At 58.8% G+C, this 57,212-nt stretch carries 52 protein-coding genes and 1 pseudogene (2 of these 53 cut by a window edge); 27 read left to right on the top strand and 26 right to left on the bottom strand.

Going from position 1 to position 57,212, the window contains the following annotated elements:
* Together ACA056_RS24820 and ACA056_RS24825 are read right to left on the bottom strand one after the other, a co-directional pair.
* Positions 1-48 carry the 5' portion of a DUF6482 family protein gene (locus ACA056_RS24820; protein WP_033054285.1) on the bottom strand. The gene continues 252 nt to the left of window position 1, outside the view, so 48 of the gene's 300 nt are visible here — the first part of the coding sequence; its start codon is at positions 46-48; its stop codon lies beyond the left edge, outside the window.
* A 133-nt stretch (positions 49-181) separates the two neighbouring features.
* The gene (locus ACA056_RS24825; RefSeq protein ID WP_033054284.1) at positions 182-670 is read right to left on the bottom strand and encodes a TIGR00645 family protein; all 489 of its coding nucleotides are present in this window, start codon (positions 668-670) and stop codon (positions 182-184) included.
* Between the two features lie 159 nt (positions 671-829).
* Here ACA056_RS24825 and ACA056_RS24830 point away from each other — a divergent pair, with 159 nt between their 5' ends.
* A complete protein-coding gene (locus ACA056_RS24830; protein WP_497268460.1) occupies positions 830-2,659 on the top strand; it encodes a hypothetical protein in 1,830 nt (609 codons plus the stop codon).
* Positions 2,660-2,664: 5 nt separating this feature from the next.
* On the opposite strand, the gene ACA056_RS24835 is transcribed toward ACA056_RS24830, so the two are convergent.
* Positions 2,665-3,006, bottom strand: a complete 342-nt coding sequence (locus tag ACA056_RS24835; RefSeq protein ID WP_046048783.1) for a PA4575 family protein — start codon at positions 3,004-3,006, stop codon at positions 2,665-2,667.
* A 335-nt stretch (positions 3,007-3,341) separates the two neighbouring features.
* Entirely contained in the window at positions 3,342-5,780 is a 2,439-nt protein-coding gene (locus tag ACA056_RS24840; protein ID WP_497268462.1) for a Lon protease family protein, read from the bottom strand.
* 276 nt (positions 5,781-6,056) lie between these two features.
* On the opposite strand from ACA056_RS24840, the gene ACA056_RS24845 reads away from it, so the two are divergent.
* From ACA056_RS24845 to ACA056_RS24860, 4 genes are all read left to right on the top strand, one after another.
* Positions 6,057-6,545 carry a DUF3015 domain-containing protein gene (locus tag ACA056_RS24845; RefSeq protein WP_017340868.1) on the top strand — a complete coding sequence of 163 codons (489 nt, stop codon included), beginning with the start codon at positions 6,057-6,059 and terminating at the stop codon, positions 6,543-6,545.
* A gap of 93 nt (positions 6,546-6,638) precedes the next feature.
* Complete coding sequence (locus tag ACA056_RS24850) at positions 6,639-8,492, top strand: Lnb N-terminal periplasmic domain-containing protein (protein WP_497268465.1); 1,854 nt, start codon at positions 6,639-6,641, stop codon at positions 8,490-8,492.
* Between the two features lie 119 nt (positions 8,493-8,611).
* Entirely contained in the window at positions 8,612-8,968 is a 357-nt protein-coding gene (locus tag ACA056_RS24855; RefSeq protein WP_010467512.1) for a hypothetical protein, read from the top strand.
* A gap of 70 nt (positions 8,969-9,038) precedes the next feature.
* The gene (locus ACA056_RS24860) at positions 9,039-9,533 is read left to right on the top strand and encodes a GreA/GreB family elongation factor (RefSeq protein ID WP_497268467.1); all 495 of its coding nucleotides are present in this window, start codon (positions 9,039-9,041) and stop codon (positions 9,531-9,533) included.
* Between the two features lie 184 nt (positions 9,534-9,717).
* Here the strand turns inward: ACA056_RS24860 and ettA are convergent, their stop codons facing one another.
* Positions 9,718-11,382: an energy-dependent translational throttle protein EttA gene (gene ettA / locus ACA056_RS24865; RefSeq protein WP_059402021.1), complete on the bottom strand. Its 1,665-nt coding sequence runs from the start codon at positions 11,380-11,382 to the stop codon at positions 9,718-9,720.
* Positions 11,383-11,667: 285 nt separating this feature from the next.
* Between ettA and ACA056_RS24870 the strand changes: the two genes are divergently transcribed.
* The 6 genes from ACA056_RS24870 (at position 11,668) to ACA056_RS24895 (ending at position 21,065) form a co-directional block, all read left to right on the top strand.
* Entirely contained in the window at positions 11,668-15,516 is a 3,849-nt protein-coding gene (locus tag ACA056_RS24870) for a sensor domain-containing protein (RefSeq protein ID WP_497268470.1), read from the top strand.
* A 248-nt stretch (positions 15,517-15,764) separates the two neighbouring features.
* The gene (glyA, locus tag ACA056_RS24875; RefSeq protein WP_123367763.1) at positions 15,765-17,018 is read left to right on the top strand and encodes a serine hydroxymethyltransferase; all 1,254 of its coding nucleotides are present in this window, start codon (positions 15,765-15,767) and stop codon (positions 17,016-17,018) included.
* Positions 17,019-17,312: 294 nt separating this feature from the next.
* The gene (locus tag ACA056_RS24880; RefSeq protein WP_497268472.1) at positions 17,313-17,864 is read left to right on the top strand and encodes a hypothetical protein; all 552 of its coding nucleotides are present in this window, start codon (positions 17,313-17,315) and stop codon (positions 17,862-17,864) included.
* Positions 17,865-18,267: 403 nt separating this feature from the next.
* Positions 18,268-19,581, top strand: coding sequence for a C4-dicarboxylate transporter DctA (locus ACA056_RS24885; RefSeq protein WP_497268474.1), 1,314 nt, complete (start codon positions 18,268-18,270; stop codon positions 19,579-19,581).
* Positions 19,582-19,648: 67 nt separating this feature from the next.
* On the top strand, positions 19,649-20,353 hold the full coding sequence (locus tag ACA056_RS24890) for a FadR/GntR family transcriptional regulator (RefSeq protein WP_497268476.1): 705 nt from the start codon (positions 19,649-19,651) through the stop codon (positions 20,351-20,353).
* Between the two features lie 25 nt (positions 20,354-20,378).
* Complete coding sequence (locus tag ACA056_RS24895) at positions 20,379-21,065, top strand: GntR family transcriptional regulator (RefSeq protein WP_497268478.1); 687 nt, start codon at positions 20,379-20,381, stop codon at positions 21,063-21,065.
* 104 nt (positions 21,066-21,169) lie between these two features.
* Here the strand turns inward: ACA056_RS24895 and yjiA are convergent, their stop codons facing one another.
* The 3 genes from yjiA to ACA056_RS24910 form a co-directional block, all read right to left on the bottom strand.
* Positions 21,170-22,141: a GTPase gene (gene yjiA, locus ACA056_RS24900; RefSeq protein ID WP_497268480.1), complete on the bottom strand. Its 972-nt coding sequence runs from the start codon at positions 22,139-22,141 to the stop codon at positions 21,170-21,172.
* A gap of 170 nt (positions 22,142-22,311) precedes the next feature.
* Positions 22,312-22,509, bottom strand: coding sequence for a YbdD/YjiX family protein (locus ACA056_RS24905; protein WP_008154232.1), 198 nt, complete (start codon positions 22,507-22,509; stop codon positions 22,312-22,314).
* Between the two features lie 14 nt (positions 22,510-22,523).
* The gene (locus ACA056_RS24910; protein ID WP_497268482.1) at positions 22,524-24,590 is read right to left on the bottom strand and encodes a carbon starvation CstA family protein; all 2,067 of its coding nucleotides are present in this window, start codon (positions 24,588-24,590) and stop codon (positions 22,524-22,526) included.
* Positions 24,591-24,748: 158 nt separating this feature from the next.
* Here ACA056_RS24910 and ACA056_RS24915 point away from each other — a divergent pair, with 158 nt between their 5' ends.
* The gene (locus ACA056_RS24915; RefSeq protein WP_497268484.1) at positions 24,749-25,117 is read left to right on the top strand and encodes a PilZ domain-containing protein; all 369 of its coding nucleotides are present in this window, start codon (positions 24,749-24,751) and stop codon (positions 25,115-25,117) included.
* A 129-nt stretch (positions 25,118-25,246) separates the two neighbouring features.
* On the opposite strand, the gene radA is transcribed toward ACA056_RS24915, so the two are convergent.
* Positions 25,247-26,614, bottom strand: coding sequence for a DNA repair protein RadA (radA, locus tag ACA056_RS24920; RefSeq protein WP_008149143.1), 1,368 nt, complete (start codon positions 26,612-26,614; stop codon positions 25,247-25,249).
* Positions 26,615-27,240: 626 nt separating this feature from the next.
* On the opposite strand from radA, the gene mscL reads away from it, so the two are divergent.
* Positions 27,241-27,666, top strand: a complete 426-nt coding sequence (gene mscL, locus ACA056_RS24925; RefSeq protein ID WP_497268486.1) for a large-conductance mechanosensitive channel protein MscL — start codon at positions 27,241-27,243, stop codon at positions 27,664-27,666.
* 34 nt (positions 27,667-27,700) lie between these two features.
* Here mscL and ACA056_RS24930 read toward each other — a convergent pair whose 3' ends face one another.
* The gene (locus ACA056_RS24930) at positions 27,701-28,477 is read right to left on the bottom strand and encodes a ferredoxin--NADP reductase (RefSeq protein ID WP_497268488.1); all 777 of its coding nucleotides are present in this window, start codon (positions 28,475-28,477) and stop codon (positions 27,701-27,703) included.
* Positions 28,478-28,820: 343 nt separating this feature from the next.
* Here ACA056_RS24930 and ACA056_RS24935 point away from each other — a divergent pair, with 343 nt between their 5' ends.
* Both ACA056_RS24935 and ACA056_RS24940 read left to right on the top strand, forming a co-directional pair.
* A complete protein-coding gene (locus tag ACA056_RS24935; protein WP_497268490.1) occupies positions 28,821-29,552 on the top strand; it encodes a helix-turn-helix transcriptional regulator in 732 nt (243 codons plus the stop codon).
* 176 nt (positions 29,553-29,728) lie between these two features.
* Complete coding sequence (locus ACA056_RS24940; protein WP_497268492.1) at positions 29,729-30,853, top strand: methyltransferase; 1,125 nt, start codon at positions 29,729-29,731, stop codon at positions 30,851-30,853.
* Between the two features lie 81 nt (positions 30,854-30,934).
* On the opposite strand, the gene ACA056_RS24945 is transcribed toward ACA056_RS24940, so the two are convergent.
* The 3 genes from ACA056_RS24945 to ACA056_RS24955 are packed head-to-tail and all read right to left on the bottom strand — an operon-like array spanning position 30,935 to position 33,613.
* On the bottom strand, positions 30,935-31,105 hold the full coding sequence (locus ACA056_RS24945) for a DUF2474 domain-containing protein (protein WP_082555883.1): 171 nt from the start codon (positions 31,103-31,105) through the stop codon (positions 30,935-30,937).
* Positions 31,106-31,162: 57 nt separating this feature from the next.
* Positions 31,163-32,170, bottom strand: a complete 1,008-nt coding sequence (gene cydB / locus ACA056_RS24950; RefSeq protein ID WP_461962452.1) for a cytochrome d ubiquinol oxidase subunit II — start codon at positions 32,168-32,170, stop codon at positions 31,163-31,165.
* Positions 32,171-32,173: 3 nt separating this feature from the next.
* On the bottom strand, positions 32,174-33,613 hold the full coding sequence (locus ACA056_RS24955; protein ID WP_497268495.1) for a cytochrome ubiquinol oxidase subunit I: 1,440 nt from the start codon (positions 33,611-33,613) through the stop codon (positions 32,174-32,176).
* Positions 33,614-33,976: 363 nt separating this feature from the next.
* Between ACA056_RS24955 and ACA056_RS24960 the strand changes: the two genes are divergently transcribed.
* The gene (locus ACA056_RS24960) at positions 33,977-35,215 is read left to right on the top strand and encodes an MFS transporter (protein WP_129441041.1); all 1,239 of its coding nucleotides are present in this window, start codon (positions 33,977-33,979) and stop codon (positions 35,213-35,215) included.
* Positions 35,216-35,237: 22 nt separating this feature from the next.
* Here the strand turns inward: ACA056_RS24960 and ACA056_RS24965 are convergent, their stop codons facing one another.
* Together ACA056_RS24965 and ACA056_RS24970 are read right to left on the bottom strand one after the other, a co-directional pair.
* Positions 35,238-35,789, bottom strand: a complete 552-nt coding sequence (locus tag ACA056_RS24965) for a DJ-1 family glyoxalase III (protein ID WP_497268497.1) — start codon at positions 35,787-35,789, stop codon at positions 35,238-35,240.
* Positions 35,790-35,855: 66 nt separating this feature from the next.
* Positions 35,856-36,311, bottom strand: coding sequence for a DUF4879 domain-containing protein (locus ACA056_RS24970; protein WP_497268499.1), 456 nt, complete (start codon positions 36,309-36,311; stop codon positions 35,856-35,858).
* 215 nt (positions 36,312-36,526) lie between these two features.
* Here ACA056_RS24970 and ACA056_RS24975 point away from each other — a divergent pair, with 215 nt between their 5' ends.
* A complete protein-coding gene (locus ACA056_RS24975; protein ID WP_497268501.1) occupies positions 36,527-37,822 on the top strand; it encodes an NCS2 family permease in 1,296 nt (431 codons plus the stop codon).
* Positions 37,819-38,898 (top strand): tRNA (uridine(54)-C5)-methyltransferase TrmA, encoded by a 1,080-nt coding sequence (trmA, locus tag ACA056_RS24980; RefSeq protein ID WP_497268503.1) that lies wholly within the window; start codon positions 37,819-37,821, stop codon positions 38,896-38,898. Before ACA056_RS24975 ends, trmA begins: the two co-directional genes overlap by 4 nt.
* Before the next feature lie 54 nt (positions 38,899-38,952).
* Here the strand turns inward: trmA and ACA056_RS24985 are convergent, their stop codons facing one another.
* The 3 genes from ACA056_RS24985 to ACA056_RS24995 form a co-directional block, all read right to left on the bottom strand.
* Positions 38,953-39,399, bottom strand: coding sequence for a DUF2442 domain-containing protein (locus ACA056_RS24985; protein ID WP_497268505.1), 447 nt, complete (start codon positions 39,397-39,399; stop codon positions 38,953-38,955).
* The gene (locus ACA056_RS24990) at positions 39,396-39,824 is read right to left on the bottom strand and encodes a hypothetical protein (RefSeq protein WP_056744643.1); all 429 of its coding nucleotides are present in this window, start codon (positions 39,822-39,824) and stop codon (positions 39,396-39,398) included. Before ACA056_RS24990 ends, ACA056_RS24985 begins: the two co-directional genes overlap by 4 nt.
* 213 nt (positions 39,825-40,037) lie before the next feature.
* Positions 40,038-40,244, bottom strand: coding sequence for a tautomerase family protein (locus ACA056_RS24995; protein ID WP_123367741.1), 207 nt, complete (start codon positions 40,242-40,244; stop codon positions 40,038-40,040).
* Positions 40,245-40,376: 132 nt separating this feature from the next.
* Between ACA056_RS24995 and ACA056_RS25000 the strand changes: the two genes are divergently transcribed.
* The 3 genes from ACA056_RS25000 to ACA056_RS25010 all read left to right on the top strand — a co-directional run bounded on the left by ACA056_RS25000 (position 40,377) and on the right by ACA056_RS25010 (position 42,730).
* Complete coding sequence (locus ACA056_RS25000; protein WP_497268508.1) at positions 40,377-41,288, top strand: LysR family transcriptional regulator; 912 nt, start codon at positions 40,377-40,379, stop codon at positions 41,286-41,288.
* A gap of 141 nt (positions 41,289-41,429) precedes the next feature.
* A complete protein-coding gene (gene aroQ / locus ACA056_RS25005; RefSeq protein ID WP_497268510.1) occupies positions 41,430-41,870 on the top strand; it encodes a type II 3-dehydroquinate dehydratase in 441 nt (146 codons plus the stop codon).
* Positions 41,871-41,875: 5 nt separating this feature from the next.
* A complete protein-coding gene (locus tag ACA056_RS25010; protein ID WP_497268512.1) occupies positions 41,876-42,730 on the top strand; it encodes a shikimate dehydrogenase in 855 nt (284 codons plus the stop codon).
* Positions 42,731-42,822: 92 nt separating this feature from the next.
* On the opposite strand, the gene ACA056_RS25015 is transcribed toward ACA056_RS25010, so the two are convergent.
* Both ACA056_RS25015 and quiC read right to left on the bottom strand, forming a co-directional pair.
* On the bottom strand, positions 42,823-43,500 hold the full coding sequence (locus ACA056_RS25015; RefSeq protein WP_497268514.1) for a TetR/AcrR family transcriptional regulator: 678 nt from the start codon (positions 43,498-43,500) through the stop codon (positions 42,823-42,825).
* A gap of 102 nt (positions 43,501-43,602) precedes the next feature.
* Positions 43,603-45,504 (bottom strand): 3-dehydroshikimate dehydratase QuiC, encoded by a 1,902-nt coding sequence (quiC, locus tag ACA056_RS25020; protein WP_497268516.1) that lies wholly within the window; start codon positions 45,502-45,504, stop codon positions 43,603-43,605.
* A 307-nt stretch (positions 45,505-45,811) separates the two neighbouring features.
* Here quiC and ACA056_RS25025 point away from each other — a divergent pair, with 307 nt between their 5' ends.
* Entirely contained in the window at positions 45,812-47,113 is a 1,302-nt protein-coding gene (locus tag ACA056_RS25025) for an MFS transporter (RefSeq protein WP_497268518.1), read from the top strand.
* Positions 47,114-47,158: 45 nt separating this feature from the next.
* Here the strand turns inward: ACA056_RS25025 and ACA056_RS25030 are convergent, their stop codons facing one another.
* On the bottom strand, positions 47,159-48,037 hold the full coding sequence (locus ACA056_RS25030) for a DMT family transporter (protein WP_008149189.1): 879 nt from the start codon (positions 48,035-48,037) through the stop codon (positions 47,159-47,161).
* A gap of 162 nt (positions 48,038-48,199) precedes the next feature.
* The gene (locus ACA056_RS25035) at positions 48,200-48,976 is read right to left on the bottom strand and encodes an IclR family transcriptional regulator (RefSeq protein WP_497268520.1); all 777 of its coding nucleotides are present in this window, start codon (positions 48,974-48,976) and stop codon (positions 48,200-48,202) included.
* A 152-nt stretch (positions 48,977-49,128) separates the two neighbouring features.
* On the opposite strand from ACA056_RS25035, the pseudogene ACA056_RS25040 reads away from it, so the two are divergent.
* The 3 genes and pseudogenes from ACA056_RS25040 to ACA056_RS25050 all read left to right on the top strand — a co-directional run.
* A pseudogene (locus ACA056_RS25040) lies at positions 49,129-49,272 on the top strand (aldo/keto reductase); the annotation flags it as partial.
* Between the two features lie 215 nt (positions 49,273-49,487).
* Complete coding sequence (gene ypfJ / locus ACA056_RS25045; protein ID WP_497268522.1) at positions 49,488-50,381, top strand: KPN_02809 family neutral zinc metallopeptidase; 894 nt, start codon at positions 49,488-49,490, stop codon at positions 50,379-50,381.
* A complete protein-coding gene (locus tag ACA056_RS25050) occupies positions 50,382-51,341 on the top strand; it encodes an alpha/beta fold hydrolase (RefSeq protein WP_497268524.1) in 960 nt (319 codons plus the stop codon). It begins immediately after the preceding gene.
* Between the two features lie 111 nt (positions 51,342-51,452).
* On the opposite strand, the gene ACA056_RS25055 is transcribed toward ACA056_RS25050, so the two are convergent.
* The 3 genes from ACA056_RS25055 to ACA056_RS25065 form a co-directional block, all read right to left on the bottom strand.
* The gene (locus tag ACA056_RS25055) at positions 51,453-52,046 is read right to left on the bottom strand and encodes an HAD family hydrolase (RefSeq protein ID WP_033054223.1); all 594 of its coding nucleotides are present in this window, start codon (positions 52,044-52,046) and stop codon (positions 51,453-51,455) included.
* Positions 52,043-52,912 (bottom strand): acyl-CoA thioesterase II, encoded by an 870-nt coding sequence (gene tesB / locus ACA056_RS25060; protein ID WP_008149206.1) that lies wholly within the window; start codon positions 52,910-52,912, stop codon positions 52,043-52,045. Before tesB ends, ACA056_RS25055 begins: the two co-directional genes overlap by 4 nt.
* Positions 52,913-53,015: 103 nt before the next feature.
* Positions 53,016-53,585 carry a GNAT family N-acetyltransferase gene (locus tag ACA056_RS25065; protein WP_497268527.1) on the bottom strand — a complete coding sequence of 190 codons (570 nt, stop codon included), beginning with the start codon at positions 53,583-53,585 and terminating at the stop codon, positions 53,016-53,018.
* 86 nt (positions 53,586-53,671) lie between these two features.
* Here ACA056_RS25065 and ACA056_RS25070 point away from each other — a divergent pair, with 86 nt between their 5' ends.
* Positions 53,672-54,592: a histone deacetylase family protein gene (locus tag ACA056_RS25070; RefSeq protein WP_033054220.1), complete on the top strand. Its 921-nt coding sequence runs from the start codon at positions 53,672-53,674 to the stop codon at positions 54,590-54,592.
* A gap of 297 nt (positions 54,593-54,889) precedes the next feature.
* On the top strand, positions 54,890-56,131 hold the full coding sequence (locus tag ACA056_RS25075) for a TIGR03862 family flavoprotein (protein WP_497268529.1): 1,242 nt from the start codon (positions 54,890-54,892) through the stop codon (positions 56,129-56,131).
* Between the two features lie 113 nt (positions 56,132-56,244).
* On the opposite strand, the gene rhlE1 is transcribed toward ACA056_RS25075, so the two are convergent.
* Positions 56,245-57,212: the 3' portion of an RNA helicase RhlE1 gene (gene rhlE1 / locus ACA056_RS25080; RefSeq protein WP_497268531.1), read on the bottom strand. It continues 367 nt past the right edge of the window; only the last 968 of its 1,335 coding nucleotides appear in the window; the start codon falls outside the window, past its right edge; it ends in the stop codon at positions 56,245-56,247.

The following is a 57,212-nucleotide window of genomic DNA, read 5'->3' on the forward strand; positions in this document are numbered from 1 at the left end:
ATCAACCTTTCCGGCGATGGCATAAGCATTCAACTCTTTCAGGTCCATAAACGCACCTCACGCGATGGCGAGCCAAGATCCTTACAGGCATAGGCTTCGGCGCATCAAAGTACAAGCCACAAACGACACCGCCCGTCTGTTTCGCAACAGACGGGCGGTTTGGTATAGCGATAAAAAGCGATCAGTGCTTGGTCAGCTTATCCAGATAACCCATGGCAAACGCCGAAATCACGAAGGTCATGTGGATAATCACGTACCACTTCAAATGCTCGGGATCGACGTTCTTGGCGTCCATGAAAATCCGCAGCAGGTGGATGGACGAAATGGCCACGATGGAAGCGGCCACCTTCATCTTCAATGAAGAGGAATCCATGGTGCCCAGCCAGTTGAGCTTTTCCTTGTCATCGTCGATGTCCAGTTGGGAAACGAAGTTCTCGTAGCCGGAAATCATCACCATCACCAGCAAACCGCCTACCAGCGCCATGTCGATCAGCGACAACAACACCAGAATCAGATCCGACTCGGCCATCGAGAACACGTTAGGGATGACGTGGAAGACTTCCTGGAAGAATTTCAGCGCCAGGGCCAGCAGCCCAAGGGACAGACCGAAGTAGATCGGCGCCAGCAGCCAGCGGCTGGCGTACATTGCATTTTCGATAAAGCGTTCCATTGACTCTCACACGTGGGCTGGAAATGGCCGCGAGTATAACAGCCACCCGTTACACCCAGAAACCGTTGGGAAATCCGCAACCTGCACGTGTGTGACAAGGTTTTTCTGCTAGTGTCCAAAGCATTGACAGCTCAGCGACATCGGACAGGAAGAAGGGAAATGGATGTGCGATTGCCTTTAACGAGCGCCGGAATTTGCCTGGCTTTGCTGATGAGCGCCTGCTCACCCAGCGATGAGAAGCGCCAGGTCAGCCTCGAGGAAAAGACGGCGCAGTTCGAGAAGTCTCTGGATGCGATTCAGGACCCAAAACTCAAGGAAGCCGTGGCTGAACTCGGCGGCTCACTGTTGTTGCTCGAGCGTGCGCAACTCAAGCTCGACAGCAAACCGGTGGAAACAGAATATGGCGAAGACGCCCTCGCCGTGCTCAAGCACTACCCCACTCCACAAGCCTTGGTCGACACGTACATCAACGGCCTGTTCGTGCTGCACAAAGATTCCAGTTCCGACTATCTGACCGATCTGCAACCGGTGTTCCCCTTCAACTTCAACATTCCGGTCGCGTATCTCTTTCCCCATGGTCTTGAATGGCAATCGGTGACCTTGAGCAACAAACGCATTATCCCGTTTCAGCCCGAATGGTCAGAAACCGATCCTGGAATTCAACTGAGCCCATCGAGCTCAAACCTGACCAACCCCGACGACTTGACGGTGACCTACCCCTTCATCGATGGCCTGGATGTCGAAAACAAGAACCAGCCACAACCGGTGAGCCTGCAAGGCAAGGTGGAAGTCATCGCGCCGCGCCGGCTCTACAGCTTCGACCTGACGAAACAGGACGTTGGCCAGACTCGCACCAACGACAACCTCAGCGTCACCCTGCTGAACCTTGCAAACTACTTCGCCGAAATCGAATTCAACAACAGCGCACCACTGGCCCCCGAGGTCAGCGAAACACCGCTGAACCCGCTGATTGTCCAGGCCAAGGACAGCACCGGGCAATTTCTCTCGCGCTCAGGCTCGATCAACGAAACCTCCGCACAAATAGCCTTCTATCAAAAGCAACTGGCGAAAATGCAACAGCAGAAAGCCTGGAGCGAGAGCTTCGAAAAACAGGTCGATGAAGAGCAGCGCGCCTTTGAGAAGCAACAGAGCCATCATTATTCCAAGGTGTACTTCAACGGCCCGATCGAAACTCTTGAGGTCAGCGTACTGGACTTTTCAACCGCCACGGTGACCCGCAAGGACCTGAACCTGCCGGTACTTCGCTTCGACCCACACACCGCGGAAAAAGCCATCCAGCCACTGACGCTGCCGGTGGTGGTGTACGACGACCAGGCCCCGACCTGGCTCAAGGGCGCAACGCTTGGCGAGGAACAACTGAAAAAGAGCATCAGCATCAGTCAGTCGGTCGAAGACCCCAGCGCCGCGCGTATTGAGTTTGATCACCCCAAAAGCTTCAATGATGAGCTGCTCGGCACCTCCTTCAACCCCGGCGAAAGCCCGGTCAGCTTCTTTACCGAGGACGGTAACGGCAAACGCGATGAGCCGATCGAATTGCCACCTGAGGCTTACCAGGTCGATCCCCTGCGCGGCACCATCACCTACGACTTGAACCTGTTTCCAGAAACCCCCGCTTACGCGGTGGGCTCCATGCCGCTGTTTCTCGCCACCGTCGAAAAGAAAACCATCGACGCCCACCAGTTACCCAAAGGCCTGGTGCTCAAAGGCAATGCGCTGGTGGTTGATCTGAAGCAGTTTCCCGCCCAGGACTGGCGTTTCTTCGCCAAGGACGACAGCGGTAATTATCTGAAGGAGATTCTGGCGGTCAGCCACGATGCGAGCGCAGAAGGCCCGGCATTATTGGGGGTGCATTATTTCTACGGGCAGCCAACCCGTCTGGAAACCTATCAACGAACCGATCTCTCCACCGTGCAATATGGCTTCGAGGTCAAACTCGACAAGGCAGACACGTCCAACCTTGCTCAATAGCCTGTTCAGTGCTCGGGCCGAAACTCGAAACCTCCAGGGTTGCGGCAGCGGCCACCATTGATTTCCCGCAGCTGGGCTTGCAGGTGCAGGCACCAGATTTGCGGATCATCGGCCAGCTCATAGCCGTGCAGGGTGAGACTTTCAACAATGGTGTCGAGGATCGACTCAGCCACAAAGGGACCATGAAACGGGCCTTGGGCCTTGATAGCAGAAGGTTGTTCGCCGGCCATTCCGGCGGCGAAGAGTAAAGTCCACATGCCCGTATCCCCCGCCAAAGGGCGGATGGCACACTCGATACGGGTCACAAGGCCCAGGCATTGACGGGTGAGGCAGAGGTTGCGCGACATGGCAGCGACCCTCGGTAGATCCGGTATTCAACCCCCACGGGAGGGCTGTCTCGATCCAGTGATTACTGTCGATATCCTTGAGCTGAGAATAGAAGAAAAGTTTGACTAGCACGTCAGGTGAGACCAGAAGGCGCCGAATGGTCATTGTGTGAATATTGACGCCAGACTGATGGCACTTTTGATCTGAATGTCGATTTCGACAACACACTAAAACCTGTGGGAGCGAGCTTGCTCGCGATATCGGACTTTCAGCCAACTCAGATGTTGAATATCAGTCCTCATCGCGAGCAAGCTCGCTCCCACAGGATCGGTGTCATCCTCAGATTAGGCGTATGTCAGGCGGGCTTGGTTTCCACCAAGGCTTCCTGCGCCATCTCTCTCTCGGCTTCCTTGAGATCTTCTTCGCTGATCATTTCTGCGATGACCCGTAAGCGCTCCACCACCCGCGCGTTAACGCTGCCTTCAGGGAACTGGCCATCGGCGTCCGGCGCACCGGCCGGCTCGCCGACCAACAGGCTCAGGGCTTCATCAGCCTGGCGCACGGCGTAGACGTGGAACTGCCCCGCGCGTACCGCCGTCAGCACTTTCTCGTCGAGCATCAGCGTGGCAACGTTGGCGTGGGGAATGATTGCGCCCTGCTCACCGGTCAGCCCGCGGGCTTCGCAGAGCCGGAAGAAGCCTTCGATCTTCTCGTTGACCCCGCCCACCGCCTGCACTTCACCGAACTGGTTGATCGACCCGGTGATCGCAAAACACTGCTTGAGCGGGGTTTTCGACAGGGCCGAAATCAGCGTACAAGCCTCGCCCAGCGATGCACTATCACCATCGACGTAACCGTAAGATTGCTCCAGGGCGATACTCGCGGAAATCGCCAGCGGGAATTCCTGGGCGTATCGACTGCCCAGATACCCCGTGAGGATCATCACGCCTTTGGAGTGAATTGGCTGGCCGAGGTTGACCTCGCGCTCGATATCGACGATGCCGCTACCGCCCGGATACACCGTGGCGGAAATCCGCGCCGGCACACCGAACGCCGAGTCGCCGACCTCCAGCACTGTCAGCCCGTTGCATTTGCCCACCGCCGCGCCATCCGTGTCGATCAGGATGATCCCGGCCAGCATGTCATCGAGAATCCGCGCCGAGACGCGCCCGGTACGCGTGGCCTTGGCCTTGAGCGCACGTTCGATGTGCCCGGCGTCGGTCATTTCGTCACTGGCCAGTTGGCGAATGAAATCCGCCTCGCTGACCAGTTGGAACAGATCACCGATCCGCGCCGACAAACGCCCCTGGTGCTCAGCCAGACGGGCACTGTAAGTCGCCAGACGCGCCACCGCATCGGCGGTCAGCGGCGCCATACCTTCTTCGGAAGTGCGGGTCTTGAGCAACTGGGCGAACTGCTCCAGGCTTTCGTCGACCATCGGGATGTCTTCGTCGAAGTCCACCAGGACGCGGAACATCTCCTGGAAATCCGGATCGAGGTCCTGCAGCGTGTAGTAGAGCTGTCGGGCGCCAATGATGACGACTTTGACCTGCAGCGGAATATGTTGCGGAGTAAGGGTCACGGTGGCGAAACGGCCCATCTCGCCCAGCGGCGATTCCATTTTCAATTTGCGCGATTGCAGCGCGCGTTTGAGCGCATCCCACACGAATGGCTCGCTGAGCATTTTTTCCGCTTCAAGAATCAGGAAGCCGCCGTTGGCGCGGTGCAGCGCACCCGGACGCAACTGTCGATACGTGGTGTAGAGCGCGCCCTGATCGGTGGTGTACTCGATGCGGCCGAACAGGTTTTCGTAAGTCGGGTGCGGCTCAAAGACCACTGGCGCACCGCCGCTGAACGGATGACCGACCACCAGGCTCGGCGCGTATTGCTCTTCCAGCAGCTTGCGGGCGATGGCGTCGGTCTTGCTGTCGTCTACCAGTTGCTCGACCACGGTCTTGAGCAGGTACACCTGCATGGCTTGCAAGTAACCGCAAACCGCCCCGTTCTCTGCGTATTTCTCCGACAACGGAGACAGCAACGGTTGCAAGGCCAGGGTGATGGTTTCTTCGTTGAGCTGGCGCATTTGATTGCTCGACTCACGCTTCCACTGCGGCAGGCTGGCGAGCTCTTCGTTCAGCCGCTCTTCCAGCCACGAAATGTCGTCGTGAAAACGCTCGCGATCGGCTTCCGGCAACTGGGCAAATTCGGCTTCGTCCACAGCCTTGCCTTCGCTCATCGGCGTAAAGGCGATATTGGTGCTGTCGCGGTACAGCGCAACATCCTTCTCCAGCGCCAGACGCTCGATCACGTCCAGCGCCTTGTCGTAACGCTGGTTGAAGGCGCGGTCGATGGCGCTTTTCTTCTGCTGGTAGGACGGGTGCTCGAACACGGCCGGAAAAGTCGCCAGCAGGTTGTCGATCAAGCCGTTGATGTCATCGATAAAGGCACCGGCGGTGCCCGACGGCAGCTCCAGTGCGCGGGGCTCGCGAGGATCATCGAAATTGTTGACGTAGACCCAGTCCGCCGGGGTCTGCAGGCGTTTGCCTTCGGCTTTCAGGTAGCGTTTGACGAACGAAAACCGGCCGGTGCCGGGCTCGCCCATGACGAATACGTTGTAACCGGGGCGTGGCATCGCCACACCGAACTGCAGCGCTTCGACCGCACGTTCCTGGCCAAGCACACCGCGGAAGGGCTCCAAATCATTGGTGGTAGAGAAGCTGAACTGTTCAGCGGAAAACGGACGGGTCAGCGCTTCGGGCGCTAGACGCAAGCTGGCAGCAACAGGATCAGGCATCGGGCTTCCTTACATCAGGCGGGGCAGATAGCGGCATTCTGGCGCTGCCCATACCTCACTTGCAAGGCGCACCTCTAGCCAAAGCATAGACAAAGCGGCATCCCCAGGCGGGCCGGGGCCAAATCAATGTTTTCAATGAATGTTTTGCAAAAAATCACGGAACCCCGGGATCGTGCCTAAACTCCAAACTGCGCGGCTGGATTAATAACTGGCCCACTGGCGCCGGATTGGGCCAGACCCCTTGTCCATTGGTATGCACATAAAGAGAACAAAGCTATGAAACGGATTCTTCTCGGTACTCTCTTCACCGCTGTATCCCTCAATGCCATGGCTCAGGCGCCAGGCGGCCCGGATTGCGGTTGGGGCAACATGCTGTTCGAAGGTCAGCGTGGCACCCCGGCTCACTTCCTGGCATCCACCACCAACGGCACTTCCGGCAACGCAACCTTCGGTATGACCTCTGGTACCAACGGCTGCTCGACCAATGCGTCGCTGACCTATGGCGGCAAATCCTGGATTGCCATGAATGGCATGATGAACGAGCTGTCTGAAGACATGGCTAAAGGTCAGGGCGAAGCGCTGACCACTTACGCTGTGGTACTGGGCGTGGCGCCGGAAGACCGTGCGCATTTCGCCGCCGTCACTCATGAGCACTTCCAGCAGATCTTCAGCAAGGCTGACGTGACCGCTGACGACGTGCATACCAACACCCTGGCCGTTCTGAAGAGCGATCCTCGTCTGGCCAAGTACGCCACTCAAGCTTAAGCTCGACCCGCCCGCTCCTTTCGGGGAGCGGGTTTTATTTTTTGAACCTGGCCCTTTTTGGGTCTTTGTTTCTTTCGACTTAAGTTGCCCACTATGCTCAAACGCCTTGCCTGGCTGACGCTCTGCGTCTGCGCCCCGCTGTCTGCCGCGCCACATGTCGACAATCAACGTTTGCAGCAACTGGCCAATGACCCTTTCTGGATTTCCCTGGGGCACTACGAAACCGCCAAACTCGGCGGCTGGCGCAGCTACGTCAGCGACAAGAAATTCTTCCTCGCCGCCGACGGCAATGAACATCCTGACCGCGAGCTGGCGGCGACCGTGCAAGCGCTGTACGCCCCGGCCAGTGCTGGCGAAAAACATGCGCAATGCGTCTACCCGGCCCGCACCCGCTGGCTCAAAGCACAGCTCAACCTGACTGATCTGCCGACGCTTCCCTGCACTGAATTCAAGCAATGGTTCAAGGATGTTTCGCCCCACAGTGCGGTGATGATTTTCCCGGCAGCGTATCTGAACAGTCCGTCATCGATGTTCGGCCACACGTTGCTGCGCATCGACCAGGCCAATGTGCAGAGCGATCAAACCGCCCTGCTCAGCTATGCAATCAACTTCGGCGCGTACATCGAAGGCTCGGACAACAGCATCCTGTATGCCTGGAAAGGCTTGATGGGCGGCTACCCCGGTCTGTTTGCGCTGGTGCCTTATCAGGAAAAACTCTCGGAATACCGCAGCCTCGAGAATCGCGATCTGTGGGAATACCGCCTGAACCTGACCCCGGCAGAAACCGAGCGCATGGTCGAGCACGTCTGGGAGCTCAAGCAGATCCAGTTCGACTATTTTTTCTTCGACGAAAACTGCTCTTATCGCCTGCTGGAACTGCTGCAAGTGGCCCGCCCGAACCTGAGATTGACCGAACAGTTCCCACTGACCGCGATTCCTACGGACACCGTCAAAGCGGTGAAAGAAGCCGGACTGGTGGAATCCATTCAATATCGCCCGTCCCGCGAACGCGAATTGCTGAGCCGCGCCGAGCCACTGAACGGCGAAGAACAGGAGTGGGTGCTGAAAGTCAGCGCCGATCAACAACAACTGCAAGACCCGGCCTTCAAGGCGCAACCCAAGGATCGTCAGGCGCTGATCATCGATGCGGCCTATCGCTTGGAGCGCTACCGCGCCAATGGCCAGGAGCGCGACCCGCAACGGGCCCAGCGCAGTTTCGAACTGTTGCGCGCGATCAACCAGAACCCGCCGCCAGAACTGGACATCCCACGCCCCGGCCTGCCCGAGGACGGCCACGAATCCCGCACCTGGCAGGCCGGTATCGGCACCCGGGGCGACAAGGCATTCGGCGAATATGGCCTGCGCATGGCTTACCACGATCTCAACGATAACGCCGAGAGCTTCCCGCTTGGTGCACAGATCGAAATCCTGCAGATGAAACTGCGCCAGTACGAAGGCAATCACTGGCAGTTTCAGCAACTGGACCTGGCGACCATTCGTTCCCTGACGCCGCGCAATGAGCTGTTGCAGCCGCTTTCGTGGCAAGTCACCGGCGGTCTGGAACGCGTGCCGGGCAAGCATGACGACGAAACGCTGGTCAGCCACGTCAACGGTGGTGGTGGCGGCACCTGGCAACTGGGTGAGAAGATGCTCGGCTTTGCACTGGGCACCGTGCGCGTCGAACACAACAACGATTTCGCGGGTTTCATTGCCCCGGCGGCAGGCTTCAACAGCGGTGTGCTGTGGAAAAACCCGCTGGGCAACTTCAGCCTGGAAGCCAAGGGCGATTTCTTCACCAATGGCGAAGTACGGCGCAGCATCAGCCTGAATCAGCAGTGGGAATTGTCGCGCAACCTCGGTTTGCGCCTGAGTGCCCAGCGCGAATTCAGCCACCTCGCCTCCCCGGAGAACGAAGTGATGCTTGAGGTGAAGTGGTATCACTATTGACTGACACCCCACAGGGGATTCGCGTTGGTCAACGGATTAATCACAGGTCTTTCACAATCGCCTCACGAATCCACTCCTAGACTTCATACATAGGCCGTCGAACGGCCCAGGAGTCCGAGATGTGGCGTTGCGCAGGTGTGTTGGGTTTGCTGATGTTGATCGCGGGTTGCCAGACGACCCACGAAGATTTGATCGCCAAGGGTTATCCACCGGCGTTCGCCGATGGTTTCGATGACGGTTGCAGCAGTGGCCGACAAGCCGCCGGGGCAATCACCGGTGAATTTCGCAAGAACGTCCCGCGATATCTCAAGGACAAGCAGTACGCCGAAGGCTGGAGCGACGGTTTTCGCCAGTGCCAGGCCATGCGCGAAAGCGAGGATCGCGAGGACTATCGCAGTCACCATTGGGACGACCGGGACAAAGCCTGGCAGCAACAAAAGGACCAGGACGCCGCCCGTGCCTATCGCTCGCAATGAGTCGCTGACAGACATCCATCGAAACTAAAAGCCTGCAACCATGGCCCAAACCCTATAACGGGAGAAAACCATGAGTCGCGCTTTCGTCAATGAAGATAACGCCGCCGCGCAAGCCGATCAGCCAGTCGAACGGCAGGTCAGCGCACAGCCCAATTACGTCACGCCGGCCGGTCTCGCCCAGCTTCAAGCGAAACTCGCCGAGGTGCAAAACCTGCTCAATGAACAAAGTGCAAAAGGTGAACTGGCCGACAAACAGCGCCAGGCCGACCTTGAGCGTGACTGGCGGTATTTCAATCAACGACTGCAAAGCGCTCAGTTAGTCGTCCCGGCCTCTTCGACTGCCAAAGTACAGATTGGCGCCTGGGTGACGTTTGCCGATGAACAGGGCAACGAGCAGCGTGTGCAATTGGTTGGCGAGGACGAGGCGAATGCCGCGAGCGGGCTGATCAATTGGGGGTCACCGCTGGGTCGGGCGTTGTTGGGAGCTCAAGTCGGGGATGAAGTGCTGTGGAAGCGGCCGGCGGGGGATTTGCTGATTGAGGTATTGGGCATAGAAGTTGGTTGACCTTTAGGCCGCCATCGCGAGCAAGCTCGCTCCCACAGTAGATATTCAGTGGGCTTCAGATTGGTAGCCAACGCCCATCCCTGTGGGAGCGAGCCTGCTCGCGATGGCCGCGGCGCGGTGTAACTGAAGCCCATAAAAAACGGAGCCCCGAAGGCTCCGTTTTTTTCATGCAACCAACCTGAAATCAGGCCAGTTTCTTGTGCCGTACACGATGCGGCTGAGTCGCGGCTTCGCCGAGGCGTTTGCGGCGATCGGCTTCGTACTCGGTGTAGTTGCCTTCGAAGAACACCGCTTGCGAGTCGTCTTCGTACGCCAGGATGTGAGTCGCGACGCGGTCAAGGAACCACCGATCGTGAGAGATCACAATGGCGGCGCCCGGGAAGTCCAGCAGGGCTTCTTCCAGGGAACGCAGGGTTTCAACGTCGAGGTCGTTGGACGGTTCGTCGAGCAGCAGGACGTTGCCGCCCTCTTTCAGGGTCAGGGCCAGGTGCAAGCGACCGCGCTCACCACCGGACAGGTCCTTGACGAACTTCTGCTGATCGCCGCCCTTGAAGTTGAAGCGACCGACGTAGGTGCGCGACGGGATCTCGTAGTTGCCGATGCGGATCTGGTCGGAACCGTCGGAGATTTGCTGGAACACCGTCTTGCTGCCGTCCAGGTCTTCGCGGCTCTGATCGACGCACGCCAGTTGCACGGTTTCGCCGACTTCGATGCTGCCCGAATCCGGTGTTTCCTTGCCCATCAGCATACGGAACAGGGTCGATTTACCGGCACCGTTACCGCCGATCACGCCAACGATGGCGCCTTTAGGCATGGAGAACGACAGGTTGTCGATCAGCACGCGATCGCCATAGCCCTTGGAAACGTTCTTGAACTCGATGACCTTGTCGCCCAGGCGTGGACCGGCCGGGATGTAGATCTCGTTGGTTTCGCTGCGCTTCTGGAATTCCTGCGATTGCATTTCTTCGAAGCGTTGCAGACGAGCCTTGGATTTGGACTGGCGGGCCTTGGCGCCTTTGCGCACCCACTCCAGTTCTTCCTTCATGGCTTTTTCGTGAGCCGACTGCTGCTTGGATTCAGCAGCCAGACGGTCGGACTTCGCTTCGAGCCAACCCGAATAGTTGCCCTCGTACGGGATACCGGCGCCGCGGTCGAGCTCGAGGATCCAGCCAGCGACGTTGTCCAGGAAGTAACGGTCGTGCGTGATCGCGACCACGGTGCCCGGGAAATCGTGCAGGAAGTGCTCCAGCCAGGCGACGGAATCGGCGTCCAGGTGGTTGGTCGGTTCGTCGAGCAGCAGCATGTCCGGAGCAGACAGTAGCAGGCGGCACAGGGCCACACGACGCTTCTCACCACCGGACAGGAATTCAACCTTGGCATCCCAGGCCGGCAGACGCAGCGCATCGGCGGCGACTTCCAGTTGGCGATCCAGGTTGTGACCGTCGCTGGCCTGCAGGATGGCTTCGAGCTTGGCCTGTTCGGCGGCCAGTTTGTCGAAGTCGGCATCCTCATCAGCGTAAGCCGCGTAGACCTCGTCCAGGCGAGCCTGGGCGTTCTTGATCACGCTGACCGCTTCCTCAACCACTTCACGCACGGTCTTGGTCGGGTCCAGGATCGGTTCTTGCGGCAGGTAGCCGATGTTCAGGTCCGGCATCGGACGGGCTTCGCCGTCGAACTCGGTGTCGACGCCCGCCATGATTTTCAACAGCGTGGACTTACCCGAACCGTTAAGGCCGAGTACGCCAATCTTGGCGCCCGGGAAGAACGACAACGAAATGTTTTTCAGGATTTCCCGCTTCGGCGGAACAACTTTACCCAGCCGATGCATGGTGAATACGTATTGAGCCATGGAGAACCTAGGGTCAGTGATCGATGAATGATTGGCGCGCGGGCGATGCCCGGCCAGGCCGTGCGCGTCGTCCGATTGATGGGTATCAATGCGTGCGCGCTGAAAAAGCCTGATTCTAGGAGCTGGAACGCTCCCGCGTAACCGGCAAAGCTACCTGATTGACGGAAGGCAGTCCAGCCGAGCGGGACTGGCACTTTGCCACAACTCAGGGCATGCTAGCCGCCCTTCGGGCGTCCGGCTTATAGTGCATGTCGCGCCAGTCCAGCCAAACCGCAGGATTACAGTTTGTCTAATGTCTCTCCCCCTTCTTCCGTGAGCGCACTCAATCCTGCGACCGGCTCCCCCCTGCGTGGGTCCTTGAAGGGCGCGCTGGCGGCGCTCGTCCTGTTGTTGCTCGCGCTGCTGTTCTGGCAGTTGCTGGATCAGCTTCGCGATGCCCAACGACACCAGCGTCAGTACACCATCGACTACACCGCCGATCTGGCCTCGCAAGTCAGCCTGAACATGGCGCTCAACGCCCAGATCGCCCTCAACCTGCTACCGATCGTCGAACAACCGCAAAGCGCCGACGAACAGCAGGCGCTGTTTCGCAAACTGCAAAAATCCTTGCCCGATCTGCGCAGCCTTGCGTTGCTCAGCCCTTCCGGGAAAGTCCTCACCGACAGCGCCGACAACAGCGATGACGCCGACTACCTGAACGAACTGGTCCGGCGCAGTCACGCCCAGGCCCATTATTTCAGCAACGCCAATGACGGTTCGGTGGTGCATCTGCTGCTGCATCAAGCCAGCGGTAGTACCCGCGGCTACTGGGTTCTGCGCCTGACGCCGACATTTTTCTCGTCGCTGACAAAACAAAACGAAACCGGTATTCGCCCGCTGTGGCTGGTGGAAAACCGCTTCAATCACCAAGTCATCAGTCGCGATGAGTCACTACCCTTGGCCAAGCCCGGCGAACTGACCGAGGACGATGTGGCCAACAGTGTGCTGACCGTGCCCCTGAGCAGCAGCGACTGGCAACTGCGCGGGTTGTTCGACCGGCAACGGGTGATCGAACAGCTGCTGCCGGCGTTCATCGGCAAATGCCTACTGGGCCTGGCCTTCTCCCTGCTGCCGTTTATCGCCCTGCTGAACATGCGCCGTCGCCAACGCCAGGTGCACGAAGGCCGTCGACGCTACCAGGATATTTTCGAAGGCACCGGCGTCGCCTTGTGTGTACTCGACGTGTCCGGGCTCAAAAGCTTCTTCGACAAAGCTCAGCTGCACAGCAGCGAACACCTGAAGGCCTGGCTCGATACACCGGAACAACGCCAGCACCTGCTGCAGGAACTGCGCATCACCGAAGTCAACCTGGTCGCCCTGCAACTGCTCAATGTCAACGCTTGCGATCAAGCCTGGAAACTGCTGATCGATGGCAATCCGCAGGACGGCACCGCCATCGGCGATCAAGTGCTCGACGCGGTGCTCAACCAGCAGAAACAGCTTGAACTGGAAATCAAACTGCAGGACGCCAATGGCCGCGACCAGCACTTGTGGCTGGTCCTGCGTCTGCCGGAAGACCAGGACGACTATAAAGCGGTGATCCTGAGCATCACCGACATCACCAGCCGCAAGCTCGTCGAACTGTCGCTGTTGGAGCGTGAAGGATTCTGGTCCGACGTGGTACGCACCGTGCCGGATCATCTGTACGTGCAAGACGTGATCAGCCAGCGAATGATTTTCAGCAACCACCACCTGGGCCAGACGCTCGGTTACAACCATACCGAACTGCACCAGATGGGCGAGTATTTCTGGGAAATTCTGCTGCACCCCGAAGATGCCGACTTCTACCACCGCTCGCGCCAAACCCAGCGCCAGGCCGGTTACAGACAATTGATGCAGTGCCAACTGCGCTTCCGCCACCGGGACGGTAAATGGCGGCGTTTCGACATCCGCGAACAGGCGCTGGCGCGAGACAAGCATGATCAGGTCACGCGGATCATCGGCGTGGCCAAGGACATCACCGATCAGATTGAAGCCAGTGAGTCCCTGCGCGACAGCGAGCAGCGTTACCGGATGCTCGCCGAAAGCATCAGTGACGTGATTTTCTCGACCGACAGCAAGATGGCGCTCAACTACGTCAGCCCGTCGGTGCAAGCCGTGCTGGGCTATGACGCCGACTGGATTTTCCAGAACGGCTGGCAATCGACCATCGCCAACCCGCAACAGCTGACCGGCATTTACAGCCTGATGGACCGGGTCAGCAAAGCGCTGAATAAACCCGACCAACTGGCACTGTTACGCAGTCAGGTGCAAACCCAACTGTTTTTGTTCGACTGCCTGCGGGCCGACGGGCGCAAGATCCCCATCGAACTGCGGTTGGTGCTGGTCTGGGACGAACACGGTGCATTCGAAGGCGTGCTGGGCGTCGGTCGCGACATCAGCCAGCAACGCCGGGCCGAAAAAGACCTGCGCATGGCCGCGACTGTATTTGAGCACTCGACCTCGGCGATCCTGATCACCGATCCGGCCGGCTACATCGTCCAGGCCAACGAAGCCTTCAGCCGTGTCAGCGGTTATGCGGTGGAGCAGGTGCTCGACCAGTTACCGAACATGCTGACCGTCGACGATCAGCAGGAAGCCCATCTGCGTTACGTGCTCAAGCAATTGCATCAGCACAGCACGTGGGAAGGCGAAGTCTGGCTCAAACGACGCAATGGCGAGCATTACCCGGCCTGGGTCGGGATTACGGCGGTGTTGGATGATGAAGGCGATCTGGCCAGCTACGTGTGCTTCTTCAGCGACATCAGCGAACGCAAGGCCAGTGAGCAGCGGATTCACCGCCTCGCCTATTACGACGCCCTGACTCACCTGCCCAACCGCACGCTGTTCCAGGATCGCCTGCACACGGCGCTGCAATCGGCCGAGCGGCAGAAGTCCTGGGTGGTGCTGATGTTCCTCGACCTGGACCGTTTCAAACCGATCAACGACTCCCTGGGCCACGCCGCCGGCGATCGCATGCTCAAGGAAATGGCCACGCGCCTGCTCGGCTGTGTCGACGATGACGACACCGTGGCGCGCATGGGCGGCGATGAATTCACCTTGCTGCTGCAACCGCGGGCCAACCGTGAAATTGCCTTGAACCGGGCGATTCATGTGGCCGAACAGATTCTCGCCAGCCTGGTGAAACCGTTCGTGCTTGAAGGTCGCGAGTTCTTCGTCACCGCCAGTATCGGCATCGCCCTGAGCCCTCAGGACGGTAACGAACTCAGCCAGCTGATGAAAAACGCCGACACCGCGATGTATCACGCCAAGGAGCGTGGCAAGAACAACTTCCAGTTCTATCAGGCCGACATGAACGCCAGCGCCCTGGAGCGTCTGGAGCTGGAAAGCGACTTGCGTCACGCCCTGGAGCAGAACGAATTCGTCCTCTACTACCAACCGCAGTTCAGCGGCGATGGCAAACGCCTGACCGGCGCTGAAGCCTTGCTGCGCTGGCGCCATCCGCGACGCGGGCTGGTGCCGCCGGGAGACTTCATTCCGGTGCTCGAAGAGCTCGGCCTAGTGGTGGATGTCGGCGACTGGGTGATCAGCGAGGCTTGTCGTCAGCTCAAGACCTGGCATCAGGCCAAGGTCCGGGTGCCGAAGGTGTCGGTGAACATTTCGGCCCGGCAATTCTCCGACGGCCAACTCGGGACACGGATCGCCACCATCCTCAAGGAAACCGGCCTGCCGCCGGCATGCCTGGAGCTGGAACTGACCGAAAGTATCCTGATGCGCGAAGTCAGCGAAGCGATGCAGATTCTCGCCGGGCTGAAAAATCTTGGCCTGAGCATTGCGGTCGACGACTTCGGCACCGGTTACTCATCACTCAACTACCTCAAGCAGTTCCCCATCGACGTGCTGAAAATCGACCGCACCTTCGTCGACGGCCTGCCGTCGGGCGAGCAGGATGCGCAGATTGCCCGCGCGATCATCGCCATGGCCCACAGCCTCAATCTGGCAGTTATCGCCGAGGGCGTGGAAACCCACGAGCAACTCGACTTCCTGCGTGAGCATGGTTGCGACGAGGTTCAGGGGTATCTGTTCGGGCGGCCGATGCCGGCGAACCGGTTTGAGGCGCAGTTCAGCAATGATGCGTTGTTCATGTTCGATTGAAATCTTCAGCGCTGCTGATGGCCCTATCGCGAGCAAGCTCGCTCCCACAGGGTTTTCGGGTGTACACACAATTTGTGAACCTCAAAGATCCACTGTGGGAGCGAGCCTGCTCGCGAAGAGGCCAGCACGATCACCGCTGATCCCAGCATGAACGCCACTTGTCTGCGACATGATGTCCTTTCATATGCCATCTAAAACCCATTGGGTTAGAATGCCCCCCTTTTCTGCCCCGATCCTTGAGGACCGCCATGTTCAGCCGTGATTTGACTATTGCCAAGTACGACGCCGATCTCTTTGCCGCCATGGAGCAAGAAGCTCAGCGCCAGGAAGAGCACATTGAGCTGATCGCTTCGGAAAACTACACCAGCCCTGCGGTGATGGAAGCTCAAGGCTCGGTATTGACCAACAAGTACGCCGAAGGCTACCCGGGCAAGCGCTACTACGGTGGTTGCGAGTTTGTCGACGTGGTCGAGCAACTGGCCATCGATCGTGCAAAAGAACTGTTCGGCGCTGATTACGCCAACGTTCAGCCGCACGCCGGTTCGCAAGCCAACAGCGCCGTTTACCTGGCTCTGCTGCAAGCGGGCGACACCATCCTGGGCATGAGCCTGGCGCACGGTGGTCACCTGACCCACGGTGCCAGCGTTTCCTCCTCTGGCAAGCTGTACAACGCCGTTCAGTACGGCATCGACGGCAATGGCCTGATCGACTACGACGAAGTCGAGCGTCTGGCAGTTGAGCACAAGCCGAAAATGATCGTGGCCGGTTTCTCTGCTTACTCGCAGATCCTGGACTTCCCGCGTTTCCGCGAAATCGCTGACAAAGTCGGCGCCTACCTGTTCGTCGACATGGCCCACGTGGCCGGTCTGGTCGCCGCTGGCGTCTACCCGAACCCGGTGCCTTTCGCTGACGTCGTGACCACCACCACGCACAAGACCCTGCGCGGTCCACGTGGCGGCCTGATCCTGGCTCGCGCCAACGCCGACATCGAGAAGAAGCTGAACTCCGCCGTATTCCCGGGCGCCCAGGGCGGCCCGCTGGAGCACGTGATCGCCGCTAAAGCGATCTGCTTCAAGGAAGCACTGCAACCTGAGTTCAAGACTTACCAGCAACAAGTGGTGAAGAACGCCAAGGCCATGGCCGGTGTGTTCATCGAGCGCGGTTTCGACGTGGTATCGGGCGGTACTGAAAACCACCTGTTCCTGCTGTCGCTGATCAAGCAGGAAATCTCCGGTAAAGACGCTGACGCCGCTCTGGGCAAAGCATTCATCACCGTGAACAAGAACTCCGTGCCAAACGATCCACGCTCCCCGTTCGTCACCTCCGGTCTGCGCTTCGGTACTCCGGCTGTGACCACTCGCGGCTTCAAGGAAGCAGAGTGCAAAGAGCTGGCCGGCTGGATCTGCGACATCCTGGCGGACCTGAACAACGAAGCGGTGATCGACGCCGTTCGTGAGAAGGTCAAGGCCATCTGCAAGAAGCTGCCGGTATATGGCGCTTAACTAGACTAGCCCGCATTACCAACACCCCAAAAGCCCGATCAGAAATGATCGGGCTTTTTTGTACGCGCAACGTATAGACAGCCGAACACTTAAAAACCTTTTGCACTTCAACCACACAACTCAACTCTCCCTAACACTATTTATACCCACCAAAACAATTTGATGCACACGAACTCAACGTACTCCATACACAAACTCCAAAATATCTATATTCTATTTTTAAGCAACGCAACTAACACGTTGGCCGATGGCTTACCTTCCAGAAAACACTCAAATGGATATTGAGAACACATCATGAGTACCGATCGACAAAAATCCTTTCTCGCGACCCTTGGCGCCCAAACTACTCTAGTACATTTTCTTGACGTGGTGCATGGCGAAAAAGCAACCGTAAGCTCATCGCTTTTCAGTGGTGGGCACTATACCGGACGACCCCAATCCCGGGATGACTCGCACCTCCTGAGCCTGCGCCCCGAACCCCGTGCAACCCTCTATTTCAGGTATACCGGTAACGGTTACAGGCTCTACATCCGAACACCAGGCCCCTATTTTGGCAAGTGCCTCAGCCTTAGTAAAAATGGACTTCTGGGGGCCTTTCCGTCCGAGGGATCGAACACTTATAACCTTATAGACGAACGGGGCTCTATCCTGCCAATTGACACCGTCAAATCAGACGCATTAGATGTTTATCTACAAGTTTCAGGATTGCCTGGAGCTTTGCACATACACCGACTGCATGACTCCAAATTTACTTATTTCGCCAATAAGGGCGGATCGCCATTTATGTTTAACTTTACAATTGTGGAACGAAACGCCCCTTACCTTAGTTTTCCCAACGAAGTTTAAGCTTCACGCTACTTATGTCAGTGTCGGTCGATAAAATTATCGGCCGACATTAGTTTTCCGTCTCAACCAAAGTAAAATATCCCACCATCAATAACCGAATTATAAAAACTCAATCACAGTCGCTAAACCTCCACGTCATAAAACCTTTTGACGGATTTTCTCTTCCGCCACCATCGGCAATAAACACAATCACTCCTCCCCGCACCTATCGATCATGGACTTCTACGGCTGCGCGCCACTGGTCAGACCGGTCATGCCAATTTTGATATTTTCACTTGTAATCCCGAAAAAACCGAGCGTAGACTGCGCCTGCACTGGACATACCGGTAAGACCACAATAATTAAGTCCTGAATCTGATGCGCGAAGCGCACGGCAGCCAGGACACCGACCAGGACTCCTCCCATGCTCAGATGGTGCTCGCGTTCAATCTTCCTCCAAGTGGTTCTCGGACTGGTGCTCGGCATCGTCTGTGGGCTGACCCTCCCTGAATACTCCGCCCAGCTCAAACCGCTCGGCGATGGCTTCATCAAACTGATCAAGATGCTCATCGGTCTGATCGTGTTCTGCGTAGTGGTCAGCGGCATCAGCGGTGCCGGCGACCTGAAGAAGGTCGGACGCATCGGCCTGAAATCGGTGATCTACTTCGAAATCCTGACCACCATCGCCCTGGTGATTGGTCTGGTGTTCGCTTTCACCACCGGCATCGGCAGCGGCGCGAACATTCATCTGGATCAGCTTTCCGCTGCCGACATGGGCGACATCGCCCAGCGCGGTCAGCACATGCAAACCACCTCCCAGTTCCTGATGAACCTGATCCCGACCTCGGTCATCGGCGCCTTCGCGGAAAACAACATTCTGCAAGTCCTGCTGTTTTCGGTGCTGTTCGGCAGTGCGCTGAACCTGGTGGGCGAAGCAGCGTCGGGTATTTCCCGGCTGATCAATGAGCTGAGCCATGTGATCTTCCGCATCATGGGCATGATCGTGCGTCTGGCGCCGATCGGCGTGTTCGGCGCCATCGCTTTCACCACCAGCAAATATGGCCTGGATTCGCTGCAACACCTGGGCAGCCTGGTCGGCCTGTTTTACCTGACCTGTGTGGCGTTTGTGACATTGATTCTCGGCCTGGTGATGCGCCTTTCGGGCCTGAAGATGTGGTCGTTGCTGAAGTACCTGCGCGAAGAACTGCTGATCGTCATGGGCACCGCCTCCTCCGACGCCGTGCTGCCACAAATCATGCGCAAGCTTGAACATCTGGGCATTGGCAGTTCGACGGTCGGGTTGGTCATTCCTACCGGTTACTCGTTCAATCTGGACGGTTTCTCGATCTACCTGACCCTCGCCATCGTGTTCATCGCCAATGCCACCGGCACGCCGCTGGCCATGACCGACCTGCTGACCATACTGCTGGTGTCGTTGATCACCTCCAAAGGTGCCCACGGTATTCCCGGCTCGGCGCTGGTGATTCTCGCAGCGACACTGACGGCGATCCCGGCAATTCCGGTGGTCGGCCTGGTGCTGGTATTGGCAGTGGACTGGTTCATGGGCATCGGCCGGGCGCTGACCAACCTGATCGGCAACTGCGTCGCCACTGTGGCCATCGCGCGCTGGGAAAAGGACATCGATATTCAACGGGCGAACAAAGTACTTTCTGGTCAGGTGGGTTATACCTTCCAGCCGAGAAAGCCTGTCGGCCCGGCACATCAGCAGGAATTCTGAGTAATCGCCGTGCCTGCCTGCGGGCAGGTACGGTCATCAATCGTTTTGGATGCTCATGGAGCGAACAGTGATCACCTCGTCGACCGTTGTGAATTCAGTAGTAGAAAAACTTCGGGCCGCTCTGGCCCGTGGTCAGTGGCGCTCCGGCGAGATGCTGCCGGGGCAGCGTGAGCTGGCCGAACAACTGGGCATCAGCCGCCCGAGCCTGCGTGAAGCCGTCATCGTGCTGGAAACCCTTGGGCTGGTGCGCTCCATGCCGGGTAAAGGCGTGGTGGTGCTGGAGGCCAATCTCAGCGACAGCCAACGCCACGACAGCGCAGTCGCCGGTGCGAGCCTGGAAGACGTGCTGCAACTGCGTTACACCCTCGAACCGTTCATCGTCGGCCTGGTGGCGCAGTCGATCAGCAGCAAGGAAGTCGGGCAACTGCGTCTGACCCTGATGGACATGCGCGAAGCGCTGGAAGCCAACGACAGCGAAGCCGGCGTAAACGCCTACATCGCCTTCCACGAAGAGCTGTTCACGCTGACGTCGAACCCGATTTTCCAGAGTGTGGTGCAACAGACCAGCAACGCCCTCAAGCAAAGCGCCGACGTGCTGCGCAATTCCCCGGAGCATTTGGCTGAGCGCCTTGAGGAGAACGAAGCCGTGGTGCGCGCTATTCGCAGTAAAAACAGCGCCCAGGCCAGCGCCGAGATGCGTCGGCACATCCTTCGGGAAGGCCAGCGGATGGGCATCGAATTGAATATTCCGGACGACAACTTCGTCAGTTGAGTCCGCTTCGAACTGGAGACAAGCCATGAACAGCTTCGCCTCACCGCAAACCCTCACGGCCTTGCCCTTCCTCCAGCCGGTAGAGGACCTCTATTCGCGAATCTTCGACGCCATTCTCGAACAGCGCCTTCATGCGGCCAGTCGCTTTACGGAAGAAAGCCTGGCGCAGATGTTCAACGCCCGGCGCAGTGATATTCGCGGCGTGCTGACGCGGCTGTCCCATCAACAGGTCATAGTCCTTCGAGCCAATCATCGGCCCCGGGTCGCCGCGCTCGACAGCGATCAAACCCGACAAATGCTGCATGCCCGGCGGTTGGCCGAAATCACCTTGGTGCGACTGGCCTGTCAATCACGCCTACAGGACTTGAAGCCGCTGCGAAACTTGATCGAGAGCGAGCGCCAATGCACCGTGCGGGGTGCGGCGATCCGGTTATCGGGGGAGTTTCATCTGCGGTTGGCGCAAATGGCGGGGAATGCACCGTTGGCGCATTTTCTTGGCAGCTTGGTGCCGTTGACTTCGCTGGCGATTGCGCAGTTTGAGGTGGGGTTGGAGGGCTATTGCGTATGGCATAAGCACCAGGCGATTCTGGAAGCCGTGGAACGCGGCGAAGCAGTGAAGGCTGAGAACTTGCTGGGCCAGCATCTGGATCATTTGGAAGCGATGTTGCTCAACGCCGGACCGACACTCAGTCAGAATCGTGTTGTCGGTTAGGCCGCTATCGCGAGCAGGCTCGCTCCCACATTTGAAATACATTCCCCTGTGGGAGCGAGCCTGCTCGCGATGGCGGCATCAGGCTCGCTAAAAATGTCGGGGGCTTACTCCGCCGCCACCCGATCAAACCCCTCGCGAATCTTCTCTTCCGGCAAATCATCGGCAATGAACACGATCACGCTTTCACGCGTTTCATCGTCGGCCCACTCCGTGTCCCAATCGAATCCGTATAACTTCAACACGCCCTGAAACACCATGCGCCGCGGCTCACCAAGGATGTTCAACACGCCTTTGTAGCGCAGCAATTGCTTGCCATGGTCTTCCAGCAGTTCGTTCATGAACTCGCTGAGTTTGTCGATATCCAGCGGCTTGTCGGTGCGCAGCACCAGGCTGGAAATGCGGTCGATGGACGGCGCTTTGCTCACCGGGCGCAGGCTGACGCCGCCACCCAGGTCGGCATTGAGATTGAAACCGCGCACGTCGAGCAATTCGGCCAGGTCAATTTTGCCGTGCTCGACCACACGGATCGGTGCGCGACGGTTGATGCGGGTCAGGCGCTCGCTCAGCGCGGTAAAGGTCGACTCGTCCACCAGATCGCGCTTGCTCACCAGCAAGCGGTCGGCGAAACCGATCTGCGCCTGGGCGATGGTTTGAGTCAGGTGAGTGTCAGCGTGCGCCGCATCGACCAGGGTGATGATGCCGTCGAGGATGTAGCGCTCGCGCAGCTCTTCATCGATGAAAAAGGTTTGGGCCACAGGTGCCGGGTCGGCCAGGCCAGTGCATTCGATCACCAGACGGTCGAAGGCGATTTCTCCGCTGTCCAGGCGTTCGAGCAGCAGGTACAAAGCCTTGGTCAGATCGGTGTGGATGGTGCAGCAGACGCAGCCGTTGGACAGCGTCATCACTTGCACCGGTTCGTCGCCCAACAGCTGGGTGTCGATACCGGCGTCACTGAATTCGTTCTCGATCACGGCGATTTTCAGGCCGTGTTCGGCTTTGAGCAGGTAGCGCAACAGCGTGGTTTTTCCCGCGCCGAGAAAGCCACTGAGGATCGTGACTGGGATGGGAGAGGACAAACTGGATCTCCTTCTACTACACAAAAAAAGGGAGCGGTCCTGTGGGAGCGAGCTTGCTCGCGATGGCATCACCTCGGTGTTGACGATATACCGAGTTGCCTGCATCGCGAGCAAGCTCGCTCCCACAAAAGCCCGCTCCACATTACATCTGATAACCCGTTGCTAGTAGATCAACAGCACTTCGGCCCACCCTTGCCACCGTATCGAGCCTCTTGGCGTTCCCGGAAGAACATCTCGTAGGTCATCACCGGTTTGTCCGGGTGTTTGGTTTGCATATGCTCGACGTAATTGTCGTAGTCGGGCATCCCGACCATCAGGCGGGCGGCCTGACCGAGGTATTTACCGAGGCGACTCAGGTCATTGAACATGCTGCAATCCTCGATTACGCATCCGGCAGAGCCTGGAATGGCGCTTCTTTATCCGTACGTTCTTTGCTGCCCCAGGCGGAAATACCGACCTTGAGCGCATAGAACAGGATACTGAATACCACGAACAGGAACAGCGCCGTCAGCGTTGCGTTGGTGTAGGCGTTGAAGATCACGTGCTGCATCTGCGTAATGTCCTTGGCCGGTGCGAGGATCTGACCGTTGGCCAGCGCATCGCTGTACTTCTTGGCCAGCGACAGGAAGCCGATCGCCGGATTGGCGTCGAACAGCTTGATGAAGCCGGCGGTGGTGGTGCAGATCAGCAGCCACACAGCGGGCAGCATGGTGACCCAGACGTAGCGTTGGCGTTTCATTTTGATCAGCACAACGGTTGCCAACATCAGTGCGATACCGGCCAGCATCTGGTTGGAGATGCCGAACAGCGGCCACAAGGTGTTGATGCCACCCAGCGGATCGATCACGCCCTGGTACAGCAACCAACCCCACATCGCCACGCAACCGGCGGTTGCGATCAGGTTGGCGGTCCAGGATTCGGTGCGTTTCAGCGCCGGCACGAACGAGCCGAGCAAATCCTGCAGCATGAAACGGCCGGCACGGGTACCGGCGTCGACGGCCGTCAGAATGAACAGCGCTTCGAACAGGATCGCGAAGTGGTACCAGAACGCCATGGTGTTTTCACCCGGCAGGACACTGTGCAGGATCTGCGCGATACCGACCGCCAGGGTCGGCGCACCGCCAGCACGGGCCAGGATCGTGGTTTCACCGATGTCCTTGGCCACCGCTTGCAGCGCTTCCGGGGTGATTGCAAAGCCCCAGCTGCTGACGGTTTGTGCCACGGCCACCACGTCACCGCCGACGACTGCCGCCGGGCTGTTCATGGCGAAATACACGCCTGGCTCGATCACCGAAGCGGCAACCATCGCCATGATGGCGACGAAGGATTCCATCAGCATGGCGCCGTAACCGATGTAACGGGCGTTGACCTCGTTATCCAGCAGTTTCGGCGTGGTGCCGGACGAGATCAGCGCGTGGAAACCCGAGACCGCGCCACAGGCGATGGTGATGAACAGGAACGGGAACAGACCGCCCTTCCACACCGGGCCAGTACCGTCGATGAACTGGGTCAGCGCCGGCATTTTCAGCTCAGGCATGGTGATCAGGATGCCGATCGCCAACGCCACGATGGTGCCGATTTTCAGGAACGTCGACAGGTAGTCACGCGGCGCCAGAATCAGCCAGACCGGTAACGAGGCGGCCACGAAACCGTAACCTACCAGCATCCACGTAATCTGCACGCCAGTGAAGCTGAACGCCTTGGCCCAGACCGGATCAGCGGCAATCTGCCCGCCCAGCCAGATCGAACCCAGCAGCAACAGCACGCCGACAACGGAGATTTCGCCGATGCGACCCGGGCGGATGTAGCGCATGTAAATGCCCATGAACATCGCGATCGGGATGGTCGCCATCACCGTGAAAATACCCCACGGGCTCTCGGCCAGAGCTTTTACAACGATCAGCGCCAGCACCGCGAGGATGATGATCATGATCAGGAAGCAGCCAAACAGCGCGATTGTCCCGGGGATGCGGCCCATTTCCTCACGGACCATGTCGCCGAGGGAACGGCCGTTGCGGCGGGTGGACATGAACAGGACCATGAAGTCCTGAACGGCACCGGCCAGCACCACGCCGGCAATCAGCCACAGCGTACCGGGCAGGTAACCCATCTGCGCCGCCAGGACCGGACCGACCAGCGGCCCTGCGCCAGCGATGGCGGCGAAGTGGTGACCGAAGAGGATGTGTTTGTTGGTGGGGACGTAGTCCAGACCGTCATTGTTGAGCACGGCGGGGGTGGCCCGTCGCGGGTCGAGTTGCATCACATTGTTAGCGATGAACAGACTGTAGTAACGATACGCAACCAGATAGATGGCCACGGCGGCGACCACAATCCACAAGGCGTTGATCGCCTCGCCTCGGCGCAATGCCACTACACCGAGGGCGCACGCCCCTACGATTGCCAGCAACAGCCAAGGTAGGTGGCGTAGCAGGCTATTATTATTTTTCATTTTATGATTCCAGCCAGGGTGGACAAGAAAGACAGCCATCCCGAGTTTAGCGCTAACGGCCGCAAAGGCCATCCCCCGACATGGGTTGAGCCATCACTTTGCTGGCAGCCTTTGACGATGCGGGTCTATAGTCAGCGAACATTTACGAGGATTGCGCCATGAGCGAGCACCCTGCCGATCGCCGCCGCTTCAAACGTATTGCGTTCGATGCCCGAACTGAGCTGAGTCAGGGGGAATTCATCTGGCCGGTGAAGTTGATCGACCTGTCACTCAAGGGGTTGCTGATCGAGAAGCCAGAGCCGTGGCTGGGTAATAGGGATTGGCATTTCCTGGTCGATATTCATCTAAACGAAGACGTCGGGATCAAGATGGATGTGATGTTGACCCACGATGACCATGGCCAGCTCGGGTTTGTCTGCAAACACATCAGCCTGGAATCGATTGAACGCCTGCGGCGGTTGGTTGAACTCAACCTTGGCGATCCCGAGGAGCTGGAGCGTGAATTGGGCGCTTTGATCAATATTTGAAGACCAACACAAACCCCGTGGGAGCGAGCTTGCTCGCGATAGCGGTATGCCAGCCGACATAAATGTTGGGTGATAGTCCGATATCGCGAGCAAGCTCGCTCCCACAGGGTTTGTGTTCTATCTGGAAGGTTATTCGAACAGAGCGTCGAGCGCCTGCTCCAGACGCGTTACGGCAATAATCTGCAACCCCGGCGGCGCTTCCTTAGGCGCATTGCCCTTGGGCACGATGGCGCGTTTGAAGCCGTGCTTGGCGGCTTCCTTCAAGCGTTCCTGGCCACTCGGCACCGGGCGTACTTCACCCGACAGCCCGACTTCACCGAACACCAGCAAATCATGGGGCAGCGGGCGGTTGCGCAAACTGGACATGACCGCGGCCATCAATGCCAGGTCGGAGGCCGTTTCCAGCACCTTCACCCCGCCGACCACGTTGAGGAAGACGTCCTGATCGTGGGTCGGAATGCCGCCGTGACGGTGCAACACCGCCAAGAGCATCGCCAGTCGATTCTGGTCCAGCCCCAGCGTTACCCGACGTGGATTGGCCAGGTGACTGTCGTCCACCAGCGCCTGGACTTCCACCAGCATCGGCCGCGTCCCTTCCCACGTCGCCATGACCACACTGCCCGGGACTTCTTCCTGCGCGCGGGTGAGAAAAATCGCCGAAGGGTTGGAGACTTCTTTCAACCCCTTGTCGGTCATACCGAATACGCCCAGTTCGTTGACGGCGCCGAAACGGTTCTTCACCGCCCGCAGCAAACGCAAGCGCCCATCGGATTCGCCTTCGAAATACAGAACCGTGTCGACCATGTGCTCCAGCACTCGGGGCCCCGCCAATGCACCTTCTTTCGTCACGTGACCGACCAGGAAAATGGCCGTGCCGCTCTGCTTGGCATAGCGCACCAGCAACGCCGCACTTTCCCGAACCTGCGAGACGCCGCCCGGTGCCGATTGCAGCTGCTCGGTGAAGATCGTCTGGATCGAGTCGATCACCATCACCTTGGGTTTTTCCTGTCGGGCCGTGGCGATGATGGTTTCGATGCAGGTTTCGGTCATCACCCGCAGTTGATCCTGAGGCAGGCCGAGACGGCGGGCGCGCATGGCCACTTGCTGCTGGGATTCTTCGCCGGTGACGTACAGTGCCGGCATGACTTTGGCGAGGTTGCACAAGGTTTGCAGCAGAATGGTCGATTTGCCGATGCCCGGATCACCGCCGATCAGCACCACCGAGCCGTCTACCAGACCACCGCCCAGCACCCGATCGAGCTCGCTGGAAGCTGTGGAAAAACGCGGGATTTCTTCGACGCTGACTTCGGCCAGGGTCTTGATCTGTGCTTGCTGGCCGGTCCAGCCGGTGCGACCGCTGGGAGCTGCGGCACCACCGCTCTCCACCATGGTTTCAGTCAGGGTGTTCCAGGCCCCGCACTCGCCGCACTGGCCAGCCCACTTGGGGAAGGTTGAGCCGCACTCGGTGCAGCCATACATGCGCTTGGCCTTGGCCATCTGAACTCCCGGCAAAAACCGCGATGATAGCTCAGCTGGTGCGGATCAGCGCGGCGAAGTTCCCCAGCGGATCTTCGGTAGCAACTTGTTCAGCCATTGGAATACATTCACCACACTAGCAACCATAAAACCTGTACAACTTAACGCTCCAACACACCCAATCAAATACTAGTTTTATCCAAGAAAACACAAATCAAAACCTGTACAAATCTTTGCCATTTAAAACCTGAATGTACAATCTAACTATTGAGCCAACCTAACAATATGAACAACCAAACTAATGGCACCACAATGGCATTTATGACATTGAACTCAGGAAATTTGTTCGAGGTGCGAGTCTTTACAACCTGCAAACCATTCACATAAAACTTCATATACTGCACATTGCCCTTGCATCTACCTTGTGATGCTACCGCCTCTATTTTCTATAGTTTCATCCTCTCCCCTCCACTCGGCAGAGGCGAATGACCGACTGATAAAATGTTCAGCGGGCGTGCTGGAGGCCAAACTTTTTGCCGCCGAGACGGTCGGTAGCAGGCGAGCTCTGTAAGCAGTTGTTTCGAGCAAGATGCATCATGCTGATTTACACTGCGTTCACCAACCTCATCTGTAACAAGGAATAACCTATGGGCGTGATAAATGAGTTCAAGGCCTTCGCGGTCAAAGGTAATGTGGTCGACATGGCCGTCGGTATCATCATCGGCGCCGCCTTCGGCAAGATCGTTTCATCGTTTGTCGGCGACGTGGTGATGCCACCCATTGGCCTGCTGATCGGGGGGGTGGACTTCAGTGACCTGGCCATTACGCTCAAAGCAGCCAACGGCGATATCCCGGCGGTGGCGCTGGCGTACGGTAAATTTATCCAGAGCATGATTGACTTCATCATCGTCGCCTTCGCGATCTTCATGGGCGTCAAAGCCATCAACCGCCTGAAACGCGAAGAGGCCGTTGCACCAACGCTGCCGCCGGTTCCGACCAAGGAAGAAGAGCTGCTGGAAGAGATCCGTGATCTGCTCAAGGCTCAGAACAATCGGCCCTCAACAGGTCAGTAAAACAAGCAACGGCGCCCTTGAGGCGCCGTTTTTTTTACCAGTAGTTTTCCACCGCCACTTGCCCGGGTCGTCGACTGAGGCTCAAGTGCATGTGGCGTTGTTTGAGCAATTTGCGGGTGTCATCGATCATCTGCGGATTGCCGCAGAGCATGACCCTTGAGTGCTCGGCCGTCAGCGCCAGGCCTGCCGCCCGCTCCAACTCGCCATTTTCGATCAACGCAGTGATCCGGCCACTCAGCGCGCCATCATGCTGCTCGCGCGTGACCGTGGTGATGAACTGCAGCTTGTGCGCAAACTCCGCTAAATAGTCGCGCTGTGCCAAGCCGCAGACGAGGTCCTGATAAGCCAGTTCCCGGGCTTCACGCACACTGTAGACCAGGATGATTCGTTCGAATTTCTCCCAGACCTCGAAGTCCTGCAGGATCGACAGAAACGGTGCCAGGCCTGTGCCTGTGGATAACAACCAGAGATCCCGGCCATCGACAAAGCGATCGAGCGTCAGGTAACCAAAGGCCTGACGTTCGACCAGCAGCGTATCGCCGACACCCAGCCGACTCAGCTCACTGGTGAACTCCCCCCCTGGCACCACAATGGAAAAGAATTCGAGGAATTCGTCGTAGGGCGACGACACCATGGAATAGGCCCGCCATACGGTGCTGCCGTCAGCCTTGGTAACGCCCAGCCGGGCGAATTGCCCTGCACGAAAACGAAAACCCGAATCCCGGGTGGTCCGCAAGGTGAACAGACTGGGGGTCAGCGACTGGACGTCGAGCAAGGTCTGGCGAGTGAATTTTTCTGCACTGGCGGTCATGGGGCGCTCCATTCAACAGATAGCCACAGTGTCCCGCAAAGCGGAGTGATTAAACACCGGTGATTTGTAGTGGCTTTAGCCAGGGCCTCATTCACATTAACTCCATAGTACAACTTAACATTAACCACCCAGTTAACACACAAATCCAAGTCTGATTATAGTAAGCCCGCCATTGCTTTATCTACGCCGATACTCCCTAACGTTAGAACCAGATACTTGCTTAAAAATCGCAAACAAAGCCAAAAATTCTCACACGAACATAGGAAACATCCTACACTCGGCTCGTGCCACATCTTGGATCCAAAAAGGCACCACCAAGTAAAATCACATCTGGAGAGACACTATGGAGAGGTGGAAGGAATCACAACTCAACCAATTATCACGGGCAACGGAGATCGAGACTGCCTACCGGATTTCACTGGGTTTCGCGAAAAATATAGGCTTTAAATTTTTCGCCTTTTCAACAACATACCCAACAAAAACTGACCACTTTAATACAGTCCAGCTCAACAACTACCCTACGGACTGGAACATTGAATATGAACAAAAAAATTTCGGTGCGATAGACCCAGTAGTGGCTCACTGCAATCACTCCAGGTTGCCCGTCCTTTGGAGCGAAGAACTTTTTTCCAAGACCCCGTGGTTGTGGGACGCGCTTGAGAAACAAGGATTGCAGCACGGCTGGTCGCAATCGGTCCATGACGAAGACAGTGGTGTTTGCAGCATTCTGAGCCTGGCCAGAAGCCATTGCCCGATCACTGCGTTTGAGTTGTATGAAAATCTCGGTTTTTCAGTGTTCATCGGGCGCCACCTGCATGCGTTGATCGCACAGACACTGCCCAGGAAATCGACCAAGCCACCCGTGCCGCATTTGTCCCCCCGCGAGATCGATGTATTGAAACTGGCGGCTGATGGCAAAACTGCGTATGAGAGTGCCAGAATCCTTAACCTCAGCGCACGCACGGTCAATTTCCATGTGCAAAGCGCCATTCTGAAACTCGGGGTCAATAACAAGATTTCGGCAGTCATCGCCGCCACCAAGGACGGCTCTCTCAACAGCAGCGCGATACGTTGATCAAAAAAACCTGCAAGTAATCCAAAAGAAAAAAACGTACCATTTGCGGTCCTTCTTGAGTGATGACGTGTGAACCTTCACGACGCAGTACACTCGGACGGTCTCGCCCGCTACAACGCCCCTGAGCCGCGGGACACCAGTTGATTACCCCTGTTGATTACCCAGAGCCCCGCCTCATGCCCTTGCTCGAAACACCCTTCGCCCGACTCGACCTGATCCGCCAGCCCGAACAGCAGAACGAACCGCTGCAGGCGTTTGATGCCGCAGACGAATACCTGCTCACCCATCTGGCTGACCAACAGCCCTCGGCCGACACTCGGGTTTTGGTACTCAACGACAGCTTTGGCGCATTGGCCGCCAGCCTGGCGGGCAAGGTTCAAGTGACCAGCAGCGGTGACTCGTTCCTGGCCTTTCAGGGACTGGAAAAAAATCTGATCCGTAACGGCCAGGCATTTGATGCGGTACCAAGCGTACCTGCCAGCGAAGCCTTTTCAGGCCCTTTTGACCGGGTACTGATCCGGGTCCCGAAAACCCTCGCCTTGCTGGAAGAGCAATTGATTCGCTTGCAGGATCAACTGGCGCCGGGGGCTCAGGTAATTGCCGCGGCGATGATCAAGCATTTGCCACGAGCCGCGGGCGATCTGCTGGAACGCTACATCGGCCCGGTGCAAGCCTCGTTGGCGGTGAAGAAGGCTCGGCTATTGATCGCGACCACCGAGGTCAAAGCACCCGTCGTGTCCCCCTACCCGACCCGTTATCGACTCGACGCCCCTGAGATCGAACTGCTGAATCACGCCAATGTGTTCTGCCGCGAAGGCCTGGACATCGGCACGCGAGCGTTTTTGCCGCACCTGCCAAAGAACCTCGGCTCAGCGCGGGTTGCCGATCTCGGTTGTGGCAACGGGGTGTTGGCCATCGCCAGCGCCCTGCAAAACCCCGAGGCCCAGTACACGCTCGTGGACGAGTCGTTCATGGCAGTGCAATCGGCAGCCGAAAACTGGCGCGCGGCGCTGGGTGACCGGGAAGTGGTTGTACGCGCCGGCGATGGTTTGGCGGGTCAGGAACCTCAGTCTCTGGATGTCGTACTGTGCAACCCTCCGTTTCACCAACAACAAGTCGTCGGCGACTTCCTGGCCTGGCGCATGTTTCAGCAGGCCCGAGAGGCTCTGGTGGTAGGCGGTGCGTTGTACATCGTCGGCAATCGTCATCTGGGGTATCACAGCAAGCTCGCGCGGTTGTTCCGCGGCGTCGAGCAAGTGGCGGCCACACCCAAGTTCGTGATCCTTAAAGCCCGAAAATAATCCAAGGCAAAAAAACCCTCCAGCAAAGGAGGGCTGTAAATCCGTGCCGCAAGGCAACAGGATGGGATCAGGTGCAAAAAATCAGTGGGTCGTCAGGCCCGCGGCATTCATGAACATGCGCATCAGGCTGGCCACGATGAACAGCGCCACAACGCTGCCGGTCCAGATCATCGCCAGCCAGCCGAGTCGCTGCCAGAGCGGCTTTTTCTCTGCTGCTTCGATTTCCTGCAAGGAATGTTTACCCGCCTTCATCGCAATCTCCTCTGAAGAAATGGCGCAGGTATCAGCCCTGCGCCACTGTCGCGTGCTCTAGTGATAGCCATCTTCGTGGGTGACCTTGCCGCGGAACACGTAGTAGCTCCAGAAGGTGTAACCCAGGATGAACGGGATGATGAACAGCGTGCCCACCAGCATGAAGCCCTGGCTTTGCGGCGGTGCGGCGGCGTCCCAGATCGAGATCGACGGCGGTACGATGTTCGGCCACAGGCTGATGCCCAGACCGCTGTAACCGAGGAAGATCAGCACCAGCGTCAGCAGGAATGGCGTGTAGTTCGCATTACGAGCCACCGCGCGGATCAGACCGTACATAGTCACCAGCACCAGAATCGGCACCGGCAGGAACCAGAACAGGTTCGGCAGCGTGAACCAGCGAGCCGCAATCTCGGCGTGGGCCAGCGGGGTCCAGATGCTGACGATACCGATCACCGCCAGTACTACGAACGCCAGTGGTCGAGCCAGGTCATGCATCTGTTCTTGCAACTTGCCTTCGGTCTTCATGATCAGCCACGTGCAACCGAGCAGCGCATAAGCCACCACCAGCGCCGCGCCGCAGAACAGGGTGAATGGCGTCAACCAGTCCAGTGAGCCACCGGCAAATTGGCGATTGACCACCGGCAATCCATCAATGAACGCTCCCAACGCAACGCCCTGGAAAAAGGTGGCGGCGATCGAGCCACCGATGAACGCCTTGTCCCAGAGATGGCGCTTGTCGTCCTTGGCCTTGAAGCGGAACTCGAAGGCCACGCCGCGGAAGATCAGCCCGATCAGCATAAAAATCAGCGGCAGGTACAACGCCGAGAGCACCACCGAATAGGCCAGCGGGAAGGCACCGAACAACGCCGCGCCGCCCAGCACCAGCCAGGTTTCGTTACCGTCCCAGACCGGCGCGACGGTGTTCATCATGACGTCACGGTCGGTCTTGCCCGGAATGAACGGGAAGAGAATCCCGATCCCCAAATCGAAACCGTCCATGACCACGTACATCATGATGCCGAAGATGATGATCACGGCCCAGATCAGCGGAAGATCAATACCCATGAGTCAAATCTCCTTCGTCAGGCTGGGGCTGTGGTCGCTGTCACCGTTGTCGTCGGCGGCGGACATCGGACGGGCCGGCGTGCGTTTCCGGCCGGGGCCACCCTCATTGGTTTCCTTGCCTTCGTCGATCTTCGGCCCTTTGCGCACCAGGCGCATCATGTAGCCCAGACCGGCACCGAACAGCGCGAAATAGACCACGACGAACATGATCAACGTGATGCTCATCTGCATGAAGCTGTGATTGGAGGACGCATCTGCCGTGCGCATCAGGCCATAGACCACCCAAGGCTGACGGCCGATTTCAGTGGTAAACCAACCGGCGAGGATTGCGATCAGGCCGGATGGCCCCATCCACAACGCCAGGTACAGGAACGGCCGGGAGGTATAGAGCTTGTCGCGTTTACGCAGCCACAGGCTCCACAAACCGGTGAAGATCATCAGCATGCCCAGACCCACCATGATCCGGAACGACCAGAACACGATGGTCGAATTCGGTCGGTCTTCAGGCGGGAACTCCTTGAGTGCCGGGACCTGTTTGTCCAGCGAGTGCGTGAGGATCAGGCTGCCCAGATACGGGATCTCTACCGCGAACTTGGTCCGCTCTTCTTTCATGTCCGGCCAGCCGAACAGGATCAGCGGGGTCGGCTCATCGCCGTGGTTTTCCCAGTGACCTTCGATCGCGGCGATTTTCGCCGGCTGATGCTTGAGCGTGTTGAGGCCGTGGAAGTCACCGATGACCGCCTGAATCGGCGCCACGATCAGGGCCATCCACATGGCCATCGAGAGCATGGTGCGGATCGCCGGGTTGTCCTTGCCTCGCAGTAAATGCCAGGCCGCCGAGGAACCGACGAAGAAAGCAGTCGCGACAAACGCCGCCGTCGACATGTGTAACAGACGGTAAGGGAACGACGGGTTGAAAATCACCGCCAGCCAGTCCACCGGAATCACCTGGCCATTGACGATTTCGTAACCTTGCGGGGTCTGCATCCAGCTGTTGGAAGCGAGAATCCAGAAGGTCGATATCAGTGTGCCGATGGCGACCATGACCGTGGCGAAGAAGTGCAGATTGCGCCCGACCTTGTTCCAGCCGAACAGCATGACACCGAGGAAACCGGCTTCGAGGAAGAAAGCGGTGAGTACTTCGTACGTCAGCAGCGGCCCGGTCACGGAGCCGGCGAAGTCCGAGAAGCGGCTCCAGTTGGTGCCGAACTGATAGGCCATGACCAGCCCGGAGACCACGCCCATGCCGAAGTTGACCGCAAAGATCTTCGACCAGAAGTGGTACAGATCGCGGTACGTGTCGTTATGGGTTTTCAGCCACAGGCCTTCGAGCACCGCCAGGTAACTCGCCAGGCCAATGGTGATGGCGGGAAATAGAATGTGAAACGAAATGGTGAACGCAAACTGCATCCGGGCGAGATCAAGTGCCTCCAAACCGAACATAAGTCTTCCTCTGTCAGGTAATACCGGCTGCGGGGTGGAGGCCCTGCACCCACTGCCCCCACGGATATGGAGTGTGGCGAATTCGAATTCGTTCTTTTTTTACAAACATCACAACGTAGGGAGTCTGGCCATCTGGCCGCCGGATCAAATTCCACGAGCGGTCTTGATCTGGATCAAGCAACGTTAAAAGAGTAGTCCCATTTTTGACGATGGACGGTGTGGTCTTTTGCCGCGTGACAGGTTGCCTCACCGATGCGGGCCAGGCATATCGGTGTCTAGCTAACGAAATTTCCCAGCCCTGCAACTTTTGGTTACAGCTTGGTGATAATCTCGACCCTCCCCTCGCTCAAGACCGGCCCTCAGATGCCCAGCCAAGCGCCCTTGCTGTTACGTCATCACCGCCCATTTATCGCGTTCTGGCTGGCTCGGGTGTTTACCGCCAGCGGGTTCCAGATGCTCACGGTGGCCATTGGCTGGAACCTCTACCAACTGACCGGTAATGTGCTCGATCTGGGCCTGGTCGGTCTGGTGGAATTCGCCCCGCGAGTGCTGTTCATGCTGCACACCGGGCATGTCGCGGACCGTTATGACCGGCGCAAGGTCGCGGCAATCTGTCAGTCCCTGCAAGCGTTGATCGCCCTGTCGCTGGCCATCGGTAGCGCGACCGACAATGTCACCCGGGAAATGATCTTCATCCTCGCGTTCCTGCTCGGTGCCGCCCGCTCCTTCGAAATGCCGACCACCCAGGCCCTGTTGCCGAGCATTGTGCCCAGCGCGCTGTTCCCCCGCGCCGTCGCCGCCGCCCAATCCGCACAGCAATCGGCGACTATCGTTGCCCCGGCCCTCGGTGGGTTGCTTTACGCCTTCGGCAGCGTCTGGGTCTATGGCCCGACGGTGATCCTCTACATCATCGCTTGCCTGCTGATGCTCAACCTGCCGGCACGGCAGACACCGCTGAACAAGGGCAAGGCAACCCTGGATTCGCTGCTGGCGGGCATCCGCTTCATTCGTAGTCGTCCGGACATTCTCGGGGCGATTTCTCTGGATCTGTTTGCCGTCCTGCTCGGTGGCGCGACGGCGTTGCTGCCGGTGTTCGCCAAGGACATCCTGCTGACCGGCCCTTGGGGCCTGGGCCTGCTGCGTTCAGCGCCGGCAGTCGGTGCGCTGCTGATGTCGCTGTACCTGGCGAGATTTGCCGTGGAGCGCAAAGTCGGACGGGTCATGTTCACCGCAGTGGGTGTGTTCGGTGTCGCGACCATTGCGTTCGGCCTGTCGACCTCGTTCTGGTTTTCCCTGGCGGTGTTGGTGGTGTTGGGCGCGGCGGACATGATCAGCATGGTGATCCGCGCCTCCTTCGTGCAACTGGAAACCCCGGATGAAATGCGCGGCCGGGTCAGTGCCGTGAACGGTCTGTTCATCGGCGCTTCGAACCAGTTGGGCGAGTTTGAATCCGGCTTGACCGCCCATTGGTTCGGCACCGTGCCAGCGGTGGTCATGGGCGGTATTGGCACATTGGTGGTGACCGGGGCGTGGATCAAACTGTTCCCGACCCTGGCTAACCGCGACCGCATGCATGTGCCGGTGGAAGAAGTGAAGGCCTGAAGCAGTTTGTCTGGGGCACTCTCTAAACCACCAACTCTCCCGCCACCGCCGCTCGCCTGGCTTTGCCGCAGAGTTGTTCCACCAGCATCAGGGCGAATTGCAATGTCGCCCCTGAACCTTGGGCAGTGATGCAGTTGCCATCGACCACCACCGGTTGATCGACGAAGTTGCAGCTCGACAGTTGATGGCTGGCCGATGGCAGGCAGGTCATGCGCCGCTGACGCAGTACGCCAAAGGCTTGCAGCGCCAACGCCGGGGCCTCGGCGATGCCGGCGAACAGGCGCCCGGCCGCCGCCTGATCCTTGATCAATTGTTCCAGGGGTTGATAGACCGCCAGATGTTGCGCGCCGACGGCACCGCCGGGCAGGACGATCAGATCGAACGGCTGTGCCAGCACGTCTACCAGCATCGCATCGGACGTCACTCGGGTGCCGCGCGCGCAGGTGAGCATGCGCCGAGCCTCGATGCTGGCCACCACCACTTCAACCTTGGCACGGCGCAGCACATCGATCAGGGTCACTGATTGCAGGTCATCGATGCCCTCGGCGAGGGTAATCAGAGCTCTAAAGGTCATGGGCGCAGTCCACTGGATGATCTTTAAAGCGTAGTCAGCTTTCCTGCCCCTTGTTCGAGCCCGCCGTTACTTGATGTAAAGCTGCGTCGACAGCGTATTGCCTGGTGCGTTGATCGACGTGTTGCTGAAGGTGAACGTGCCTTCCTGTTTACCCGCCAGATCGAAGACGTACAGATAGCCGACGGTTTTTTTCCCAACGGTGCACTCAGTCAGGTTGCCGTTATCAAAAGCACAGACCGGGGTCCGGGTTCCATTCACCTCAAAACCGTCCAACGCGACATGCGCTGCACGTCCGTAGCCCACTTCCAACACGTAGACCTTGATGTTCGGTCCGCTGTGATTGCAGCGGGTTTGCTCTTGCCCCTGCGCAATGTCTTCAAAGCCACAGCCCGGCGATTCGACCTTCAGTACCTTCACCTGACTCAACGGTGGTGCCGATGCAGCCGAAGCGGTGTGTGCCCCCAGGGACAAGGCGATCGCCATTGCGAATACGGCAATCAGACGTTTATTCATGCAATACATAAGTCACCCCCAAAATCAGCGCGCAGTATGGCGCACTTGGCTTTACCGCAAAACATCGACGACGATCGCAGCCATAAGCAGCCATAGCCCCACGCTGCTGGTATGATGCGCGGCTTTTTCCGACCCACAGAAAATTACCAGGCGCCAACAGCGGTCTGTGCTTTGCTGTTGAGGTCGATACATTCACGGCGCCTGGCGCGCCACGGGGAGCAGACATGCTGGAAAGGCTGTTTCAACTCAAGGCACACAACACCAACGTGCGGACCGAGATACTGGCGGGCGTCACGACCTTTTTGGCCATGGCCTACATTCTGTTCGTCAACCCGAGCATCCTCGGTGAGACCGGCATGGATAAGGGCGCGGTGTTCGTCGCCACGTGTCTGGCAGCCGCCATCGGCTCCACGGTGATGGGTCTGATCGCCAACTACCCGATCGCACTCGCGCCGGGCATGGGCCTGAACGCCTTCTTTACCTACACCGTAGTCCTGCATATGGGCCACACCTGGCAAGTAGCGCTGGGTGCGGTATTCATCTCCGCAGTGCTGTTCTTCCTGTTGTCGATCTTCCGCATCCGCGAATGGATCATCAACAGCATCCCGTTGCCGCTGCGTTCGGCGATTGCCGCCGGTATCGGCCTGTTCCTGGCCCTGATCGCCCTGCATAACGCCGGCATCGTGGTCAGCAACCCGGCGACCATGGTCGGCCTCGGTGACTTGAAGCAGCCAGCTCCGATCCTCGCGACCCTCGGTTTTGCCCTGATCGTTGCCCTCGAAGCTCTGAAGGTTCGCGGCGCCGTGTTGATCGGCATCCTGGTGGTGACCATCGCCTCTATCGCGCTGGGCTTCACCCCTTTCGGCGGCGTGATGTCGATGCCACCGTCTCTCGCACCGACCTTCCTGCAACTGGACATCAAAGGCGCCCTCGACATCGGTCTGGTCAGCGTGATTTTCGCCTTCCTGTTCGTCGACCTGTTCGACAACTCCGGCACCCTGATCGGCGTCGCCAAGCGCGCCGGCCTGATGGGCAAGGACGGCCACATGCCGAAAATGGGTCGCGCCCTGATCGCCGACAGCACCGCGGCCATGGCCGGTTCGCTGCTGGGCACCTCGACCACCACCAGCTACATCGAATCCGCAGCCGGCGTAAGTGCTGGCGGCCGCACCGGCCTGACCGCCGTTGTCGTGGCGATTCTGTTCCTGTTGGCGCTGTTTTTCTCGCCATTGGCGGCCAGTGTTCCAGCCTTTGCTACTGCACCTGCACTGCTGTTCGTCGCGGTATTGATGACATCCGGCCTGGCCGAAATAGACTGGGACGACATCACCGTCGCCGCACCGGTCGTGGTCACCGCTCTGGCCATGCCGTTCACTTATTCCATCGCCAACGGCATCGCCTTCGGTTTCATCTCCTGGACCGCAATCAAGTTGCTGTCCGGCCGCGGCCGTGAGCTGAACTCGGCACTGGTGATTCTGTCGATTCTGTTCGTGATCAAGTTGGGTTGGTTCAACGCATGACTTTTGATTCCCAGGCTTACGCCGTTCAGCTCGAAGAGAAGGTCACGCGCCTGCGTGACCTGTTGGCCCCGTTCGGCGCGCCAGAACCTGCGGTGTTCGACTCGCCGCTGAAAAACTTCCGCCTGCGCGCCGAATTCCGCCTGTGGCGCGAAGCCGGTGAGCGTCACTACGCGATGTTTTCCCAGGAAGACAAGCGCACGCCGATCCTGATCGAAGAATTCCCGATCGCCAGCCTGCGCATCAACGAGTTGATGCCGCAGCTGAAGGCGGCGTGGCAAGCCAGTGCGGCCCTGAGCCACAAGCTGTTCCAGGTGGAGTTCCTGGCTACCCTGGCCGGCGACGCGATGATCACGCTGTGCTATCACCGACCGCTGGACGAGCACTGGCACGCGGCAGCATCGAAACTGGCAGCCGACCTGAACGTCAGCATCATCGGCCGCTCCAAGGGCAAACGCGAAGTGATCGGTCACGATTACGTGGTCGAGCAGATGGACGTCGGCGGTCGCACCTTTAGCTATCGCCAGCCGGAAGGCGCGTTCACCCAGCCCAACGGCACCGTAAACCAGAAGATGCTCAACTGGGCTTACGACTCACTCAGCGATCGCTCCGACGATTTGCTGGAGCTGTATTGCGGCAACGGCAACTTCACCCTGCCGCTCGCGACGCGCGTGCGCAAAGTGCTGGCCACCGAAATCAGCAAGGCGTCGGTCAACGCCGCGTTGAGTAATCTCAGCGAAAACGCTGTGGATAACGTCACCCTGGTGCGCTTGTCCGCCGAAGAGCTGACCGAAGCCCTGAACGAAGTTCGCCCGTTTCGTCGCCTGCACGGTATCGATCTGAAGAGCTACGAGTTCGGTAGCGTCTTCGTCGATCCGCCTCGCGCCGGCATGGATCCGGACACCTGCGAACTGACCCGTCGCTTCGACAACATCCTCTACATCTCCTGCAACCCGGAAACCCTGGCGGCCAACATCGCCCAGTTGCACGACACCCATCGAATCACCCGATGCGCAATGTTCGATCAGTTCCCTTGGACCCATCACATGGAATCCGGGGTGTTGTTGACCCGTCGTTGATTGCCGTTGGCAGAAACAAATCAGCCGTCATCACGACGGCTTTTTTGTGCGTGCTTAAAGGGTGATATCCGTCTTGCGCGGACGCCCGCCCTTACGGCCATTCGCCCGCGCAGCCTCTGCTTTGGCGGCGCTGCTTTGGCGACCATTACGCGAGGCGATGACCGACGCGGCCATATCCATCAACGGCTTGCTGGCCGAAATCATCCCGGCGATGGAGACCTGCAGATCCTTGCCCTCATGGCAAAGGGCTGTCCCGAAAAAGCCGACTTTCAGGTCTGCGAAATCCTCGACGTCGAAATCATCGAACTCCGGATAGTGCTGTACGGGCAACAGCACGCCACTGCCATCAATGAAATTGACCGCCAGGCACGGTTCCACAAAGGTCACCGAAGTCGCCCGCAGACCGCCTTTGTGGCGCACTTGGCCACGCTGGATGGCTTCATCCAGCACGGCTTCGGTTACGGGCCGATCCACCAACATTTTTGCTGTTATCGTTTTCATAGTTCGATCTCCACGCCCTCCGGAACGCCCATCAGCGCCAGTAGGGTCTTGTTCGTCTCGGGCTCATAACAAGCCGAGCCAATCATGCAGGTCGTACTGGCGACCCTTTTTACCACCACGACTTCGCTGGTTTGCCAGTCCCATATCTGATGATCGAGGCAGACCGTGTGCAGCTTGTCCCACCAGATACACCGAGCGCGGCGCAAGTGAGCGGGTTGTCCGAGCGCGTGACGCAACCCTTCCAGCACCGCCACAGGTGGCCTGCGAGAATGAGGAACCACGTCCCACAGCTCGACACTGTTGTGCCAGAAGCTGAATTTGAAGCGCGCACTCCAGGTTCCGGCATCCACATGTGCATGCGGCGGGCAGTGCTCGTCGCGCAACATGATCACCATTGAAAACCCTTTGTAGCTGAATAATCTCATGCTAACCCATCCGTTAGGTTAATGAGCCCGAAGACCCGACATTCCCTGGAAAATCCGATAACTGGCGCTGTGTTGAATCATCACTGCGACTTTTGAGACTAGCGCCAAGGCTCGGCTCGGGCCGGTGGATAACACCGCAAAATGGTAAGCAATCCTTTCCTCGCGCCTACAAAAAAGCCGTCCCGAGGACGGCTGTCTTGGCTTGTCAGGAAATCAGCCCGACTGGTTTTTTCGATACTCGGTGGTGGTGATGCCCGCATACCCCCAGTTATCCGTGTCGACTTCCTCGATCACAATGTGGGTCAGCTCCGGAGGCTTACCAAGGACGCGCTTCAAGGTGTCGGTGATTTCAGCGATGACCTGGGCTTTCTGCTCCCGGGTCACCCCATCGCGGGTAATACGTACGCTGACGAAAGGCATGCTGGTTCTCCTGCTTGCTGGTTAAGAAAGGCTGAGTGCTTGCCGCTGCTCATCACGAACTCACTGTATCTGTGTGCAGGCATCTGATAAATACGACTCACACACTTCATTTGATCCCCGGTGTAATCAATCATGCAGCGACAATTCGACGATCTTCAACTGAGCAGCATCGAACTGTTTTGCCTGGCCGCCGAGGCTGGCAGCTTTACCGCCGCCGCACTGGTGGCTGGTGTGACGCCCGCAGCCGTGAGCCGCTCGGTGTCGCGCATGGAGGAACGGCTGGGCGTGCGGTTGTTCGCCCGCACCACCCGCAGCGTCAAACTGACCGACAGTGGTCGGCGGTATTACGAGGAATGCCGTCAGGCGCTGGCGCAACTGGTCGAGGCCCAGCGTGAGGTCATGGGTCAGCAGCAACAGCCTTCCGGGACCTTGCGCATCAGCATTCCCACCACCTATGCCCATCACCGGATTCTGCCGTTGTTGCCGGCTTTTCGGGCACGCTTTCCGGCGGTGAAGGTCGAGTCGCACATCAGCAATCGCAACATCGATTTCGTCGGCGAAGGCTATGACATGGCGATCCGCGTGCGGGCGATTCCGGATTCCGGCCTGATCGCCCGACAGTTGGAAGACGCCGCGCTGGTGATGATTGCCAGTCCTGACTACCTCAAGCACGCGGGCATTCCACAAACGCTGGATGATCTTAAACAGCACGAGTGCATCCAGTACGAATTGCCCAGCAGCGGTCGGCGGATTGCCTGGCTGTTCAACGACAATGGCGTGCACCGGGAGATTTTGGCCGAGGGCAATCTCAGTTGTTCCGACGATGTGCTGGGCGGCGTGACCCTGGCCAAACATGGCGCGGGACTGTTCCAGACCTATCGCTTCATCGTCGAAAACGAACTGGCCGATGGCTCGCTGGTGGAAGTGCTCACGCCTTATGGCGGACGCTCGCGACCGTTCACCCTGCTCTACCCGCAAAGCCGCCATATGCCGCTGCGATTGAGGGCGTTCATCGATTTTCTGGTGGAGCATTTGCCCCGCTGAAAAGCTGAAACCGTCCGATCACCGCACACAATAACCCTTCGGACCGCCTCTTCAATTGACCAAATTAACCAGCTAGTACAATTTATCTCCACAGGCTGAAACCCTCGGCCAATGCCAAAAATAAAAAGTGGAGAGACCCTGATGCCCCCTATCGTTCTGGTGCTCAACGGCCCCAATCTGAACCTGCTCGGCACCCGTGAACCGGCGACTTACGGCCACGAAACACTGGCCGACATCTCAGCGTTATGCGGTCGTTCCGCCGAAGAGTTCGGTCTGGCGGTGGAGTTTCGCCAGACCAATCATGAAGGCGAACTACTCGACTGGATTCACGCCGCGCGCGGACGCTGCGCCGGGATCGTCATCAACCCGGCTGCCTGGACCCACACCTCGGTCGCGATCCGCGATGCCCTGGTCGCCAGCGAATTGCCGGTGATCGAAGTCCACCTGTCCAACGTTCATGCCCGCGAGCCCTTCCGCCACCACTCTTTTGTTTCGGCTATTGCCACGGCGGTGATGGCCGGTTTCGGCAGCCACGGTTATCGCCTGGCGCTGGAGCATTTCAGTCAACGTTTGAAGGGGTGAAGGCCGTGACTGAGACCAACGCTGTACTGGCCGGACTGATCGGCGCCGGCATCCAGGCTTCTCGCACCCCGGCGCTGCACGAGCATGAAGGCGATGCCCAGGGTTTGCGTTACCTCTATCGCCTGATCGATCTGGACCAGTTGAAACTCGACAGCGGCGCCCTGTCCGACCTGTTGATAGCCGCCGAGCGGATGAACTTCACCGGCCTGAACATCACCTTTCCGTGCAAGCAGACAATCATCCCGCTGCTCGACGAGTTGTCTGCGGAAGCCCGCGGCATTGGGGCGGTTAACACAGTCGTGCTGAAGGACGGCAAACGCATCGGCCATAACACCGATTGCCTGGGCTTTGCCGAAGGTTTCCGTCGTGGCTTGAAGGGCGTTGCCCTTGAGCGCGTCGTGCAAATGGGTGCCGGTGGCGCTGGCGCGGCAGTGGCCCATGCCCTATTGAGTGAAGGCGTACATCTGCTGACCATTTTTGACGTGGAGATCAGCCGCGCCCAGAGCCTGGCGGACAATCTCAATCAACATTTCGGCGGCGGCCGGGCTGTGGCGGGCCATGACTTGCCAAGCACCCTGGCCCAGGCTGACGGTCTGGTGAACACCACCCCCATGGGCATGAAAAAACTGCCGGGCATGCCAGTGCCGGTGGAACTGCTTCGAGGTGAGTTATGGGTAGCGGAGATCGTTTACTTCCCGCTGGAAACCGAACTGCTGCGCAACGCCCGCGCGTTGGGTTGCCGAACGCTGGATGGCGGCAACATGGCCGTGTTTCAGGCGGTGAAGGCGTTTGAATTGTTCAGCGGCGTGGTGCCGGATGCGCAGCGAATGCTTGAGCATTTTCAGAGCATGAATGGCTGAGGTTGAGAGAGTTTAGGGGCTGCTTCGCAGCCCAACGGGGCGATGCGGCGTTCCGACAAGCCCCCTCGCCACAGCAATCCCCTCACCCCACATCAGGCCTGCAGATAGCGCAAAACCGACTCGCAAATCATCTCGCGATGACGCTGCTTGATGCTTTCGTCCGGCAAGTCGATCTGAAAGATCTCACCAAAGGTATGGCGGTTCGACACGCGATAGAAGCAGAACGAGCTGATCAGCAGATGCACATCCAACGGCTCGAGCCCCGCGCGGAATACACCGTCCTCAGCACCGCGACGCAAAATCTCGCCCAGTGAATCGAGGATGGTGTTGTTCATCGCCTTGATCGCATCGGAGCGCTTCACGTATTCAGCGTTATGAATGTTCTCGATGCTGACGATACGCACGAAATCGACATTGTGATCATGGTGATCGAAGGTGAATTCCACCAGCCGCCGAATCGCTTCCACCGGCGCCAGTTCGGCCAGGTGCAGACGGTTTTCGGTGCTGCGGATATCGCCGTAGAGTTTCTCCAGCACCTCGACGTAGAGCTGTTCCTTACTGCCGAAGTAGTAATAGATCATGCGCTTGGAGGTGTGGATGCGCTCGGCGATCGCATCGACGCGAGCGCCGGAAAGCCCCTGCTGGACGAACTCGACAATCGCCTCTTGAAGGATATTCTCGCGGGTCTTTTCCGGGTTGTTCTTGCGACTCTTGCGCGGCTCGACAATCGGCTCGTCGGGCGTTGCGGAGAGTTCTGAAGTTATCGTCATTGCGGGCTCACGGCCATCACTGCACAGGTTGGCGATTATGGGCCGCGCCGCACAGTGAAGGAAGCCGCGCGGCGGCGGTTTGTACCCGTGTTTACGATTTTCCTACAACTTTGCCTGACGTACGGCACCACTGCGGGATTTTGCCATGGCCGCCAGTCGCACCGCCACGTTGGCCGCGCCGTAACCCGCATAGCCATTCTTGCGCTGGATAATTTCAAAGAAGAACCGCCCTTCAAACGGCTCGGTGTATACGTGAAACAGCTCGCCACCCTGGGCATCGCGGTCGTAGAGAACGTTGTAATAGGCCAGTTCGCTGAGGAACTCGTCGTCGAAATCGAACCGCGCGGCAAGGTCATCGTAGTAATTGAGCGGGATATCCAGCAGCGGTACGCCCGCCTCCTTGGCCCGGCTGACTTCGGCAAAGATGTCGTCGCAATCGAAAGCGATGTGATGCACGCCGGAGCCGCGATAACTCGACAGCGCGTGTGAGATCGCGGTGTTGCGGTTCTCGGAAATGTTCAGCGGCAAGCGGATCGAACTGTCCCGACTGCGCAGCGCCCGACTCTTCACCAGGCCATACGGATCAGGCAGCACCACTTCATCGTCGGCTTCGAAATCCAGCAGGCTTTTATAGAACAATACCCAACTGTCGAGGCTGTCGGCCGGCAGCGCCATGGCCATGTGGTCGATGCGCTTGAGGCCGCCGCTGGCCACGGCAGTGGGTTGCAGATTGAAGTCGGTGCCGTAGACATCGGCGTCCTGGTCCACCAGATAAATCAGACTGCCATCCGGCGCGCGCACCGCGGCGAGCTCCAGTTCATTGGGGCCAACCAGTCCGCGATACGGCTGACCTTTATAAGCCACGGACCGGGACAGAGCGCTGGCACTGTCCTTGACCCGCACGGCGGTAGCGCACAGCGATGGGCCGTGAGCTTCGAAAAAACTGTGGGCGAACGAGTAAGGCTCGGAGTTGAGGATCAGGTTGATATCACCCTGACGCAGCAGGCTCACGCTCTTGGAACGATGCTGGCCGGCTTTGACGAAACCCAGCCGCTCCAGCCAATGGGACAGCTTGGCGCCAAGGCTTTCGTCCACAGCGAACTCAAGAAACTCGACGCCGTTGTACTCGCTGGCCTTGGGCGTCTCGAACAGGATGTCGACAGTGGCCGGTGGCGTGGCTTCCTGCGCCAGACGCTCGCGTGTTTTCTCTTCCAGGTACAGTAACGAGCGCAAACCGTCGGCGGCATTGGCCCGTGGCGGCGCGGCGCGGAAGCCGTCATTGAAGATCTCCAGCGACAACGGCCCGGTGTATCCGCTCTTGATGATCGGCGCGAGAAAACCCGGCAGATCGAATTCGCCCTGACCCGGGAAACAGCGGAAATGCCGGCTCCACTCCAGCACGTCCATGGCCAGGATCGGCGCGTCGGCCATTTGCACGAAGAAAATCTTGTCGCCAGGAATCTCGGCAATCGCGCTCGGATCACCCTTGAGCGACAACGTGTGGAAGCTATCCAGCAATACGCCGAGGTTTGGGTGATCGGCCTGACGGACGATGTTCCACACCTGTTGATAAGTGTTCACGTGGCGGCCCCAGGCCAGCGCTTCGTAGCCGATCCGCAAACCACGAGCACCGGCGTGTTCGGCCAGCAGGCGCAAGTCGTCGACTAAAATCTGTTCATCACCGAGGGCGTCAGCCGAAGCGTTGCTGCACACCAGAACCAGGTCCGTGCCCAGTTCCTGCATCAGGTCGAACTTGCGCTCGGCCCGCTCCAGGTTGCGCGGCAGGCGGTCGCGGCGGCAGCCCTCGAAATCCCGGAAGGGTTGAAACAGCGTGATCGCGATCCCGAGATCGGCGCACATCTGTTTAATTTCCCGCGGACTGCCGTCGTAGTAGAGAAGGTCGTTCTCGAAAATCTCCACCCCGTCGAAACCGGCGGCGGCGATGGCTTCAAGTTTTTCCGGCAGGGTACCGCTCAAGGACACGGTGGCAATGGAACGCTGCATATTTCGACTCCCGGTGGAGGCTTCGGCTACAGGGAATTTGCGCCGCTTTTAAAAGAATGAGCGAATTATTGAGCCGGGTTGTTTAATGAGCAATTCAAAGTGTACTACCCAGTTAGTTTTGCGTGCGATTATCGAACACAATGGCCCTTGGCGAATTGACGATTTTTCGTCCACTGCCCAACATCGACTCCACATTGAGCCCGGTCACACACATCGGTCTCGGTTACCAAAGACCCAGAACACCACATAAAAATAATCGGTGGACTACATGACTCCTTCTCAAAGCTCTCCCGTGGAGCGTTCCTCCATGACTCCTGCCACTGGCGGCATCGGCGACAAGATCCGCGGCGCGATGGCGGTCGGCAAAACCCGTTGGGGCATGCTGGCGCTGGTGTTCTTCGCCACCACCCTGAACTACATCGACCGCGCCGCACTGGGCGTGATGCAGCCTATCCTGGCCAAGGAAATGAGCTGGACGGCGATGGACTACGCCAACATCAACTTCTGGTTCCAGGTCGGCTACGCCATCGGGTTCGTGCTGCAAGGCCGGTTGATCGATCGGGTCGGCGTCAAGCGCGTGTTCTTCTTCGCCGTGCTGCTCTGGAGCCTGGCGACCGGTGCCCATGGCCTGGCCACTTCGGCCGTCGGCTTCATGGTCTGCCGATTCATTCTGGGTCTGACGGAAGCCGCCAACTACCCGGCGTGCGTGAAGACCACCCGGTTGTGGTTCCCAGCCGGCGAACGCGCCGTGGCCACCGGCATCTTCAACGCCGGGACCAACGTCGGTGCGATGTTCACCCCCATGTTGTTGCCGCTGATCCTTCATGTGTGGGGCTGGCAGGCTGCGTTCCTGTGCATGGCGTCGCTGGGAGGGATCTGGTTGCTGTTCTGGGGCTTGAAGTACTTCAACCCGGAAGATCACCCGAGTGTTAAACAATCGGAACTGGACTACATCCAGAAGGAAGTAGAGCCGGAACAATCCCGCGTACCGTTCTCGAGAATCCTGCGCATGCGTGGCACCTGGGCCTTCGCCCTGGCTTACGCGATCACCGCGCCGGTGTTCTGGTTCTACCTCTACTGGCTGCCGCCGTTCCTCAATCAGCAATACAACCTGGGGATCAACGTGACCCAGATGGGTATCCCGCTGATCATCATTTACCTCACTGCCGATTTCGGCAGCGTCGGCGGCGGGATCCTGTCCTCGTTCCTGATCGGCCGCGGCGTCAACGCGATCAAGGCGCGGCTGATGTCCATGTTTCTGTTCGCCTGCTGCATCGTCGGCGTGATCATGGCGGCGGGTTCGAGCAGTCTGTGGGTCGCCGTGTTCGCCATCTCCCTGGCCATCGGTGCGCACCAGGCCTGGACCGCGAACATCTGGAGCCTGGTGATGGACTACACGCCTAAACACATGATGAGTACGGTGTTCGGCTTCGGTGGCATGTGTGCAGCCATCGGCGGGATGTTCATGACCCAGTTGGTCGGCCACATTCTGACGATCACCAACAACAACTACACCGTGCTGTTCACCATGATTCCGGCGATGTACTTCATCGCGCTGATCTGGATGTACTTCATGGCACCGCGCAAGATTCCTACCGTCACTCCGTAAAACCCCTCCCCCGGCAGGCCTGATTCCAGGCCTGCCCTGCTTCTCTCACCGACGACTCTGCTGCCAGGCTGCTGCCAACCCGCTGCAACAAATCACCGCGATCCCGACCACGGTGGTCAGGGTCGGCGTGTGAGAAAACAGCAACCAGCCCAGCAAACCGGCAAAGACAATCTGGCAATAACCGAACGGCGCCAACAACGCAGGGGCGGCGTGACGGAAGGCTTGCGTCAGAAACAGGTGAGCCGTCATCCCGCAGGCGCCCAGCGCCACCATCATGAATCCATGCCCCAGGCTCGGTACTTGCCAGAAGAATGGCACCAGCGCGCTCATCACCAGGGTGTTGCACAGCCCGGCGAAAAAGTTGCTGGTGGTCGGGCTGTCGATGTTGCTGAGCTTGCGGGTGAGCAACTGATAGAAGCAGAAAAACAGCGCCGAGCAGAGCGGCAGCAACACCGCCGGGGTAAAGAGTTCTCCACCGGGATGGACGATGATCAACACGCCGATGAATCCGCAAATCACCGCAATCCACTGGCCACGCGTGACGTGCTCGCGCAGCAGCGGCACCGACAGCGCAGTCACCAGAACCGGCGCAAGAAAGTTGACCGCCGTGGCTTCGGCCAAGGGGATGTACTGCAAGCCGGTGGTAAAAAACAGACTGGTGCCCAGCAGGCACAACGCCCGCAACAGCTGAAGTAACGGCCGCTTGGTTCGTAGGACACCCAGCCCGGATTGCGGCAGGAAAATCCCGGCCATCAGTAAGGTGTGAACCAGATAACGGGCCCAGACCACCATGACGATCGGGTAGAAGCCCGAGAGGTATTTCGACAAGGCGTCGTGACTGGAAAACAGGAAGGTCGCAACGACGATCAGCAGAATCCCTTTGAAGGGTTGGTTTACGCCGGAGAGCGGAGTGCTGACGGTCATTCGGTATCCCTTGTGTTTTGCATCAACTATTTAAAAGCATCTCTTACAGGAAGGACGACCCCCAATAATTTAGAACCTTGTTCCAGATTCCTACACAAGTAAACCGAAAAAGTGTGCGAACAGCGCACGGCTTCTGTGGGAGCTCTGCTCCTAGGGAAGCGATCAGCTGAACAGCTCCGAAGCCAGGCTCGCAGCGGACAGCTCCTCGGTAAATCTCAACAACAGCGGCGCCAACTCATGCAGGCGCGCCCCCGGCATCCGCGCGCTGGGCCCGGCGATGCTCAGCACACCGATGACTCGACCATCACTCGGATGTCGCACCACCGCAGCAATCGCCGAGGTGCCCACCGCCGAACTTTCCTCGACCCAGGCATACCCCTGCTCTTGCGCCATACGCAGGCGCTCCAGCAATTCGATGTTGGAACGCGGTGCATTCGGACCAAGGTCCTTCGGCCGCTCGCCACCCTGCCGTTCCACCAGGGACAGCGCCTCGGCATCGCTCATACACGCCAGCCACGCATGCCCCGACGCGGTGTAAAACAAAGGCGCATCGCGGCCCATGTCCGGGTCATAGCGCAGGCCGGAGCGGGCGCCCTGGGATTTGGCGATCCAGATCTGCCGCTCACCTTCAATCACCCCAAGCCGTACCAGCTCGCCGGTTTCCTGGGCGAGGCGATCAAGCACCGGCTGAACAATATCGGCGCCGCTGCCCGAGAGGTAACGGAAACCCATGGCCACCAGTTTCGTCGACAGGTGATACCGCAGGTTCTCCGGATTCTGTCGCACGTAACCCAGCCGAATCAGCTCGGCGAGCAACCGGTGAGTCGCGCTTTTTGGAATATCCAGTTGCTCCGCCAGCGTCTGCATCGGCAGGCCTCGAGGGTCACTGGTGAGACTTTCAAGCACGCTGAAAACACGTTCGATCTGACTGCCGGCCATGGGAGGTTCCACACAAGATTTGTCCGATTCTAGAAGACAACCGACCGAATGAGAAATCTGGAACCCTCTGTCCGATAACCGCCCGCTTTACCCATTGAACGGTTGCCGAGCTCGATTACGCCCCTATGTTTTCCGGAATCAAATTCTAAAAATCCTGGGTCAATCAACTGGCCAACCTGGCGGCGCTCCACGTGAATCTGGATGACGAAGACCGTGCGTTGATCGTCGGCTTGTCCAAACGCGAACGCCAGGTCAATCCAGACTTTGCTCCGGTGTGGGATGCGTTCGACCGGTAACTCCCTCGAAGCAGGCGGTCGCCTGCTCGATAAAAACTCGTCGCCTGAAGGAATTAGATGGGTTGTCCGTGTTCAATACGAGTCTGGAAGACTCCCGGCCACCCACCACAGGTTGCCGCGAAGGCTGCTGTGCGCAACAAAAGATGGACGACCGGACTGGCGCCGCTCCCACTCAGCAGCAACACTCATCCCACGGACAATCAGAGGGTTCCCACATGCTATGGAAAAAAGGCCGACGCAGCGACAACGTGGTCGATGCCCGTGGAGATGATGTCGGCGGTGGCGGTGGCGGGATGCGCTTTGGTGGCGGCAAGGGCCTGAGCCTGACGGCGATTATCTTGATCGTCGGGATCGGCTGGATCACCGGCCAGGACCCGCTGCAAATCCTCGGACAACTGACCGGGCAGATGAGCGAGCAATCGGCACCGGCCCCGACTCAAACCCGCAAGGCACCGCCGGCCACTGATGAAGGAGCCGAGTTCGTGCGCTCGATCCTCGGCGATACCGAAGACACCTGGGGTCAGATTTTCCAGCAGGCCGGTCGTCAATATAAGAATCCGACCCTGGTGCTGTTCAGCAACCGCGTCAACTCGGCCTGTGGCCTGGCGACATCGGCGACCGGCCCGTTCTATTGCCCGGCGGACCAGAAGGTCTACCTGGACATGAGTTTCTTCCAGGAAATGTCCCAACGCTTTTCCGCCGCTGGCGACTTCGCTCAGGCCTACGTGATCGCTCACGAAATCGGACACCATGTGCAGACCTTGCTCGGTGTTTCCGCGAAAATTCAGACCGCCCGCCAACAGGGTCGGCAGATGGAAGGCGACGGTGGTTTGCTGGTACGCCAGGAACTGCAGGCCGATTGCCTGGCCGGAGTCTGGGCCAACAATGCGCAGAAACGGCTGAACTGGCTGGAACCCGGTGACATCGAAGAAGCCTTGAACGCCGCCAATGCCATCGGAGATGACCGCTTGCAACAGCAAGGTCAGGGTCGTGTGGTGCCGGATTCGTTTACTCATGGTACGTCGGCGCAAAGGGTGCGCTGGTTCAAAACCGGATTCGCGCAAGGCCAGGTCGGCCAGTGCGATACCTTTGCAGCGAAAAACCTATAAATGAATAAGTGGCTGTTAGCTCTACTGATCACCTGCGCAAGCGCCCAGGCTGCCGAGCATGCGGTCAAGGAAGTCAGCCCCGGACGCCTGCTGCTGACTGCAGGTGAAATCGCGGTGGGTATCGGCCCGGCGCCGAAGAAAATCGAACGCGTGCTGATCATCATCCATGGTCGATTGCGCAATGCCGACACCTATCGCCAGAGCGCCGTGCGCGCGGCCGAGCAGGCCGGGCAAAGCGCGACTACCTTGGTGCTCGCCCCGCAATTTCTCAATGAAACCGACATCGCGGCCCATCCCGTGGCTGACAGCGTATTGCGCTGGCAGGGTAATGACTGGATGGCAGGCGGTTTATCCACCGCTCCGTTTTCCCTGAGCTCCTACGCGGCGCTCGACGAAATCATCGCCCGAATCGGCGATCGAAAACAGTTTCCGGACGTGAAGCAAATTGTCATCGCCGGTCACTCCGGCGGCGCTCAGGTGGTGCAGCGATACGCGTTGCTGGGCCACGATCAGCCAGCGCTCAAGGCGGCCGAAATACAGGTGCGTTACATCATTGCCAACCCGTCGTCTTATGCGTACTTCGATGAACGACGGCCAGTGGCGTTCAGCCACGCCGGTTGCCCGAATTTCAATCGATGGAAATATGGGCTAGCGGATTTACCCGCCTATGCCGAAGGGCAAACCGCCAAGCAGTTGAAGGAAAACTACGTCAAACGCGATGTCGTTTATCTACTCGGACAGCAGGACATCGACCCGAAGCATCCCGCGTTGGATAAAAGCTGTGAGGCCCAAGCTCAGGGAGCCAATCGATTGGCTCGCGGGCGCAATTATTTTGCTTCTCTGAAACGACTGCATCCTCAAGGTTTGAATCAGCAGCTAATTGAAGTGCCCGGGGTCGGGCATGACGGGGATGGGATGTTTAACTCGCCGCAGGGGCAGAAGGCGTTGTTCGGTCAGTGAGTTTTTATCGTGGCTGAGCTGACGCCATCGTCGGATCGCCGCCCGGAGCAAGCTCGCTCCCACTTATGACCGCATTCCAATGTGGGAGCGAGCCTGCTCGCGAAGGGGCCCTCAAGCCGAAAGCATTTCCCGCAACACCACGCAATCGGCGGCATGCCAATCCGTCAATTCCGGCCAGGGATTATCCGGCAGGTTCACCAACACCGTCCTCGCCCCTGCCGCCCGACCGCAATCCAGATCAAAGCGGTAATCACCGACCATTACCATCTCACTGGCCGGTACATTCCAGGCCTGGGCCAACTTCAGCAAACCACCGGGGTGCGGTTTTGGCGGCGCTTCATCACGGCCCAGCACATCTTCCACCGCGAAGCAGTCGGCCAGGCCGATCGCCTCCAGCGTGACGTGTGCCAGTTCGCGCGCATTGCGCGTGAGAATGCCCAGTCGATAACCGCGCCCGGCCAGCTCGCGCACCAGCTCTACCGCGCCCGGTGCCGCTTTCGAACCCAGCGCCAGGTCCCGTTCGTGTTCCAGCAACCACGCATGTTTGGCGGCGGCCTCATCGGCCGGCAGCGCGGCGAGGTGGGTCAGGATGTCGTCTTCGGCAGGAATCGCCAACGCCACGCGGATCGCCGCGAAGTCATGCACGGCCACCGTCAGGGTGCCGTCCATGTCGAACACCCAGTGCCGCACCTCGGCCAGGCTCATGCCCAATCCTTGCGGTGGCGAATCAGGCCTTCCTGCGTGACCGACGCCACCAGTTGCCCGGCACGATTGAACACGCTGCCACGGGAGAAACCGCGCGAGTTGCCCGCCCAAGGACTGTCCATCGCATACAGTAACCAATCATCGGCACGTAGATCCTGATGGAACCACAGCGCGTGATCGAGGCTGGCGACCTGCATGTCTTTCTGCCAGACCGACTTGCCGTGAGGTTGCATCGACGTGGTCAACAGACCGAAATCCGAGGCGTAGGCCAGCAAGTATTTATGCAGTGCCGGAGAATCGGCCAAGGCACCGTCGGCGCGAAACCAGACGTACTTGATCGGATCGGACGGCTGCGGGTTGTAGGGATCTTTCTCGGTGATCGGTCGGAACTCGATCGGTTTCGGGCACAGAAATTTTTCGCGCATGTGCTCGGGGATCAGGTGCGCGCGCTGCTGAGTGAGTTCCAGCTCCGACGGCAGGTTCTCCGGGCCGACCACAACCGGCATCTCGGCCTGATGTTGGAAGCCTTCTTCGTCGTACTGGAACGACGCACTGCAGGTGAAAATCGGGTTGCCCTTCTGGATCGCCGTCACCCGGCGCGTGCTGAAACTGCCGCCGTCGCGCACCCGGTCAACCTGATAAACCACAGGCAACGCCGAATCGCCGGGACGCAGGAAATAGCCGTGCATCGAATGCACGTGGCGCGCTTCTTCGACCGTCTGACTGGCCGCCGACAGGGACTGACCGATCACCTGACCGCCGAACAGCTGACGAAAACCCAGGTCCTGGCTGCGGCCACGGAACAGGTTTTCTTCAATCGGTTCCAGGGTCAGCAGGTCAACCAGATCATCCAACACTTGGCTCATTCAGACTCTCCTCACACAACGCATGCCGCGCAGTCTTGGCTGCGACGGTCGATTCAATTTCTGGCCAGGGCCCATGGGAGCCATTGTAAACGTCCGTGCCGGCTTATCCATGCAAGGTTTGCAGCCATTGTTCACGGGTGATGCGGTAAAGCGCATGGTGACGCAGGGGATGATCGGCCGCGAGCATCGGGTGGTCGAAATCATCGGCTGAATCATGGTGCATGCCGATTGCCTGCATGACTTTCTGCGACGGCATGTTGGTTTCGCTGGTAAAGGACACGACTTCTTTCAGCACCAACCGGTCAAACCCGCAGCGCAGAGCGGTCCACGCCGCTTCACTGGCGTAGCCAAGGCCCCAGTGCTCGCGGGCCAGGCGCCAGCCGATTTCAGTGGCAGGGGTAAAACGCGCGTCGAAGCCGACCTCTGCGAGCCCGGTAAAACCGATAAATGCCCCGGTGTCCTTGCGTTCCAACGCCCAGAGACCGAAGCCATGCTCGGCAAAATGACCACGAATCCGTCCGATCAGCGAGGCACTTTCCAGTCGACTCAAGGGCGCCGGAAAATATCGCATCACCTGTGGATCGGCGCACATCGCCGCAAACTCCGGCAAATCCTCATCGCACCACTGCCGCAACAGCAGTCGCGCGCTCTCGAGTTCCAGTATCGGTTCCATCGTGCTCCCCCGTTCCCATGCTGCAAGTCTACATCGCTGGTAGGATCCTTCACTCATTCCTACCTACCGTCCTGTATAAATCAGCCATGCCCCTGCCCCTGATCTACCACGAAGACTACAGTCCCGAGTTCCCGGCGGATCACCGCTTCCCCATGGACAAGTTTCGCCTGCTGCGCGATCACCTGGTGGACAGCGGACTGACCCGGGACGCTGACCTGCTGCGCCCCGACCTCTGCCCGCCAGAGATTCTCGCGCTCGCTCATGACCCTGCGTATATCGAACGCTACATGGGCGGCGAGTTGTCCCGCGAAGACCAGCGGCGTCTCGGCCTGCCGTGGAGCGAAGCCCTGGCCCGGCGCACGGTGCGGGCGGTTGGCGGCTCGCTGCTGGCGGCCGAGCAGGCGCTGGAACATGGTTTGGCCTGTCACTTGGCCGGCGGCACCCATCACGCGCATTACGACCATCCTGCCGGGTTCTGCATCTTCAATGACCTAGCGGTGATCAGCCATTTCCTGCTGGAAAGCGGCCGTGTGAATCGGGTGCTGATCTTCGACTGCGATGTGCATCAGGGCGACGGGACTGCACGGATCCTGCACAACACCCCGGAAGCGGTGACCGTTTCCCTGCACTGCGAAAAGAACTTTCCTGCACGCAAAGCCGAAAGTGACTGGGACATTCCACTGCCCAAGGGTATGGGCGATGCCGATTACCTGAAGGTGGTGGACGACGCGCTCAATTATTTGCTGCCGCTCTACCAACCTGACCTCGTGTTGTACGACGCCGGCGTCGATGTGCATAAAGATGACGCGCTCGGCTACCTGAAGCTGACAGACGAAGGCGTCGCCGCCAGGGATGAAAGTGTTATGCGCCATTGCCTGGGGCGGGATATCCCGGTGGTCGGGGTCATCGGTGGAGGCTACAGCAAGGACCGCAAGGCGTTGGCGCGTCGTCATGGAATCCTGCATCACAGTGCGCAACGGGTCTGGCAGTCATCAGGTTGTCATTGAGGTGTGGGTCTTTACCCACAATGCCTGTGGAACTGCCTGTGGATAACCTGAGTGAAAGCTCCTACAGACCAGACTGCGTATACCCTGCACAGCGGTGGTTATTTTTTAACCAGCCCGTCAAAACAACATAGCCCCCCCCTGTGGGAGCGAGCCTGCTCGCGATGGCGATTTATCATTCAACATCGATGGTGAATGACACTCCGCCATCGTCGGAACGCCGCCCGGAGCAAGCTCGCTCCCACAGGGATCTGTGCTGGTAGAATGCGCCGCTTATCCCGCCAAACCGCAGCGCACTCCATGACTCAGCCTTCGACCGCCCTCCCCCCTCACGTCGCCATCATCGGCGGCGGCCCCGCCGGTTTGATGGCGGCCGAAGTGCTGAGCCTGGCCGGGATCAAGGTTGATCTGTACGACGGCATGCCTTCGGTGGGGCGAAAATTCCTGCTGGCCGGCGTGGGTGGCATGAACATCACCCATTCCGAAGCCTACCCGGCGTTTCTCTCACGCTACGCCGAACGCGCGCCGCAGATTGCGCCGCTGTTGCGGTCATTTGGCGCTGATGCGCTGTGCCAATGGATTCATGACCTGGGCATCGAAACCTTCGTCGGCAGCTCCGGCCGGGTTTTTCCTACAGACATGAAAGCCGCTCCTCTATTGCGTGCATGGCTCAAACGCCTGCGAGATGCCGGCGTAGTTATCCACACCCGTCACCGCTGGCTCGGCTGGGATGACAGCGGTGGCTTGCGCATCGACAGCCCCGAAGGCGAAAAAACCGTCAAGCCTGACGCAACGTTACTGGCCCTCGGCGGCGGCAGCTGGTCGCGGCTCGGTTCGGACGGCGCCTGGATGCTGCCACTGGAACAGCACGGCGTAGGACTCGCGCCGCTGCAACCGAGTAATTGCGGCTTCGAGGTGCAGGCCTGGAGCGAGTTGATGGTCAGCAAATTCGCCGGCGCACCGCTGAAAAACATCGCCATTGGCCTCAATGACGACGTGCCGCGGCTCGGGGAATGTGTGATCACGGCGACCGGGATTGAAGGCAGTTTGATCTACGCCTTGTCGGCGCCGATCCGCGAAGCCATCAATCAGCAAGCCTCGGCAACCATTCACCTGGACCTGTTGCCGGGCAAGCCTGTGGATAAAGTGCAGGCTGCACTGAGCAAACCACGCGGTTCACGCTCCATGGCTAAACATCTGCACAGCCAGCTCGGGATCGACGGCGTGAAAGCGGCGTTGCTGCGCGAACTCACTCCGGCCGAAAGCTTCGCTGATCCGGCGCTGCTGGCCAAAACGATCAAGGCGTTGCCACTGACGTTGGTGAAAACCCGCCCACTGGACGAGGCCATCAGCAGCGCCGGTGGCGTGATGTTCGAGTCGATGGATGAACGTTTGATGCTCAAGCAACTGCCTGGCGTGTTCTGCGCGGGGGAAATGCTGGATTGGGAAGCGCCGACGGGGGGCTACCTGCTGACCGCGTGTTTCGCCAGTGGGCGCGCGGCAGGGTTGGGGATGGTGGAGTGGTTGAAACGTACAGCATGATTTGATTGCCATACGTTCTTCTACAGCCTTCAAGATCCAGCCCCTCACCCCAGCCCTCTCCCCAGTGGGGAGAGGGCTGGGGTGAGGGGCTGGATCTCAAGCCGATCACACCATCAAGGCTTCTTCTTACGCGGTCCAGTATTAAACACTGGCACTTTTCGTACAGGCTTGATCGAAGGCTCCGGCGCCGAAGCATCCCCACTCTCAACCCATTTACCCAAGTTGCGTTTACCGCCACTGGAGGTCTTCGGCTTCTTCGGTTTTTTCGGCTTCTTTACCACCTGACCGCTGGCATCGGTATCCGGTACCCGGTGCTCAGGTTCGAAGTCATGCTCCATCTGGCGAGGCAATGTCTGACGGGTCAACGTCTCGATGGCCGACAGCAGATTCACTTCATCGGCGCAGACCAGCGAAATCGCCTGCCCGGTTGCACCCGCGCGACCGGTACGACCGATCCGGTGGATGTAGTCCTCCGCCACGATCGGCAGGTCGAAGTTGACCACCAATGGCAAATCTTCGATATCCAGACCACGGGCCGCGACGTCGGTGGCCACAAGAATCTGCACTTCACTGGCCTTGAAACGGTCCAGCGCACGCTGACGGGTCGCCTGCGGTTTGTCGCCATGGATGCCGTCGGCGTTGATGCCCAGGCCCTGGAGTTTTTCCACCAGCGCATCCACGCCGTTGCGGGTCTTGGCGAACACCAGCACCTGTTTCCACTTGCCCTTGCGCATCAAGTGAACGAACAGCTCAGGCTTACGCTTCTTGTCCACCGTCACCACCCATTGCTTGACGGTGCTGGCCGCAACGTTGCGCGGGCTGACTTCGATGCTCAGTGGATCGTTGAGCATTTGTCCGGCCAGCAAGCGGATCGCGTCGGAGAAAGTCGCGGAGAACAGCAGCGTCTGACGTTGCTTCGGCAGCACGCGGTAGATATTCCCCAGTTCCTCGGAGAAACCCAGATCAAGCATGCGATCGGCTTCGTCCAGAATCAGGGTTTGCAGCTGATTGAACTTGAGGGCCTTCTGGCGATACAGGTCGAGCAAACGACCCGGCGTCGCCACCAGCACGTCAACACCCT

Source organism: Pseudomonas sp. LBUM1666, from assembly GCF_059695775.1.

What these genes read in the sequence shown, in the direction of transcription:
- ACA056_RS24825 (WP_033054284.1), bottom strand. Translation starts at nt 670, where the DNA reads ATGGAACGCTTTATCGAAAATGCAATGTACGCCAGCCGCTGGCTGCTG.
- ACA056_RS24830 (WP_497268460.1), top strand. Translation starts at nt 830, where the DNA reads ATGGATGTGCGATTGCCTTTAACGAGCGCCGGAATTTGCCTGGCTTTG.
- ACA056_RS24835 (WP_046048783.1), bottom strand. Translation starts at nt 3,006, where the DNA reads ATGTCGCGCAACCTCTGCCTCACCCGTCAATGCCTGGGCCTTGTGACC.
- ACA056_RS24840 (WP_497268462.1), bottom strand. Translation starts at nt 5,780, where the DNA reads ATGCCTGATCCTGTTGCTGCCAGCTTGCGTCTAGCGCCCGAAGCGCTG.
- ACA056_RS24845 (WP_017340868.1), top strand. Translation starts at nt 6,057, where the DNA reads ATGAAACGGATTCTTCTCGGTACTCTCTTCACCGCTGTATCCCTCAAT.
- ACA056_RS24850 (WP_497268465.1), top strand. Translation starts at nt 6,639, where the DNA reads ATGCTCAAACGCCTTGCCTGGCTGACGCTCTGCGTCTGCGCCCCGCTG.
- ACA056_RS24855 (WP_010467512.1), top strand. Translation starts at nt 8,612, where the DNA reads ATGTGGCGTTGCGCAGGTGTGTTGGGTTTGCTGATGTTGATCGCGGGT.
- ACA056_RS24860 (WP_497268467.1), top strand. Translation starts at nt 9,039, where the DNA reads ATGAGTCGCGCTTTCGTCAATGAAGATAACGCCGCCGCGCAAGCCGAT.
- ettA (WP_059402021.1), bottom strand. Translation starts at nt 11,382, where the DNA reads ATGGCTCAATACGTATTCACCATGCATCGGCTGGGTAAAGTTGTTCCG.
- glyA (WP_123367763.1), top strand. Translation starts at nt 15,765, where the DNA reads ATGTTCAGCCGTGATTTGACTATTGCCAAGTACGACGCCGATCTCTTT.
- ACA056_RS24880 (WP_497268472.1), top strand. Translation starts at nt 17,313, where the DNA reads ATGAGTACCGATCGACAAAAATCCTTTCTCGCGACCCTTGGCGCCCAA.
- ACA056_RS24885 (WP_497268474.1), top strand. Translation starts at nt 18,268, where the DNA reads ATGCTCAGATGGTGCTCGCGTTCAATCTTCCTCCAAGTGGTTCTCGGA.
- ACA056_RS24895 (WP_497268478.1), top strand. Translation starts at nt 20,379, where the DNA reads ATGAACAGCTTCGCCTCACCGCAAACCCTCACGGCCTTGCCCTTCCTC.
- ACA056_RS24905 (WP_008154232.1), bottom strand. Translation starts at nt 22,509, where the DNA reads ATGTTCAATGACCTGAGTCGCCTCGGTAAATACCTCGGTCAGGCCGCC.
- ACA056_RS24910 (WP_497268482.1), bottom strand. Translation starts at nt 24,590, where the DNA reads ATGAAAAATAATAATAGCCTGCTACGCCACCTACCTTGGCTGTTGCTG.
- ACA056_RS24915 (WP_497268484.1), top strand. Translation starts at nt 24,749, where the DNA reads ATGAGCGAGCACCCTGCCGATCGCCGCCGCTTCAAACGTATTGCGTTC.
- radA (WP_008149143.1), bottom strand. Translation starts at nt 26,614, where the DNA reads ATGGCCAAGGCCAAGCGCATGTATGGCTGCACCGAGTGCGGCTCAACC.
- mscL (WP_497268486.1), top strand. Translation starts at nt 27,241, where the DNA reads ATGGGCGTGATAAATGAGTTCAAGGCCTTCGCGGTCAAAGGTAATGTG.
- ACA056_RS24930 (WP_497268488.1), bottom strand. Translation starts at nt 28,477, where the DNA reads ATGACCGCCAGTGCAGAAAAATTCACTCGCCAGACCTTGCTCGACGTC.
- ACA056_RS24935 (WP_497268490.1), top strand. Translation starts at nt 28,821, where the DNA reads ATGGAGAGGTGGAAGGAATCACAACTCAACCAATTATCACGGGCAACG.
- ACA056_RS24940 (WP_497268492.1), top strand. Translation starts at nt 29,729, where the DNA reads ATGCCCTTGCTCGAAACACCCTTCGCCCGACTCGACCTGATCCGCCAG.
- ACA056_RS24945 (WP_082555883.1), bottom strand. Translation starts at nt 31,105, where the DNA reads ATGAAGGCGGGTAAACATTCCTTGCAGGAAATCGAAGCAGCAGAGAAA.
- cydB (WP_461962452.1), bottom strand. Translation starts at nt 32,170, where the DNA reads ATGGGTATTGATCTTCCGCTGATCTGGGCCGTGATCATCATCTTCGGC.
- ACA056_RS24955 (WP_497268495.1), bottom strand. Translation starts at nt 33,613, where the DNA reads ATGTTCGGTTTGGAGGCACTTGATCTCGCCCGGATGCAGTTTGCGTTC.
- ACA056_RS24960 (WP_129441041.1), top strand. Translation starts at nt 33,977, where the DNA reads ATGCCCAGCCAAGCGCCCTTGCTGTTACGTCATCACCGCCCATTTATC.
- ACA056_RS24965 (WP_497268497.1), bottom strand. Translation starts at nt 35,789, where the DNA reads ATGACCTTTAGAGCTCTGATTACCCTCGCCGAGGGCATCGATGACCTG.
- ACA056_RS24970 (WP_497268499.1), bottom strand. Translation starts at nt 36,311, where the DNA reads ATGTATTGCATGAATAAACGTCTGATTGCCGTATTCGCAATGGCGATC.
- ACA056_RS24975 (WP_497268501.1), top strand. Translation starts at nt 36,527, where the DNA reads ATGCTGGAAAGGCTGTTTCAACTCAAGGCACACAACACCAACGTGCGG.
- trmA (WP_497268503.1), top strand. Translation starts at nt 37,819, where the DNA reads ATGACTTTTGATTCCCAGGCTTACGCCGTTCAGCTCGAAGAGAAGGTC.
- ACA056_RS24985 (WP_497268505.1), bottom strand. Translation starts at nt 39,399, where the DNA reads ATGAAAACGATAACAGCAAAAATGTTGGTGGATCGGCCCGTAACCGAA.
- ACA056_RS24990 (WP_056744643.1), bottom strand. Translation starts at nt 39,824, where the DNA reads ATGAGATTATTCAGCTACAAAGGGTTTTCAATGGTGATCATGTTGCGC.
- ACA056_RS24995 (WP_123367741.1), bottom strand. Translation starts at nt 40,244, where the DNA reads ATGCCTTTCGTCAGCGTACGTATTACCCGCGATGGGGTGACCCGGGAG.
- ACA056_RS25000 (WP_497268508.1), top strand. Translation starts at nt 40,377, where the DNA reads ATGCAGCGACAATTCGACGATCTTCAACTGAGCAGCATCGAACTGTTT.
- aroQ (WP_497268510.1), top strand. Translation starts at nt 41,430, where the DNA reads ATGCCCCCTATCGTTCTGGTGCTCAACGGCCCCAATCTGAACCTGCTC.
- ACA056_RS25015 (WP_497268514.1), bottom strand. Translation starts at nt 43,500, where the DNA reads ATGACGATAACTTCAGAACTCTCCGCAACGCCCGACGAGCCGATTGTC.
- quiC (WP_497268516.1), bottom strand. Translation starts at nt 45,504, where the DNA reads ATGCAGCGTTCCATTGCCACCGTGTCCTTGAGCGGTACCCTGCCGGAA.
- ACA056_RS25025 (WP_497268518.1), top strand. Translation starts at nt 45,812, where the DNA reads ATGACTCCTGCCACTGGCGGCATCGGCGACAAGATCCGCGGCGCGATG.
- ACA056_RS25030 (WP_008149189.1), bottom strand. Translation starts at nt 48,037, where the DNA reads ATGACCGTCAGCACTCCGCTCTCCGGCGTAAACCAACCCTTCAAAGGG.
- ACA056_RS25035 (WP_497268520.1), bottom strand. Translation starts at nt 48,976, where the DNA reads ATGGCCGGCAGTCAGATCGAACGTGTTTTCAGCGTGCTTGAAAGTCTC.
- ypfJ (WP_497268522.1), top strand. Translation starts at nt 49,488, where the DNA reads ATGCTATGGAAAAAAGGCCGACGCAGCGACAACGTGGTCGATGCCCGT.
- ACA056_RS25050 (WP_497268524.1), top strand. Translation starts at nt 50,382, where the DNA reads ATGAATAAGTGGCTGTTAGCTCTACTGATCACCTGCGCAAGCGCCCAG.
- ACA056_RS25055 (WP_033054223.1), bottom strand. Translation starts at nt 52,046, where the DNA reads ATGAGCCTGGCCGAGGTGCGGCACTGGGTGTTCGACATGGACGGCACC.
- tesB (WP_008149206.1), bottom strand. Translation starts at nt 52,912, where the DNA reads ATGAGCCAAGTGTTGGATGATCTGGTTGACCTGCTGACCCTGGAACCG.
- ACA056_RS25065 (WP_497268527.1), bottom strand. Translation starts at nt 53,585, where the DNA reads ATGGAACCGATACTGGAACTCGAGAGCGCGCGACTGCTGTTGCGGCAG.
- ACA056_RS25070 (WP_033054220.1), top strand. Translation starts at nt 53,672, where the DNA reads ATGCCCCTGCCCCTGATCTACCACGAAGACTACAGTCCCGAGTTCCCG.
- ACA056_RS25075 (WP_497268529.1), top strand. Translation starts at nt 54,890, where the DNA reads ATGACTCAGCCTTCGACCGCCCTCCCCCCTCACGTCGCCATCATCGGC.